This is a genomic window from Saccharopolyspora oryzae, assembly GCF_027853915.1.
Classification (GTDB): Bacteria; Actinomycetota; Actinomycetes; order Mycobacteriales; family Pseudonocardiaceae; genus Saccharopolyspora; species Saccharopolyspora oryzae.
The window spans coordinates 228,724-284,185 of the sequence record NZ_JAQGLA010000001.1; the positions used below are offsets into that span (position 1 = coordinate 228,724).

Annotated in this window: 55 protein-coding genes (1 of these 55 cut by a window edge); 20 read left to right on the top strand and 35 right to left on the bottom strand. The window is 70.2% G+C overall.

All coding sequences use genetic code 11. The annotated features are described in order from the left end of the window. The 4 genes in view from OU415_RS01045 to OU415_RS01060 are tightly spaced (at most 2 nt apart) and all read right to left on the bottom strand, a layout consistent with a single transcriptional unit that may run on beyond the window. A protein-coding gene (locus OU415_RS01045) for an enoyl-CoA hydratase/isomerase family protein (protein WP_270946568.1) crosses the window boundary here: on the bottom strand, nt 1–133 show its 5' portion. Its footprint begins 671 nt before the window's first position; only the first 133 of its 804 coding nucleotides appear in the window; the start codon lies at nt 131–133; its stop codon lies off the left edge, out of view. Beyond that, nucleotides 133–1,074: an acyl-CoA dehydrogenase family protein gene (locus OU415_RS01050; protein WP_270946569.1), complete on the bottom strand. Its 942-nt coding sequence runs from the start codon at nt 1,072–1,074 to the stop codon at nt 133–135. Before OU415_RS01050 ends, OU415_RS01045 begins: the two co-directional genes overlap by 1 nt. After that, complete coding sequence (locus OU415_RS01055) at nt 1,071–1,997, bottom strand: acyl-CoA dehydrogenase family protein (RefSeq protein ID WP_270946570.1); 927 nt, start codon at nt 1,995–1,997, stop codon at nt 1,071–1,073. Before OU415_RS01055 ends, OU415_RS01050 begins: the two co-directional genes overlap by 4 nt. A 2-nt stretch (nt 1,998–1,999) precedes the next feature. Continuing rightward, nucleotides 2,000–3,136: an acyl-CoA dehydrogenase family protein gene (locus OU415_RS01060; RefSeq protein ID WP_270946571.1), complete on the bottom strand. Its 1,137-nt coding sequence runs from the start codon at nt 3,134–3,136 to the stop codon at nt 2,000–2,002. A 326-nt stretch (nt 3,137–3,462) separates the two neighbouring features. Here OU415_RS01060 and OU415_RS01065 point away from each other — a divergent pair, with 326 nt between their 5' ends. Genes OU415_RS01065 through OU415_RS01080 form a run of 4 tightly spaced genes read left to right on the top strand, consistent with a single transcriptional unit; the run spans nt 3,463 to nt 8,045 of the window. Next, nucleotides 3,463–4,866: an MFS transporter gene (locus OU415_RS01065; protein WP_270946572.1), complete on the top strand. Its 1,404-nt coding sequence runs from the start codon at nt 3,463–3,465 to the stop codon at nt 4,864–4,866. Beyond that, nucleotides 4,863–6,299, top strand: coding sequence for an amidase (locus tag OU415_RS01070; protein ID WP_333776799.1), 1,437 nt, complete (start codon nt 4,863–4,865; stop codon nt 6,297–6,299). The genes OU415_RS01065 and OU415_RS01070 overlap by 4 nt, the downstream gene beginning before the upstream one ends. A 15-nt stretch (nt 6,300–6,314) precedes the next feature. Next, nucleotides 6,315–6,500 carry a hypothetical protein gene (locus OU415_RS01075; protein ID WP_270946573.1) on the top strand — a complete coding sequence of 62 codons (186 nt, stop codon included), beginning with the start codon at nt 6,315–6,317 and terminating at the stop codon, nt 6,498–6,500. Nucleotides 6,501–6,524: 24 nt separating this feature from the next. Then, the gene (locus OU415_RS01080) at nt 6,525–8,045 is read left to right on the top strand and encodes a class I adenylate-forming enzyme family protein (RefSeq protein WP_270946574.1); all 1,521 of its coding nucleotides are present in this window, start codon (nt 6,525–6,527) and stop codon (nt 8,043–8,045) included. 27 nt (nt 8,046–8,072) lie between these two features. On the opposite strand, the gene OU415_RS01085 is transcribed toward OU415_RS01080, so the two are convergent. The 8 genes from OU415_RS01085 to OU415_RS01120 all read right to left on the bottom strand — a co-directional run bounded on the left by OU415_RS01085 (nt 8,073) and on the right by OU415_RS01120 (nt 16,942). Beyond that, a complete protein-coding gene (locus tag OU415_RS01085; protein WP_270946575.1) occupies nt 8,073–9,695 on the bottom strand; it encodes an AMP-binding protein in 1,623 nt (540 codons plus the stop codon). Between the two features lie 53 nt (nt 9,696–9,748). Next, nucleotides 9,749–11,008, bottom strand: coding sequence for a cyclase family protein (locus OU415_RS01090; protein WP_270946576.1), 1,260 nt, complete (start codon nt 11,006–11,008; stop codon nt 9,749–9,751). Between the two features lie 45 nt (nt 11,009–11,053). Further along, nucleotides 11,054–11,932: a cyclase family protein gene (locus OU415_RS01095; protein WP_270946577.1), complete on the bottom strand. Its 879-nt coding sequence runs from the start codon at nt 11,930–11,932 to the stop codon at nt 11,054–11,056. A 35-nt stretch (nt 11,933–11,967) separates the two neighbouring features. Next, on the bottom strand, nt 11,968–12,705 hold the full coding sequence (locus OU415_RS01100) for an SDR family NAD(P)-dependent oxidoreductase (protein WP_270946578.1): 738 nt from the start codon (nt 12,703–12,705) through the stop codon (nt 11,968–11,970). Between the two features lie 96 nt (nt 12,706–12,801). Beyond that, nucleotides 12,802–13,551 (bottom strand): alpha/beta hydrolase, encoded by a 750-nt coding sequence (locus OU415_RS01105; protein ID WP_270946579.1) that lies wholly within the window; start codon nt 13,549–13,551, stop codon nt 12,802–12,804. A 4-nt stretch (nt 13,552–13,555) separates the two neighbouring features. Further along, entirely contained in the window at nt 13,556–14,782 is a 1,227-nt protein-coding gene (gene kynU, locus OU415_RS01110) for a kynureninase (protein WP_270946580.1), read from the bottom strand. Between the two features lie 42 nt (nt 14,783–14,824). Then, a complete protein-coding gene (gene kynA, locus OU415_RS01115) occupies nt 14,825–15,670 on the bottom strand; it encodes a tryptophan 2,3-dioxygenase (RefSeq protein ID WP_270946581.1) in 846 nt (281 codons plus the stop codon). Nucleotides 15,671–15,736: 66 nt separating this feature from the next. After that, complete coding sequence (locus OU415_RS01120) at nt 15,737–16,942, bottom strand: M20 metallopeptidase family protein (protein ID WP_270946582.1); 1,206 nt, start codon at nt 16,940–16,942, stop codon at nt 15,737–15,739. A 123-nt stretch (nt 16,943–17,065) separates the two neighbouring features. Here OU415_RS01120 and OU415_RS01125 point away from each other — a divergent pair, with 123 nt between their 5' ends. After that, entirely contained in the window at nt 17,066–18,115 is a 1,050-nt protein-coding gene (locus tag OU415_RS01125) for an Lrp/AsnC family transcriptional regulator (RefSeq protein WP_270946583.1), read from the top strand. On the opposite strand, the gene OU415_RS01130 is transcribed toward OU415_RS01125, so the two are convergent. Further along, nucleotides 18,116–18,670: a TetR/AcrR family transcriptional regulator gene (locus OU415_RS01130; RefSeq protein WP_270946584.1), complete on the bottom strand. Its 555-nt coding sequence runs from the start codon at nt 18,668–18,670 to the stop codon at nt 18,116–18,118. Nucleotides 18,671–18,745: 75 nt separating this feature from the next. On the opposite strand from OU415_RS01130, the gene OU415_RS01135 reads away from it, so the two are divergent. After that, on the top strand, nt 18,746–19,150 hold the full coding sequence (locus OU415_RS01135; protein WP_270946585.1) for a nitroreductase/quinone reductase family protein: 405 nt from the start codon (nt 18,746–18,748) through the stop codon (nt 19,148–19,150). Nucleotides 19,151–19,202: 52 nt separating this feature from the next. Here the strand turns inward: OU415_RS01135 and OU415_RS01140 are convergent, their stop codons facing one another. From OU415_RS01140 to OU415_RS01175, 8 genes are all read right to left on the bottom strand, one after another. Further along, nucleotides 19,203–20,411, bottom strand: a complete 1,209-nt coding sequence (locus OU415_RS01140) for an amidohydrolase family protein (protein WP_270946586.1) — start codon at nt 20,409–20,411, stop codon at nt 19,203–19,205. A gap of 5 nt (nt 20,412–20,416) precedes the next feature. Beyond that, nucleotides 20,417–21,442, bottom strand: coding sequence for an ABC transporter ATP-binding protein (locus OU415_RS01145; protein WP_270946587.1), 1,026 nt, complete (start codon nt 21,440–21,442; stop codon nt 20,417–20,419). Then, nucleotides 21,439–22,452, bottom strand: a complete 1,014-nt coding sequence (locus OU415_RS01150) for an ABC transporter ATP-binding protein (RefSeq protein WP_270946588.1) — start codon at nt 22,450–22,452, stop codon at nt 21,439–21,441. Before OU415_RS01150 ends, OU415_RS01145 begins: the two co-directional genes overlap by 4 nt. Beyond that, entirely contained in the window at nt 22,452–23,453 is a 1,002-nt protein-coding gene (locus OU415_RS01155; RefSeq protein ID WP_270946589.1) for an ABC transporter permease, read from the bottom strand. Before OU415_RS01155 ends, OU415_RS01150 begins: the two co-directional genes overlap by 1 nt. 59 nt (nt 23,454–23,512) lie before the next feature. Beyond that, nucleotides 23,513–25,231: an ABC transporter substrate-binding protein gene (locus OU415_RS01160; protein ID WP_270946590.1), complete on the bottom strand. Its 1,719-nt coding sequence runs from the start codon at nt 25,229–25,231 to the stop codon at nt 23,513–23,515. A 30-nt stretch (nt 25,232–25,261) separates the two neighbouring features. After that, complete coding sequence (locus tag OU415_RS01165; RefSeq protein ID WP_270946591.1) at nt 25,262–26,323, bottom strand: ABC transporter permease; 1,062 nt, start codon at nt 26,321–26,323, stop codon at nt 25,262–25,264. A gap of 279 nt (nt 26,324–26,602) precedes the next feature. Continuing rightward, a complete protein-coding gene (locus tag OU415_RS01170) occupies nt 26,603–27,781 on the bottom strand; it encodes a metal-dependent hydrolase family protein (RefSeq protein WP_270946592.1) in 1,179 nt (392 codons plus the stop codon). Beyond that, nucleotides 27,778–29,205 (bottom strand): MFS transporter, encoded by a 1,428-nt coding sequence (locus OU415_RS01175; RefSeq protein WP_270946593.1) that lies wholly within the window; start codon nt 29,203–29,205, stop codon nt 27,778–27,780. Before OU415_RS01175 ends, OU415_RS01170 begins: the two co-directional genes overlap by 4 nt. Nucleotides 29,206–29,463: 258 nt before the next feature. Here OU415_RS01175 and OU415_RS01180 point away from each other — a divergent pair, with 258 nt between their 5' ends. Both OU415_RS01180 and OU415_RS01185 read left to right on the top strand, forming a co-directional pair. Beyond that, complete coding sequence (locus OU415_RS01180; RefSeq protein WP_270946594.1) at nt 29,464–30,594, top strand: aminotransferase class V-fold PLP-dependent enzyme; 1,131 nt, start codon at nt 29,464–29,466, stop codon at nt 30,592–30,594. Nucleotides 30,595–30,852: 258 nt separating this feature from the next. Continuing rightward, the gene (locus tag OU415_RS01185) at nt 30,853–31,710 is read left to right on the top strand and encodes a MurR/RpiR family transcriptional regulator (protein WP_270946595.1); all 858 of its coding nucleotides are present in this window, start codon (nt 30,853–30,855) and stop codon (nt 31,708–31,710) included. 19 nt (nt 31,711–31,729) lie between these two features. On the opposite strand, the gene OU415_RS01190 is transcribed toward OU415_RS01185, so the two are convergent. Beyond that, nucleotides 31,730–32,284 carry a HutD/Ves family protein gene (locus OU415_RS01190; protein WP_270946596.1) on the bottom strand — a complete coding sequence of 185 codons (555 nt, stop codon included), beginning with the start codon at nt 32,282–32,284 and terminating at the stop codon, nt 31,730–31,732. A gap of 4 nt (nt 32,285–32,288) precedes the next feature. Beyond that, nucleotides 32,289–32,717: an HIT family protein gene (locus OU415_RS01195; protein ID WP_270946597.1), complete on the bottom strand. Its 429-nt coding sequence runs from the start codon at nt 32,715–32,717 to the stop codon at nt 32,289–32,291. Nucleotides 32,718–33,094: 377 nt separating this feature from the next. Between OU415_RS01195 and OU415_RS01200 the strand changes: the two genes are divergently transcribed. The 5 genes from OU415_RS01200 to OU415_RS01220 all read left to right on the top strand — a co-directional run bounded on the left by OU415_RS01200 (nt 33,095) and on the right by OU415_RS01220 (nt 37,605). Continuing rightward, a complete protein-coding gene (locus tag OU415_RS01200; protein ID WP_270946598.1) occupies nt 33,095–33,460 on the top strand; it encodes a hypothetical protein in 366 nt (121 codons plus the stop codon). A 491-nt stretch (nt 33,461–33,951) separates the two neighbouring features. Continuing rightward, entirely contained in the window at nt 33,952–34,638 is a 687-nt protein-coding gene (locus OU415_RS01205) for a FadR/GntR family transcriptional regulator (protein ID WP_270946621.1), read from the top strand. Nucleotides 34,639–34,643: 5 nt separating this feature from the next. Further along, nucleotides 34,644–36,080, top strand: coding sequence for an amino acid permease (locus OU415_RS01210; RefSeq protein ID WP_270946599.1), 1,437 nt, complete (start codon nt 34,644–34,646; stop codon nt 36,078–36,080). Beyond that, nucleotides 36,077–37,042 carry an asparaginase gene (locus OU415_RS01215; RefSeq protein WP_270946600.1) on the top strand — a complete coding sequence of 322 codons (966 nt, stop codon included), beginning with the start codon at nt 36,077–36,079 and terminating at the stop codon, nt 37,040–37,042. Before OU415_RS01210 ends, OU415_RS01215 begins: the two co-directional genes overlap by 4 nt. Nucleotides 37,043–37,128: 86 nt before the next feature. Beyond that, entirely contained in the window at nt 37,129–37,605 is a 477-nt protein-coding gene (locus tag OU415_RS01220) for a cupin domain-containing protein (protein ID WP_270946601.1), read from the top strand. A gap of 10 nt (nt 37,606–37,615) precedes the next feature. On the opposite strand, the gene OU415_RS01225 is transcribed toward OU415_RS01220, so the two are convergent. The 3 genes from OU415_RS01225 to OU415_RS01235 form a co-directional block, all read right to left on the bottom strand. Further along, on the bottom strand, nt 37,616–38,863 hold the full coding sequence (locus OU415_RS01225) for a flavin-dependent oxidoreductase (protein WP_270946602.1): 1,248 nt from the start codon (nt 38,861–38,863) through the stop codon (nt 37,616–37,618). Nucleotides 38,864–38,952: 89 nt separating this feature from the next. Further along, on the bottom strand, nt 38,953–39,564 hold the full coding sequence (locus OU415_RS01230; protein ID WP_270946603.1) for a TetR/AcrR family transcriptional regulator: 612 nt from the start codon (nt 39,562–39,564) through the stop codon (nt 38,953–38,955). A gap of 56 nt (nt 39,565–39,620) precedes the next feature. Beyond that, a complete protein-coding gene (locus OU415_RS01235; protein ID WP_270946604.1) occupies nt 39,621–40,790 on the bottom strand; it encodes a cytochrome P450 in 1,170 nt (389 codons plus the stop codon). Between the two features lie 256 nt (nt 40,791–41,046). On the opposite strand from OU415_RS01235, the gene OU415_RS01240 reads away from it, so the two are divergent. Further along, entirely contained in the window at nt 41,047–41,418 is a 372-nt protein-coding gene (locus OU415_RS01240) for a CBS domain-containing protein (RefSeq protein ID WP_270946605.1), read from the top strand. A 21-nt stretch (nt 41,419–41,439) separates the two neighbouring features. Here the strand turns inward: OU415_RS01240 and OU415_RS01245 are convergent, their stop codons facing one another. The 5 genes from OU415_RS01245 to OU415_RS01265 form a co-directional block, all read right to left on the bottom strand. Continuing rightward, nucleotides 41,440–42,087: a phosphoribosyltransferase gene (locus tag OU415_RS01245; RefSeq protein ID WP_270946606.1), complete on the bottom strand. Its 648-nt coding sequence runs from the start codon at nt 42,085–42,087 to the stop codon at nt 41,440–41,442. Nucleotides 42,088–42,178: 91 nt separating this feature from the next. Continuing rightward, nucleotides 42,179–42,853, bottom strand: a complete 675-nt coding sequence (locus OU415_RS01250) for a TVP38/TMEM64 family protein (RefSeq protein WP_270946622.1) — start codon at nt 42,851–42,853, stop codon at nt 42,179–42,181. A gap of 204 nt (nt 42,854–43,057) precedes the next feature. Further along, nucleotides 43,058–43,813, bottom strand: coding sequence for a phosphatase PAP2 family protein (locus OU415_RS01255; RefSeq protein WP_270946607.1), 756 nt, complete (start codon nt 43,811–43,813; stop codon nt 43,058–43,060). A gap of 49 nt (nt 43,814–43,862) precedes the next feature. After that, nucleotides 43,863–44,537 carry a phosphatase PAP2 family protein gene (locus OU415_RS01260; protein WP_270946608.1) on the bottom strand — a complete coding sequence of 225 codons (675 nt, stop codon included), beginning with the start codon at nt 44,535–44,537 and terminating at the stop codon, nt 43,863–43,865. After that, nucleotides 44,534–45,190 carry a DedA family protein gene (locus tag OU415_RS01265; protein ID WP_270946609.1) on the bottom strand — a complete coding sequence of 219 codons (657 nt, stop codon included), beginning with the start codon at nt 45,188–45,190 and terminating at the stop codon, nt 44,534–44,536. Before OU415_RS01265 ends, OU415_RS01260 begins: the two co-directional genes overlap by 4 nt. Before the next feature lie 153 nt (nt 45,191–45,343). Between OU415_RS01265 and OU415_RS01270 the strand changes: the two genes are divergently transcribed. Together OU415_RS01270 and OU415_RS01275 are read left to right on the top strand one after the other, a co-directional pair. Next, nucleotides 45,344–45,772 (top strand): BlaI/MecI/CopY family transcriptional regulator, encoded by a 429-nt coding sequence (locus OU415_RS01270; RefSeq protein WP_270946610.1) that lies wholly within the window; start codon nt 45,344–45,346, stop codon nt 45,770–45,772. Nucleotides 45,773–45,787: 15 nt separating this feature from the next. Continuing rightward, nucleotides 45,788–46,717, top strand: a complete 930-nt coding sequence (locus OU415_RS01275) for a M56 family metallopeptidase (RefSeq protein ID WP_270946611.1) — start codon at nt 45,788–45,790, stop codon at nt 46,715–46,717. 19 nt (nt 46,718–46,736) lie between these two features. Here OU415_RS01275 and OU415_RS01280 read toward each other — a convergent pair whose 3' ends face one another. Beyond that, complete coding sequence (locus tag OU415_RS01280; RefSeq protein WP_270946612.1) at nt 46,737–47,318, bottom strand: hypothetical protein; 582 nt, start codon at nt 47,316–47,318, stop codon at nt 46,737–46,739. Between the two features lie 207 nt (nt 47,319–47,525). Between OU415_RS01280 and OU415_RS01285 the strand changes: the two genes are divergently transcribed. The 4 genes from OU415_RS01285 (at nt 47,526) to OU415_RS01300 (ending at nt 52,982) form a co-directional block, all read left to right on the top strand. Then, on the top strand, nt 47,526–48,398 hold the full coding sequence (locus tag OU415_RS01285; RefSeq protein WP_270946613.1) for an SAM-dependent methyltransferase: 873 nt from the start codon (nt 47,526–47,528) through the stop codon (nt 48,396–48,398). A 108-nt stretch (nt 48,399–48,506) separates the two neighbouring features. Further along, entirely contained in the window at nt 48,507–50,960 is a 2,454-nt protein-coding gene (locus OU415_RS01290; RefSeq protein ID WP_270946614.1) for a PEP/pyruvate-binding domain-containing protein, read from the top strand. 114 nt (nt 50,961–51,074) lie between these two features. Continuing rightward, nucleotides 51,075–52,034, top strand: coding sequence for an LppY/LpqO family protein (locus tag OU415_RS01295; protein WP_270946623.1), 960 nt, complete (start codon nt 51,075–51,077; stop codon nt 52,032–52,034). A 129-nt stretch (nt 52,035–52,163) separates the two neighbouring features. Then, nucleotides 52,164–52,982, top strand: coding sequence for a cysteine--tRNA ligase (locus OU415_RS01300; RefSeq protein WP_270946615.1), 819 nt, complete (start codon nt 52,164–52,166; stop codon nt 52,980–52,982). 122 nt (nt 52,983–53,104) lie between these two features. On the opposite strand, the gene OU415_RS01305 is transcribed toward OU415_RS01300, so the two are convergent. The 3 genes from OU415_RS01305 to OU415_RS01315 all read right to left on the bottom strand — a co-directional run. Then, on the bottom strand, nt 53,105–53,620 hold the full coding sequence (locus tag OU415_RS01305; protein WP_270946616.1) for a universal stress protein: 516 nt from the start codon (nt 53,618–53,620) through the stop codon (nt 53,105–53,107). 21 nt (nt 53,621–53,641) lie between these two features. Then, on the bottom strand, nt 53,642–54,298 hold the full coding sequence (locus OU415_RS01310) for a hypothetical protein (protein WP_270946617.1): 657 nt from the start codon (nt 54,296–54,298) through the stop codon (nt 53,642–53,644). Nucleotides 54,299–54,377: 79 nt separating this feature from the next. Then, nucleotides 54,378–55,462, bottom strand: a 1,085-nt coding sequence (locus OU415_RS01315) for an acetate--CoA ligase family protein (RefSeq protein ID WP_270946618.1), incomplete at its 5' end; no start/stop codon positions are given.

The following is a 55,462-nucleotide window of genomic DNA, read 5'->3' on the forward strand; positions in this document are numbered from 1 at the left end:
CCTCGCCCCAGATCTCCTTCATCCGCGGCATCATCGTCCCGGTCAGCGAGTTCCCCTTGTGCGGGCGGTTGAGCGTGATGCGGGCGACGTGGTCACGCTTCTCGAAGATCACCTCGGGAGCCTGCTCGGACATCATCCCCGCCCTTTCCGGAAGTACCTCGCCAGCACCTGTCCACCCGATCCCTGCGGGTGGCCTGGCGCGTTTGCCAACTGCCTGATCCGATTGGCCACCTGACCGATCGGCCCTTCCTCGGAATACCCGATCGCACCGAAGGTCTGGTGCGCGACGAGCGCTGCCTCGACCGCGGCCCGGGAAGCGGACAGCCGCGCGGAGACCGCCAGCACGCCACCGTCCTGGTGCTCGTCGTCGATGGCCAGCGCGGCCATCGTGGTGAGCTTCTCGGCCGAGGTCAAGGCGACGCCGGCGGTCACGATCGGATGCGCGACCGCTTGGAAGGACCCGATCGGCCGGCCGAACTGGACGCGGGTCCTGGCGTGCTCGGCGGCGGCGTCGAGCAGCCGCCGCCCCGCACCCCACAGGTAGGCGGCGAGGGCGATGTCCGCCAACGCCATTCCGGCGCTCACGCGTTCCAACGGCTGCACGCGTTCCAGGGCGACCCGACCCCACGGGTCCCCGCCCAGCACTTCGACCGGCTCGATCTCCCCGACCGGACGGGCCAGCCAGGCCTCTTCGCCGTCCGCTTCGACGAACACCTCCGCCAGCGGCGCCCAGGGCATCAGCGGCGGCTGGCCGAACGAGACCAGGCTGGTGCCGTTGCCGAGCTGTTCTGCCTGCTCAGGGGGCAGCGTGTGGGTGGCGAGCACGGTCGCTGCAACGGGGCCGGGTGCCGCAGCTCGCCCGAGCTCTGCACCGACCGCAGCGATCTCGCCCGCTCCCCCGTCCTCGCCGGGCATCGCCAGCGACAGCACTCCCAGCTCGGCCAGCCCCTGCCAGAACGACCACGGGAAGGGTCCGGGACCTCGGACTTCCTCGGTGCAGTGCGCGGCGCAATAGCTCCGGACCGACTCGGCCAGCGCTTGTTGTTCCGCGGTGCGGGTCAACGCGATGCTCATGACGCCTGCGCCCAGCGCTCCGCCACCACCGCGCGACCGTGGGCGCGCCTGCCGCCGAGCTCAGCCCGCAGCGCTTGGAGCCGCAGCGTCCACAAGTGCAGGTCGTGTTCCGTCGTCAGGCCGACCGCTCCCATGATCTGGTGGGTCTCCCGCGTCAAGCGGCTCAGCGTAGCCATCGTGTGCGCCGAGGCAACTGCGGCTGCCTCCGCCGGGGCACCGCGGAAAGCAGCCTCGTAAACCAGCCAGCGCGCACCCTCGACGAACACGCTCAGCTCCGCCAACCGGTGCTGCAGCGCCTGGAACGAACCGATCGACCGCCCGAACACCTTGCGATCCTTGGCGTAGGTGACCGCGATGTCGAGGGCCTGCCGCATCATCCCCACTGCTTCGGCCGAAACTCCGACGCGCCACCAGTTCACCGCGACCGCGGAAGTTCCGGGAGCGAGCTCGCGCCGCCGGGTCGGAGACACCCGTGCGAGCGGGTAACCGTAGGCGGAGGGCACCGGGTCGGCGGCAGCGGGATCGAGCTCGGCGACGACGCACCGGTCGCCGTCGACCAGCAGCATCAGCTCGGCCTCTCCTCCGTGGCGGATCGGGCTGGAATCGCCGGCCACCGCCATGGCGATGGGCCCCTCCGGCCGTTCGAGTCCGAGCGCAGGCAGCACCAGCAGGTGCGGTACCGGTGTGATGCCGCCGAGCTCGGCGGCGATCAGCTCGACCGCGAGCGCCGCGCCGAGCGGGCCGGCCTCCTCTGCTTCGAACAGGTCGAGGAACCCGGCCTGCCGCAGCTCGGATTCCAGGGCGTGGTCGTACTCGCCGGATGCGGCGAGCGCACGGCTGCGGGTCGTGCCTGCGTGCCGGCTCAACAGGGTGCCCAGCGAGTCGAGGAGTGCGCTCTGGGTCGACGACAGCTCGAAATCCATGGTCAGTCCTTCGGCAGGTTCAGGATGAGGCGGGTGATCAAGTTGAGCTGGACCTCGTAGCTGCCCGCGGCGATGCCCGCGCCGAGCGAGTTGCGGAACTGCGCGTCGCCCAAGGCCCCCTCCACCAGGGCTTCGCTGCCCATCACGTCCAGGGCGAGGTCACCGACGGCCCGTTCGGCCTGCACCATCGCCGCGCGGGCCTGGTACGCCAGCGGCGAGGGTTCCTTCGCCTTCGCCCGTTCGTCGATCACGCGGTAGACCAGGATCCTGGCCGCTTCGCACAGCGCTCGCGCTTGGCCGAACTGCTCCTGGACGCCCCCGTCCTCCAGGAGGCCCGCTGCCCGGCACCATTCGGCCAGCCGGTCGAGCACCAGCGCGGCGCGCGCGTACCGCGGTGCTCCGACGCGTTCGTAGGCCAGCGTCCGCCGGACGATCTCCCAGCCCTTGTTCTCCTCGCCGAGCAAGCACTCGGCTGGAATGCGGGCGTCGGTGAGGAAGAGCTCGTTGAACGAGTGCTCGCCGACGAGACCGTCGATGCGCCGGACCTCGACCCCCGGCGTCTTCAGCGGCAGCAGGAAGACCGAGATGCCGTCGCGGCCGTCGGCGACCGAACCCGTTCGCGCCAGCAGGAAGCAGTAGTCCGCCTCGTTGGCGTAGGAGGTCCAGATCTTCTGCCCGTTCAGGACGAAGCCGTCCCCGGCCCGGACGGCCCGCGTCCGGAGTGCCGCCAGGTCGGTTCCGGCCTCCGGCTCGGAGAAGCCCTGGCACCAGAAGACCTCGCCGCGCGCGATCGGCGGGAGCAGCTCGCGCTTCTGCTCCTCCGTGCCGTACTTGATGATCGCCGGGCCGACCCAGTTGACGTTCATGTACTGCGGCCCGCGCGGTTCGCCGCGCTTCCACAGCTCCTCGCCGAGCACGAAGTGCTGCCACGCGCCTTGGCCGCCACCGCCGTACTCCTCGGGCCAGTGCGGCGTGAGCCATCCCCGGTCGGCCAGCGTGCGCACGAACGCCCGTGAGAAGTCGCTGTGGACCGCGCTGCCGAGCCCGGTCGATCGGTCCCAGCCGGCCAGCTCGCGGTCGAGGAAGTCCACCAGCTCGTGGCGGAAGCCCGCGTCGGCTCCGCTCCACGCGAATTCCATCAGCCCCTCCCGGACGTGCGGATGCTCGGCCAGTAGTCCACTCGGATCACCGCGGTAGCTCCCATCGACGAAGGCTTCCAATTCAGTGCACTTTATTCCTAACACACGCGAAGCGCCGTTGGCGATCCCGGACAGCGGGACCGCTCGAACAACACGCCTGGGCACCGGACTTCAACTCTTGAATCTGCCGGACTGCCAGCCCGCTACCACCTCCGGCGACTAGGCTGCAATTCGAGCAGATCCTTGTCGATCCATCTTAAAGAGGATACTCTTTTTGCGCCCATCAGTACTGCACCTCGCCCGTTCACCGCCCCACGGAGGTCCCGATGGTCGCGCAGGAACCACCCGCACCGGAGCCGTCGACACCCGACAGCTCCGCAGCGACCCGCACCACGTCGAGTTCCCGCCGCGACCGGTCCGCGCAGCTGCGCAAGGTGACCCTGTCCGGCCTGCTGGGCACGGTGATCGAGTACTACGACTTCCTGATCTACAGCTCGATGGCGGCCCTGGTCTTCGGGGAGCTGTTCTTCCCCTCCCTCGATGCGGCCACGTCCACGATCGCGGCGTTCGGCACCCTGGCGGCCGGTTATGCGGCCCGCCCGCTGGGCGGGCTGATCTTCGGGCACTTCGGCGATCGCCTCGGCCGCAAGTCGATGCTGATGATCACCATGCTGCTGATGGGCGGTGCCAGCTTCCTCATCGGCGTGCTGCCCACCTACGACTCGATCGGCATCGCAGCGCCGCTGGCCCTGGTCGTTCTGCGCGTGGTGCAAGGACTTTCGGTCGGCGGCGAGTGGGGCGGCGCGGCGCTGATGGTCGTCGAGCACGCCGGCGCGCGCCGCCGAGGCATGTGGGCGGGGATCACGCAGCTCGGTTCACCGCTCGGCGCCTTCCTGTCCACCGTGGTGCTCGCGCTGATCACCCTGCTGCCGAAGAGCTCCCTGCTGTCCTGGGGATGGCGGCTGCCCTTCCTGCTCAGCGCCCTGCTGCTGCTGATCGGCCTGTACGTCCGGCTCCGGATCGTCGAGAGCCCCGTGTTCGAGGCGGCGGCCGCCAAGGCCAGCGCCCAGGAGCGCCGCAGGATCCCGGTGGTGCAGGTTTTGCGCCGTCCCCGCGCGCTCGTCCTCGCCTGCGCGGCCGGGATCGGACCGTTCGCGCTCAGCGCGCTGATCAGCTCGCACATCCTCGCCTACGCCAAGGGGCTCGGCTTCGAGACGTCCGACATCGCACGGGCGTTGATGCTCGTGGCGGTCGTCGGCATCATCTGCATCCCGGTGTTCTCCGCCTGGACTGACCGGCTCGGCCGCCGCGCCGTCGGCCTCATCGGTGCCATCGGCGCGGCGCTGTTCGCATTCCCCTTGTACGCCTTGATAAACACCGGTTCCGTGCTGCTGATGACGGCCGGGATGATGTTCGCGCAGGTGTTGCAGAACCTGATGTACGCGCCGCTGGCGCCCATGCTCTCGGAGATGTTCGGCACCGGCGTCCGCTACACCGGCATCTCGCTGGGCTACCAGCTGGCCAGCCTGATCGGCGCCGGTTTCACACCGCTGATCGCCAGCAGCCTGGTCGCCCGCGCGGGCGGCTCGAGCCTGCCGCTGAGCTCGATCGCGGCCGTGGCGGCGGGAATCACCATCGTCGCGATCTGGCGCATCTCCGAAACCCGCGGTCGCGACCTCACCGAGGACGACCCCGTGGCACTGTCCACACCGGAGCGGACAGCGCCATGACGTGCCCAGCAGGCTCGATGCGCTCGGATCTCGGCCGGGAGGGGCTCATGCAGCTGACGATCGCCGAAGCCGCCGCAGCACTTCGGAGCGGCGAGACGACCTCCGTCGAGCTCGTCCGGTCGGCCTTCGCCGTCGCGGACGCGCACGACACCGAGCTCGGCGTCTACCTCTCCCGGTTCGACGACACCGCTCTGGCCGCCGCTGCACAAGCGGATGCCGAGCTGGCCGAGGGATTGGACCGCGGACCGCTGCACGGCATCCCCTTGGGGATCAAGGACTCCATCGCCACCGAAGAAGGCGAGACCACAGCGCAGAGCGTCGTCCTGGACAGGACCTGGGGAAGCACCGGAGATGCTCCGGTCGTGGCCCGATTGCGCGCGGCGGGAGCCGTGGTCACCGGCAAGACCGCGATGATGGAGTTCGCGATCGGCGCTCCGGACGCGGACCAGCCCTTCCCGATCACGCGCAACCCGTGGAACACCGCGCACTACAGCGGCGGTTCGAGCTCCGGGGCCGGATGCGGTGTCTCGACGGGCATGTTCCTCGGCGGCCTCGGCACGGACACCGCGGGCAGCATCCGCTTCCCGGCCGCCGCGTGCGGTGTGACCGGGCTCAAACCGACCTTCGGGCTGGTCCCGAAGTCCGGGTGCGTCCCGCTCGGCTACAGCTACGACCACATCGGCCCGCTGGCCCGGACAGCCCAGGACTGCGCGACGATCCTGAATGCCGTGTCCGGCCACGACGCCAGCGACCCGACCTCGGTTGATTCCGCTCGCTTCACCGTGCCCGACTCGATCACCGGACTGCGCATCGGCGTGGATCCGCTGCTGGACGAATCCCCGCACGCGCACAGCGAACTGGGGTCGCTGTTCGAACTGGCGGTGCACGAACTGCAGGCTGCCGGAGCATCCGTGGTGCCGGTCGAGCTCCCCTGCTACGCCGAGCTGAAGTCGGTCACGAGGCTGGGCCTGGCGGCGGAAGCGTACGCCTACCACCGGAACGATCTGCAGGACCGCTGGTCCGACTACGGCGCGGGAACCCGGATGGCCGTGGTGAGGGGTGCGCTGATCTCGGCGGGCGACTTCGTGCAGCTGCAACGCGTCCGCCGCGTCGGTCAGCGCAAGCTCGCCGACCTGTTCGGCGACGTCGACCTGGTCGTGACGCCGACGATGACCGGCCCGGCCCCCGAACTCCGGTCGCTGCGAACCGACGGGATGGCGGACGCGGCGTTGACCGCTTGCTGGAACGCGGTGGGCAATCCGGCGATGTCGGTTCCGATGGGCTTCACCTCCGACGGTCTGCCGCTGGGGATGCACATCGCCGGCAAGCCGTTCGACGATGCCGCGGTGATCGCTGCCGGGCAGGCCTACCAGCGACGAACCGACTGGCACAGGCGCGTGCCGGAGTTGGTGCGCGACCACTTCACCGCGTGAGCATTGGAGAGCACGATGAGCGCAGACCCGACGGTCGTCGTCCCGGCGTTGCTCGCCGCAGCAGGCCTGTCCCCCTCACCGCAGGAGCAGGCGCAGATCATCGCCGAGTACCCAGGCCTGCAACGGGAGATCGCTGCGCTCCACGCCGTGTCCGAGGCCCGGTACGAGCAGCCCGCCCTGGTATTCCAGAGCAGGCCCTGAACCCACGAGAGCGAGGGAGACGCAGTGGCCGAGGAACTCACGCTGCCGAACTGGCTGCGAACGATCGGCGACCAACCGCACGGGGCGCACCGCCGGGCGCTCGTGGACGAGTGCGGTGAGCTGACGTTCGCCGAGCTGGTCGCCGCGATGGACGCGGTCGCGACCGGGCTCCGGAACGCCGGAGCCCGCCCCGGCGACCGGGTCGTCACGGCCATGCAGCCGTCGATCCCGCACACCATCGCGATACTCGGGACGCTGGCGGGCGGGATGGTGGCCGCACCGCTGAACATCCGGCTCACCGCGCCGGAGGCGCGCACCTACCTCGCTGCACTCGACCCCACCCTGGTGCTCGCCGACCAGACCTATGCACCGCTCGCGCACGAGACGGGCTACCAGGTCGTCGAACTCCCCGCCGCGGACCGGGAACTTCCGGTGGCACAACGCCTGGAACCGCTGCACGCCCCCACCGGAGATCGCTTCAGACCGGCCGAGGACGACCTGGCCGTGATCTTCGCGACCGGCGGTACGACCGGCACCCCGAAAGGCGCGGTGCACACCCACCGCAGCCTGTGGCTGTGGCTGAACACGTGCGCGCACGGCAACCCCCGGACCCCTGCCGACGTCGAGCTGTTCTTCTCCCCGTTCTTCCACATCACGCTCGGCACGAACCTGCTCGCGCCGCTGATGGCCGGCGGTGAGGTGTGGATCCAGCGCCGGTTCGACGCCACAGCAGCGCTGGCGGCCATCGACCGCGGCGCCAGCCGGCTCATGGGCGCACCGACCATGTTCGCCGCGCTGCGCGCCCGGCCCGAGTTCGCCGGCACCCGCCGCAGCAACGTCACCGCGATCCGCTTCGGCTCCGCCCCCTCCACCGACGACTTCGTGCAAGGCCTGCTGCGCGACTTCCCCAACGCCCGGATCCGGGCCGGGTTCGGGGCGACCGAGTTCGGCTCCGTCATGGGCTTCGACCACGAAGACCTCCTGGCAGGCCGGTTCAGCGGGGTGGGCAGGCCGCTGCCCGGTGCCACCGTGCGGATCCTCGGCGAGGACGGCCGCGAGGTGCCGACCGGTGCCGTCGGCGACCTGGTGGTCTCCTGCCCGTGGCAGACCCGCGGGTACTACGGACTCGCCGAGGACACGGCAGCGACCTTCCGACCGGACGGGGTGCACATCGGCGATCTCGCGTCCCGGACCGAGGACGGCTGGGTGTTCATCGCCGGGCGCCGGAAGGAGATGATCATCAGCGGCGGCGAGAACGTCTACCCGCGCGAGGTGGAGGAAGTGGTGCTCCGCCACCCGCACGTCGCCGACGCGATCGTGTACGGCATGCCCGACGAGCACTGGGGCGAGCGGGTCGAGGTGGGCGTGGTCGCCGCACCGGACGCTCGGATCGACCTGGAAGAGCTGCGCGCCCACTGCCGGAGTGCGCTGGCCGGCTACAAGATCCCCAAGACGCTCCGCCTGCTCACCGCGATCCCGCTCACCCCGAACAACAAACCGGACCGCCGCCGGGTCCGAGCCGAGGCCCTCGCCGAGGACGCGTGATCGGCGGAGTCCGGCTGCGCTCGCCGATCACGTAGCGGACGCGTGCGCATCGCGACCACCTTCGGGCCGCGATCGCGCCGCCTCCCGCAACACCGCCTTGCGCACCTTCCCGGTCGAGGTCTTCGGCAGGGAGCCGAAGCGGACCTCGCGCGGCACCTTGAAATGCGCCAGCCGGGCCCGCAACCACTCGACGAGCTCGGTCTCGGTCACGTCGTGCCCGTCGTGCGAACGGACGAAGGCGACCGGCACCTCGCCCCATTTTCCGTGGGGCCGGGCCACCACGGCCGCCTCGGCCACCGCGGCGTGCTCGAGCAGGACGTTCTCCACCTCGATCGAGGAGATGTTCTCGCCGCCGCTGATGATGACGTCCTTGAGCCGGTCGCGGATCTCGACGTACCCGTCGGCGTGGCGGACCGCGACGTCACCGGTGTGCAACCAGCCGCCGGTGAACGCCGCCGCCGTCGCGTCCGGATCGTCGAGGTAGTGCGACATCACGGTGTTCGACCGGATGACCAGCTCACCGAGCGTGGTGCCGTCGGCGGGGACGTCGTCGAAGTCCGCGGTCACCACGCGCACCGACTCGACGTTCAGGGTGCGGACGCCCTGGCGCGCCATCGTCTTCGCCAGGCGGGGGAGCTCGTACTGGCGCCATTCGGGCCGCGGCACGCACATCATCGCCGGGCCGTAGGTCTCGGTCATCCCGTACAGGTGCACGATTTCGACGCCCATGCGTGACATCTCCGCGATCGCAGTCGGTGACGGGGCTGCGCCGCCGACCGCGTAGAGCACGCTCTGCGCGAATTCGGTTCCTCCGCGCGAACGGCTCTCCTCGCTCAGCGAGTCGAGCACGACCGGCGCGCCGCACATGTGCGTGATCGCGTGGTCCCGGACGAGGTCGAGCACGCGCGGCGGGTCCACCTTGCGCAGCGCGACGTGCTGCCCGCCGACGGCGGTCACCGCCCAGGTGTAGCACCAGCCGTTGCAGTGGAACATCGGCAGCGTCCACAGGTAGCGCGAGTCGGCGTTCAGCCCGACGGACGCGACCTGTCCGAGCGCGTTCAGGTAGCCGCCGCGGTGCGTGTACACCACGCCTTTCGGCTTGCCCGTGGTACCCGAGGTGAAGTTGACCGCCAGCGGCTGGCGTTCGTCGCCGGGAAGCCGCAAGGGCATCGGTCGTGCGGTGTCCAGCCAGTCGGTGTAGCCGTCGGGGTCCGGCTCGTCGTCGGGACCGATCGCGACAACTGCGCGAAGGGTCGGCACCCGGGTCGCGATGTCGGCCACCTGAGCTGCGAGCGAGTGGTCGACGATGAGCGCCTTGGCCCCGGCGAGGCGCAACACCAGTTCGTACTCCTGGGGCGACAGCCGCGTGTTCAGCGCCACCAGGGCGCAGCCCGCGCCCGGAACACCGTAATGCGCTTCCAGCAGCGGAAGGTCGTTGGGCGCCAGGACCGCCACCCGGTCACCGGGCTCCAGCCCGAGTTCCGACAGGCGGCCGGCCAACCGCTGCGCCCGATCCAGCAGCCGCGACCACGACACCCGGTCCCCGCCGTCGGTGATCACCCCGATGTCATCACCGCTGATGTCCGCCGTGCGGTGCAAGAAGCTCAGCGGGCTGAGCGGCACGTCGTTGGCAACATCGTTCAACGCCATCGTCGTCGTTCCTCCCGCACTGCAGTCGTGATCAACCGGGATCGGCGAGCAGCTCACCGGCGTTGGGCCAGTGCGAGCGGAGTCGTGTTGCCCGCGGTGGCACCTTCGGAGAACTGGGGCGTCACCGCGAAGACGAACTCGTGCACGCCGTCCTCGGCGAGATCGTCGAGGACGTAGGACTCCCCGATCCGGATGCCGTGCCGCATCATCAGTTCCTGGTGGACCGGGAAGATCGCGCCGTCCTCGTTCACCGGACTGCCGAGCACTTCGAGCGCCCAGGTGTCGCTGCCGATGATCGCCGGGCGGAACTGGGACAGCCACCGGGCTTCCCGCACGTAGATCCCCGGCATGCCGTGCGGCGCCTGCCAGCGCGCGACGTCGCCCGGGTCGCGGCGGACGAGCAGTTGGTGCCACCCGGTGCGCAGCAGGACCGCATCACCGGGCTCGATCGCCTTGATGCGGCCGAAGTCCATCGCTTCGACCAGGTCCGCCACGGTGATCCGGTAGTTCTCCCGCAACAGCGGCTCGCCGTTCGACGCCGGCTCGGCGAGATCCCCCACCTGGCCCTTGGCCAGCTTCACCCCGAGCACGTCCAGCAGCACTCCCCTGGTCACCACCGGACCCACGTTCTCGCTGCCCAGCTTGGCCGTCCCGTGGCCGCGAGCGACGTCAGGCCCCCGAAGCCCGTTGTAGAAGAAGTCGCCCGACCCGATGTGGTTGAGGTTGTCGAGCTGCGACCCGATCTGGAACGTCGTCGACAGCGGCTCCGAGTGGTTCGGGAACACCTCCCCGGCGAAGCGCTCCTCGTGGTAGCTCAACTTGTTGGTCCCGAGCGGATCGGTGGTGAACAGCACGCCGCCTTCGTCCTGGAAGCCTTGGGGCGGCTGGTAGCCGCTGACGGTCAGCCGCTGCTCGTAGCTGCGGCGGATGCCCGATCCAGCCGCCGGAAAACCGTTGTACATCAACTCGCCGAGGTTGTAGGTCCGCACCGCACCGGAACGGACCAGACCCAGTGCTGCCGCAGTCTTCTCCGGCGTCACCTCGTTGAGCGCGCCCCGCTGGTCGTCCGCACCGTAGCGGCTCGGTGCCCAGTCGGCCAGGTTCGCCGGATCCGAGTAGTCGAACAGCGCGTCGTCGAAACGATCGCCCGGCTTCCCGGGACCGGCCGGCGCGGGAGCCCCAGCCGCACTCGCCGTGGGAACCCCGGCCACGGCGCTGGCCCCGAGCACTCCTGCAGCACCGGCGATCCGCAGAGCAGCACGGCGACTGGTCCGGCGTCCGGCGAGGTACTGGCGCATCAGATCTGGATTCATCCAACAACCCTTTCGGCGCTTTCGTGCAGTGGGGATGAGCGGCCGTCAGACCACGGCGATGGGCCGCAGCGGCGACCCGGTGCCGCCGCGAATGGTCAACGGCAGTCCGATGAACAGGAACTCCGCGACTCCGTCCGCGGCCAGCTCCTCGCAGTCGACCCATTCCATGATGTGCACCCCGTGCTGCTGCAGCAGCAGCAGGTGCACGGGCAGCGGATTTCCCTCCACTTCGGACGGTCGAACCTCGAACGACATCGTGTCCGCACCGACGTAGCGCACACCGTGCGAGAGGAGCCATCGCGCACCGTCCAACGCGACGCCGCTGCCTCCGCCGCTCTCGGTGATCTTCGCGATGTCCGGCCAGAACTTCATCTGCCCGGTGCGCACCAGCACGATGTCGGAGGCCGCGATGGTGATGCCCGCGGCTTCCGCCGCACGCCGGAGATGTTCCTCGCCGATGGCGAAATGCGGCGGGAGCACCTCCAGGCCCAGTACGCCCGGCACGTCCAGCAACACCCCGCGGCCGATGATGGGAGCGAGTTCCGACGCATCGCCGCGGGTGGCACCGTAGTTGCCCAGTTCGGCGGTGGCCGATGCGGAGCCGTGCCACTCGTCCTCGCTGCCGCACGTGACGTGGCAGAGCGCGTCGATGTGCGTCCCGGTGTGCAGGCTGCCCGACACGAGCTCCGAGACGTACCCGAATCCCACGTCGTTCGCGGCGTCTTCGGAGAACGGGAAGCGGCGCTCGACCCGTTGCCCCTGCGGCGAGTTGTAGGTGACGACCTCGAACCGCGGGTAGCCGTCGAACGTGGGCATGTGCCGCCACCAGCCCGAGGACAGGTCGTAGACGGTCCCGTTCGTGGGCACGCCGAGGCTGCGCACCAGATCGGCGTCGTCAGCGGGCAGGGGTTTCGCGGAACTCATGGGCGAACGTCCTTGTCGGAGGGGAAGCGGGGAGGTCAGGTCGTGACCGACAGACCGGCGTCCACGGTGACGACTGTGCCGGTGATGGCCGAGGCCGACGGGGACAGCAGGAACAGCACAGGCGCGGCGACCTCCTCGGGGTGCACCGGCGCACCGCGCGGGATCCGGGCCACCACGCGCCGCCCTGCCTCCGATGGGAGGAACTCCTTCATCCGCGGGGTGTCCACCAGGCCAGGCGCGATCGCGTTGACCCTCACCCCGAACGGTGCGGCGGCCGCCAGGTGCCGGGTGTACCCGATGACCCCGGCCTTCGCCGCCGAGTACCAGCTCACTTCGCCGCCGATCGCGGTGCCGGCGATCGAGGCCACGTTCACCACCGCCGCGGCCTGCTCCCGCACCCGGTCGAGCCAGGAATTCGTGACCAGGTCGACGATTCCGAGCACGCCGACGATCCCATCGGCGAACGGCTGCGGCACCCCGCTGGGCGGGCCGGCGTTGTTGACCAGCAGCCCCGGCGTCCGCCACGCCAGCACGCGATCCAGCGCCGCCGCGACCGACGGCGGGTCGGACGCGTCCACCTCGACCGGCAGCGCCGCTCCTCCCCGCTCCGCGATCTCCGCGGCCAGGCCGGTCACCGCACGACCGTCGACGTCCCACGCGGCGACTGCGACCCCGAGTTCGGCCGCACCCAGCGCGACGGCCCTGCCGATGCCACTGCCCGCCCCGGTCACCACGACGCAGCTGCCAGCGGCGAACCCCATGTCGCTCAACATGGAGATCAGTATACTCTTTAGGCCTCTTCAATCCAGGGTTTCACACAAAGAGCAGTTCAGATTCCCCATCCGGGCTTCTTTCGTCCCCAGCAAGAGCTAAAGAGTATTCTTTTTGTCTTGACGGGTCAGCAGGTCGAGGGCGTTGAGGAGCCGGGCAAAGGCCGGTGCGAGCGGGTCGATCAGCTCGTAGTGCCCGGTGGCGGGCAGCTCGTCGAGGCTCGCGGCGGGGTGCGCTCGCAGGTAGGACCTGCTCGTGTCGAGCGGTACCTCGTGGTCGTCAGCACCGTGGACGAGGATGACCGGGGTGGCGGGGCTGGACCCCCGAACCGGATCGAGGTCACGGCGGGTGTTCGCAGCGGCGCCTAGGAATGCGGTGACCGCTCCGCGCCCCAAGTCGGCCTGCTCGGCGAGGGCGAGGTCGGCGACCGGGGCCAGTGCGACGGTCCCGAGCAGACCTTCGGGCGGGCACGTCGCCGCGGCCCAGAGCACGAGGTGACCGCCAGCGGAATGTCCAACTAGGACAGTTCCGGCGGAACCGGCCTGCCCGGGCAGGACTTCGACGGCCCGGCGCACGTCGCCGGTGGTGACGTCGGGATGTCCGGGCACGCGGCGGTACTCCAGCGATGCCACGGGCCATCCGGCGTCCCGCAGGGCCGCGGCCATCGGCCGGGTGTGCGCCCGGTCGTAGGCCGGGCGCCAGAAACCGCCGTGCACGAGCAGCACCAGCGGCCTGCCGGACTGCGCTGCGGGCAGCCACACGTCGGCCAGGTGCTCCGAGGCCGGGCCGTAGGCGACGGTCCGGTCGGGCTCCGGGGCCGGCCGGACGAGGACGTCGGGTTCGGTCATCGCCTCACCGGCCTTCGGCGGCGATCCGACGCATCGCGTCCATCGCCTGCCAGGTCTCGGCGAAGGAGGTGGTCAGCGGCGAGAGCCCGATGCGGATCCCGTCCGGCGGCCGGAAGTCGATGATCACGCCCTCGTCGATGAGCCTGCGGGAGAGCTCCTCCCCATCCGCGCGCGCCACGGTGACGTGCCCGCCGCGGAGCTCGGCGTCGCGCGGCGAGGCGACCCGCATTCCCAACGGCACCAGCCACTCGTCGGCCAGCTCGATCACCATCTCCCCCAGCTCGACCGCCTTGGCCCGGATCCGGTCGATGCCGGCTTCCGCGACGAGCGCCACGCCCTCGTCGACGCCCACCATGCCCGTGATCGGCGGCGTCCCGGACAAGGCCCTGCGGACTCCGGCCGCGGGCTGGTAGCCGTGCTCCATCGCGAACGGCAGATCGCTGCCCATCCAGCCCCAGATCGGCTGCCGGAACGCTTCCTGGTGCTCGGCGCGGACGTAGACGAACGCCGGTGCTCCAGGGCCCGCGTTGAGGACCTTGTAGGTGCAGCCGACCGCGAAGTCCACGCCGAGCGCGTCCAGCTCGACGGGAACCGAGCCGACGCTGTGGCACAGGTCCCACACCACGAGCGCGCCGCACGAGTGGCCGAGCTCGGTGATCGCCGCCATGTCGGCGATGAAGGCCGACCGGTAGGCCACGTGCGACAGGATGACGACCGCGGTCCGCTCCGACAGCGCCGCGGCGAGCTCCTCGCCGGTGACGCCGCCCTCCGGGTCGCTGTCGATCCACCGGACCGCCAGCCCCAGCTCGTCGGCGACACCCTGCACCACGTAGTTGTCGGTCGGGAAGTTGTGCCGGTCGGTCACGATCTCAGTGCGTCCCGGGCGCAGCGCGACGGCCGCGCGCAGCACCTTGTAGAGGCACACGCTGGTGGAATCGGCGACCACGACCTGGCCGGGCGCAGCACCCAGCGCAGCCGCACCGAGCCGATCCCCCACCTGCACCGGCAATTCCATCCACCCTTCCGACCACGAGCGGATCAGCCCGGTGCCCCACTCACCGCGCACCAGCGAATCCAGCCTCGCCAAGGTGGCTTTCGGAGGTCGGCCGAGGGAATTGCCGTCGAGGTAGGCGACGATCCCTTCGTCGTCGGGCGCGACGAACCGGTCGCGGAAGCCGGACAGCGGGTCCTCGGCGTCGAACCGGCGGGCGTCCTCGAGGGTGGGGGTCATCGGTGCGGGGTCCTCTCTGCTTCGGTGGGGTGCGGGCGCGGGTCAACCGATCTCGGTGCGCACCGCCATGAGCTCCGGGAAGAACGTCAGGTCCAGCGCGGCTTTCAGGAACGGCACACCGCTGGACCCGCCGGTGCCGGTTTTGAACCCGATGATCCTGCTGACCGTCTTGAGGTGGCGGAACCGCCACAGCTGGAAGCTCTCCTCGACGTCCACGAGCTCCTCGCAGGTCTCGTAGGCCTCCCAGTGCTGGTCGGCGTTCTCGTAGATCGCCTTGAGCACCGGCACCAGCGCGCTCTGGAACTCGTGCGGTGCACTGACGTCCCTTTCTAACAACTCCGCCGGAACCGGGTGCCCGGCCCGGGCCAGGAACCGCAGGAACTCGTCGTAGAGGCTGGGCGCCCGCAGCGCGTCCTCGAGCTCGGCCCGCGCCGCCGGGTCGTGGGCGAAGACGTCGATCATCTCGGCGTTCTTGTTCCCCAGCAGGAACTCCACGGTCCGGTACTGCGCCGACTGGAACCCCGACGAACGGCCGAGCGCACCGCGGAACTCGGCGTACTCGCTCGGCGTCAGGGTTTCGAGCACCGCCCACTGCTCGAACAGCTGGCGCTGGATGTGCTTGACGCGGGCCAACGACTTCAGCGCCGGGCGCAGCTGGTCGTCGGCGATGCGGGCCATCGCCCGGCGCAGCTCGTGGATCACGAGCTTGAACCACAGCTCCGAGGTCTGGTGCTGGATGATGAACAGCAGCTCGTCGTGGTGCGGCGGCTCGCTCAGCGGCTGCTGCGCATCCAACAGCCGGTCCAGCTGCAGATATCCGCCGTAGGTGGTCTCCGCGCGCAGATCCCGGTGCACGCCTTGCTCGATGTTGCGCAGGTTCTGGGTCATGGGGTTCACCTCGTGGGTCGTGCGGTTCGGCCGGGGTTCCGGGTCTCGGGCATCCGGATCAGCTGGTCAGGCCTCGGTGCGGGCGAGCCGGCGAACGGCCAGTTCCGCGAGCAGTGCGGCGCCGTCGGAGAGGCAGCCGTCGTCGAAGACCGCGTACGGCGAGTGGTTCTCCGGTGCTTTCGCCGGGTCGACCCCGGTCGGGCACGCGCCGAGCATCAGGAAAGCGCCCGGGATCTGCTCGAGGACGCGGGAGAAGTCCTCGCCTGCGGTCAACGGGTGCTCCAAGGCGTGGAAGCGGTTGGTGCCGTGCAGATCGCCGACGACTTCTGCGGCGAAGTCGGCCTCCGCGTCGTCGTTGACCGTGGCCGCGACGTACTCGATGACCTCCGGATCCGCCTCCACGCCGTGCGCGAGGGCCGTCGACAAGCACACCTGGCGGAAGCGGTCGCGCAGCGCGTCGCGTGCTTCCGGGGAGAAGTAGCGCAGGGAGCCCTCGATCACGGCTTGGTCGGGGATGATGTTCCCGGCGGTACCGGAGTGGATCGCGCCGATGGTCAGCACCGCCGGGTCGAACGGGTCGACGGAGTCGGCGACCAGCGCTTGCAATCCGCCCACCATCGCGCAAGCGGCGGGGATCGGGTTGCGCGCCAGGTGGGGAGCGGACCCGTGGCCGCCCTTGCCGCGCACGCCGACCTTCAGCACGTCACCGCCGGCGAGCATCGGCCCGCGCCTGCTGGCGAACACCCCGTTGGGCAGCCGCGAGGACAGCACGTGGAGCGCGTACGCCGCGACCGGGCGCCGGCCGGCGGCTTCGAGAACGCCCTCGTCGATCATCTTCCCCGCGCCGTCGCAGCCCTCCTCCCCCGGCTGGAACATGAAGATGACGTCGCCGGCCAGCTCCTCCCGACGCGGCGAGAGCAGGTGGGCAGCACCTACCAGCATCGCGGTGTGCAGGTCGTGGCCGCAGGAGTGCATGGCGCCGTCGATGCGGGAGGCGTGGGCCGAGCCGGTGCGTTCGGTCATCGGCAGCGCGTCCATGTCCCCGCGCAGCAGCACCGGCGGGCCGGGGCGACCGCCGCGGAGCACGGCGGTGACCGAGCTGAGCCGCTCGCCCAGGGTGATCTCCAGCGGCAGCCCGGCCAGCGCGTCGAGGACCCTGCGCTGGGTGCGCGGCAGCTGGAGCCCCACCTCGGGCTCGGCGTGCAGCGCGCGCCGCAGTTCGACGAGATCTACCTGCAGCGACTCCGCTGCCGACGAAGTGCTCGTGCTCATTTCCCCGCAACCTTCATGATCGTCGAGTCCCAGCTGCCTGCGCGCGGTTTGATCTCGCCCGGCGATGTGCCAGGCTGCCGCTAGGCACCGGCTCATCGATCGAAATCGAAGGATTCTTTCGTCATGGTCGTCAACGCGCAGGAATCCACCGTTCTGAGCGAGTTCGACATGGCCCTGATCAACTGCCTCCAGGTCGATCCGCGGGCCACCTGGCGCCGGGTCGGCGATGCCCTCGGCATGGACCCGGTGACCGCGGCCAGGCGCTGGCAGCGGCTCAGCGATTCCGGCGCGGCATGGGTGACCGGCCGCCCGACGGGGCACCAGTCACCGGAGGCGTGCCTGGCGGTGGTGGAGGTCAACTGCGCCACGGCGAGGACGAGCGAGACCGCGCAGCTGCTCGCGCGCTGGCCGCACGTGCTCAGCATCGAGCACACCAGCGGCGACCACGACCTCCAGATCCTGGTGGCGGTGGCCGACCTGGCCTCGCTGTCCCGGTTCCTGCTCGACGAGCTCGGCGCCGTCCCCGGCATCCGGTCCACGCGGACGCACGTGGTGACCAAGGCCCACACCCAGGGCGATCAGTGGCAGTTGAAGATGCTGGACGCCACCCAGATCGCACGGCTGACCGCCGAGAACCGCCCCCGGCCGGCCCGCACCACGCGGCGCCTGCTGGACTCCGCCGACCGGAACCTCGTCCTCTGCCTGGGCGAGAACGGCCGGATGTCGCTGGCCGACCTCGGCCGCCGAACGGGCCTGAGCCTGACGACGGTGCGCCGGCGGCTGGACGACCTGATCGCACGCGAGATCGTGACGCTGCGCTGCGACGCGTCGCAGTCGATGTCCGGGTGGCCGATCGCGCTGTGGCTCTGGTGCCGCATCGACCCCGACGACACCGAGACGACCACGGCGCTGGTGCGCGGGATGGCGGGCCTGCGGGTGTGCATGAGCACCTCCGGTGGCGACGCCAACCTCCTGCTGGGAATCGCGGCCCGCTCGATGCACGAGGCGCCCTCCGTGGACTCCCGGCTGGCCGGTGTGGCCCCCAGGCTGCGGGTGCTGAACCAGGTGATGGTGCTCCGGTTCATCAAGCGGATGGGCCGCATCCTCGACCCGGCCGGGCGAAGCGCCCACATCGTCCCGATGGACATCTGGTCGGACCCGATCCGGGCCTGATCAGGCGGATTGCAGCTGCCGCACGAGCAAAGCGGCGAGACTTCGTGCCGTCGAGCGATCCACCGGGGCGTGCCCGAGGAGCAACCGGTACCAGAGAACTCCGAACGCTTGGTCCACGGCGAGATCGAGCTCAGCGGCGGGCACCCAAGGTGCCAGGACCGCGCTCAGCTCCTCCCGGCGACCGGCGGTGAACTCGCGCAGCAGTTCCGCGGCGTGCTCGTCGCGCAGCGCCTCGGCCATCGCGGTGCGCAGCACAGCGGTGTTCGGCTCCGTCCCCGCAGCCCGGAAGGTCGCCGTCAGGAACGCGGTCAGGTCCCCTTCCAGCGATCCGGTGTCGGGTCGCGGGGCGGCCTGGCGCGCGAGCTCGCTCATCGCTTCGAGCAGGACGGCGCCCTTGGACGGCCACCACCGGTAGATCGTCTGCCGTCCCACTCCGGCTTCGGCGGCGATCGCATCGATGGTCACCGGATCTGCGCAGGCGAGGAGCTTCGCGGCGGCTTCGAGAATCGCCCGCCGCGCCGCGTCGTTCCGCCGCCTGCCGGTATGTGCGCGCACAGCGGTTGACGGTACCAGTAGTCTCGACAACACTTGTCGAGACCTGGACTCTCGACAACCTCGGAAGGGGATGCCGTGTCGGAACGAAAACGCCGCCTCGTGAACGTCCTCCACCGGCACCTGGCGAACCCCGTGATGCGACGGGTCGTCGGGCGGATGCCGGGCCAGGCGCTGCTGGAGACGACCGGCCGGAAGTCCGGGCTCGCGCGCACCACCCCGATCGGCGGCGCGCTGACCGGTGACACGTTCTGGCTGGTGTCCGACCACGGCAAGTCGTCGAACTACGTGCGCAACATCGAGGCCGACCCGAGGGTTCGCCTGCAGCACAACGGAATCTGGCGGAGCGGCACCGCCGTGCTGCTCCCCGAGGACGACGCCCGCCGACGCCTGCGCGAGCTGCCACGGCTGAACAGCACGATGGTCCGGCTCCTCGGCACGAACCTGATGACAGTGCGGATCGACCTGGATCCGCCGCCTTAGAAACCGCCCTCTGGCCCGCTGCCGACCTGGGGGCGGCAGCGGGCCGGAGGGCTCAGCTCACCAGGGCCAGTTGGTCGGCGACGATCACGCCGTCGTGCAGGACGGTGCGGTCGGTGCCGCGGTCCATCACGGCGCTGGTCGGCGTCTCGCCGTCGACCAGCAGCAGGTCGGCGCGGTCGCCGACCGCGAGACCGGGCCGGTCGGCGATCCCGGCGAGCCGGGGGACGTCGTGGCTCATGATCGAGGCCCCGCCCATCGTCGCGACCGCGAGCGACATCTCGATCAGGTCATCGCGGCGGAAGTTGTTGGTGAAGGCCAGCTGCCAGGTGCGGTCGAGCATGTCGCAGTTGCCGTAGGGGCTCCAGTAATCGCGCTGGCCGTCCTCGCCCAGACCCACCCGGACGCCCGCCTCCGTCAGCGCCTCCAAGGACAGCGGGTTGCGGCCCGCCGGTGCCACGGTGGCCATCGCGATGTCCAGCTCGGCGAAGTCGTCGATGATGCGCCGGCTCACCGACTCGGACACCGAGCCCAGCTCGTAGGCGTGGGACATGGTGACCTTGCCCTGCATGCCCAGCGCCCGGGTGCGTTCGAGGATGAGATCGGTGGAGAACACCCCGAGGTGCCCCGGCTCGTGCAGGTGGATGTCCACCTCCACCTGGTACTTCTCGGCCAGCCCGAACACGACGTCCAGGTGCCCCTTCGGGTCCCGGTCCACGGTGCAGGGGTCGATGCCGCCGATCACCTCGGCTCCGGCCTTCAGCGAGGCCTCCAGGTAGTCGGCGGTGCCCTCCTCGCGGAGGATGCCGGCCTGCGCGAACGCCATGATCTGGACCTCGGCCTGAGCTGCGAACTTCTCCTTCGCGGCCACCACGGCGTCGAGCTTCTCCAGCTTGCAGTCCACGTCCACCTGGGCGTACGACCGCACCCGCGTGGTGCCGCGGGCGATCATCCGCTCCAGCGTGCCGGCCACCCGCTCCGGCAGCGGAACCTCCGCGTCGCGCCAGTTCCGCCGGTCGTTGAGCATCATCGTCCACACCCCGGGGCCGCCGGTGTGCGGCCGGAACGGGAGGCCGATCCGGGTCGAATCCAGGTGCACGTGCACATCGCTGAACGACGGCAGCAGCAGCCGACCGCGGCCCTCGACCACCTCGCCGTCCGGCTGCGCGGCCGGGTCGTGCGGGCGGATCCCCGCAATGCGATCGCCGTCCAGCTCGACATCGCTGCGCTCGCCACCCCACGGGCGGACGTCGCGGATCAACACGGTCGTCACCTTTCTGTTGCGCTACAAGGATGTTCGGCAGGAACGGTCCACCCTGGCACGGCTGCCTCGGTGTGGTGGCAGGCGATGTCGCCGCTCGGCACGCTGTCGGTGCACGACCGCTGGCGCTGCTGGTCGAGCAACGGGTACACCGGGCACCGGGACTGGAACACGCAGCCGCGCGGCGGGTCGGCCGGGCTGGGCAGGTCGCCGGACAGCCGGATCCGCCCGCTGCGGTCCGCCGCCGGGTCCGGCTGCGGGACGGCGGACAGCAGCGCCCGGGTGTAGGGGTGCTTCGGATCGCCGAAAACGCTTGCGCTGTCGCCGTGTTCCATGATCTTCCCCAGGTACATCACCGCGACGCGGTCGGCGAAGTGCTTGACCACCGACAGGTCGTGCGCGATGAACAGGTACGCCACCCCGGTGTCCCGCTGGATGTCCTCCAGCAGGTTGATCACCTGCGCCTGCACCGAGACGTCCAGCGCGGACACCGGTTCGTCGCAGATGATCAGCTGCGGGTCCAGGGCGAGCGCCCGGGCGATGCCCACGCGCTGCTTCTGACCGCCCGAGAACTCGTGCGGGAAGCGGTTGTAGTGGTCGGGGCGCAGCCCCACCCGGTCCATCAGGTCCCGCACCTTGGCCTTGACGCCGCCGGGCGGCGTGATCCGCTGGGCCAGCAGCGGTGCCGCGATCGCACTGCCCACGGACTGCCGCGGGTTGAGCGACGAGGACGGGTTCTGGAACACCATCTGCACCCGGCGCCGGTACTCCTGCAGGTCCGAGCGGCGGAGCTCGGCGATCTCCCGGCCGTCGAGCCGGATGCTGCCGGAGGTGGCGGTCAGCAACCGCATGAGCAGTCGGCCGGTGGTCGACTTGCCGCACCCGGACTCCCCCACCAGCCCGAGGGTTTGCCCGGCGTCGATCGAGAAGCTGACCCCGTCGACGGCCTTGATCGCACCACCGGTGGCGGAGAAGACGCCGGAGCGGATCGGGAAGTGCTTGGTCAGGTCGGTGACCTGCAGCAGCGGCGTCATCGGACCACCTCTCCGGCCGGGGGCAGCGTCTCCAGGTGGCACCGCGACGGGTGCTCGTCGGGGCCGACCAGCGTCGGCGGGCGGGTGCCGCAGGCGTTGTCCGGCACCCGGTGCGCCTCCGGGCAGCGGTCGGCGAACAGGCATCCGCCGGGCAGCGCCAGCAGCGACGGCGGGACGCCCGGAATCGGTTCGAGCCGTTCGGACTCCCCCACCAGCGTCGGCATCGAAGCCAGCAGTCCCCGGGTGTAGGGGTGGCGCGGGGAGTGGAACAGCTCGGCGACGGTGGCCTGCTCGACGTGCATCCCGCCGTACATCACCACGACCTGGTGGCAGACCTCGGCGACCACGCCGAGGTCGTGGGTCACCATGATCACCGAGGTCCCCGTTTCGGCCTGCAGCTCGTTGAGCAGGTCGAGGATCTGGGCCTGCACTGTGACGTCCAGCGCGGTGGTGGGCTCGTCGGCGATCAGCAGCTCGGGCTCGCAGACCAGCGCCATGGCGATCATCGCGCGCTGCCGCATGCCGCCGGAGAACTCGTGCGGGTAGGCCGCGTACCGGCGCCGCGGATCGGGGATCCCGACCCGGCCGAGCATGTCGACCGCGATCGCCGCCGCGGCCTTCTTGGACACCGCGTTGTGCACCCGGTAGGCCTCGGCGATCTGCACCCCGACCGGGTAGAACGGGTGCATCGCCGACAGCGGGTCCTGGAAGATCATCGCGATCTTCTTGCCCCGGTAGGCGCGCATCTGGGCCTCGGTGAGCGCGTTGAGGTCCTGCCCGTCCAACAAGATCTGACCGGTGACGCTGGCCGAGGTGTCCTTGAGCAGCCCCATCAGCGCCTGGGTCGTGACGGTCTTGCCGGAACCGGATTCGCCGACGATGCCGACGGTTTCCCCGCGCGCCAGGGTCAGGTCCATCCCGTTGACCGCGTGCACCACGCCGTCGTCGGTCGGGAAGCTGACCCGCAGGTCGCGGATGGCCAGCACGGGCGCTGCTTCGGGCGTGGTCATCAGGCGACCCTCACTCGCGGGTCGATCACCGCGTAGGCGACGTCGACCAGGACGTTGGCGACGATGATGAAGAACGCGGCCATCATGGTGATGGCCATGGTGACGGGCAGGTCACCGGACTGCGCGGCGTGCACCGCGGTGAACCCGATGCCCGGCACCGAGAAGATCTGCTCGGTGAGCACGGCACCGCCCAGCAGGACGCCGATGTCCATCCCGAGCATGGTGACCACCGGCGTGATCCCGGCCCGCACGCCGTGCTTGAACACGACGCGCCGCCGGGTCATGCCCTTCGAGCGGGCGGTGCGCATGAAGTCCTCGCCGAAGGTCTCCAGCATGTTGCTGCGGGTGATCCGGATGTACTGCGCGCTGAACAGCACCGCCAGCGCCACCCACGGCAGCAGGTAGTTCAGGAACCAACCGCCTGGACCCGCGGCGCCGAACGGCGAGACGATCTCGTTGGTGGTGAACGGCAGCAGCTCCAGCGTGCTGACGAACACCAGGAGCAGCAGCAGACCGGTCACCGGAATGGGCAGGGACACCCCGACCGAGGCGGCGCCGACGATCAGCTTGTCGGTGAGCCGGCCCTTGCGCAGCGCCGCCAGCAGGCCCAACCCGACACCGGCGATGGTCCACAGCACGATCGCGCCGCTGGCCACCGACACCGTGTACGGCAGGGCTCGCCCGATGATCGTGGTGACGTCCTCGTTGGTCTGGAACGACTTCCCGAGGCACGGCCAGGAGCACAGGGTCTCGGTGCCCGGTGCTCCGACCGCGCGGTCGCCCAGCAGCCCGGACATGTAGGCGAAGTACTGGCTGAAGAACGGTTTGTCCATCCCGAGCGCGACGCGGGCCTCGGCGATGCGCTCGGGAGTGCACTCCTGCCCGCACGCCGCCGCGGCCGGGTCCGCCGGTCCGAGCTGGAACAGGCTGAACGTCACGAAGCTGATGACGAGCAGCAGCGCGATCATCGCGACGAACCGCCGCAGCACGAACCTGGTCATGGGCGCGACCTGCCAGTTCGGGATGGACTCACCGCTCTACCTCCCTCGTACCGCGACCGTCACCGCTCGACGCCGACGATCGACAGGTCGATGCTGCCGAAGAAGTACCCCACCTGCGCGTTGCGGACCTTCGAGCCGACCACGCTGTTGGTGAAGGTGCGCACCAGCGGGACCAGCGGGTAGGACTGCATGGACCGGTCGAACAGGGTCGCCCACTTCTCGCCCAGCTCCTGGCTCGACCCGTTCTCGCCGCGGAGCCGGTACATCTCGCCGGAGATCTCCGGGTCGTAGTACCGCGGGATGTTGGAGAAGCCGTAGGTCTTGCCGTCCAGGCTCGGCCCCACGTTCGGGTCGACGGTGGTGCGCACCGAACCGCTGTCCGCGCCACCGCACCAGCCGCTGCGGGCGATGTCCGGCATCTGGTCACCGGCCAGCGTCGTGTAGTAGTTGGCGGCCGGGATCGGGCGCAGCTGCACGTCGATCCCGAGCGCCTTGAGGTCCTGCTGCAGCACGGTGCCGACGTTCTTGTACCGGGTGCTGGAGTCGGCGTAGCCGTACACCAGGGTCTTGGGGACTTCCTTGCCCGCCACCAGTTTCTTGGCCTCGTCCAGCTTCGGCGCGCCCGCCGGGTCCAGGTCGGTGTGCTGCTCGACGTACCCGCGCTGGGCCGGGTTGATGTAGGACTGGGCCAGCTTGCCGAACCGGGCTCCGCCGTACTGCAGCTGGATCGCGTTCCGGTCGATGGCCAGCGCGATCGCCTTGCGCACCTGCGGATCCGAGATCGTCTCGGTGTTGAAGTCCAGCACGTCCGTGCAGCCCAGCAGACCTGCCGCGGTGCGGGCCTTGATCTCGGGTTCGTTGAGCTTGGCCGCGTCGGAGGCCTGCAGGCCACCGTTGCTGTCCAGGGTGATCGCCGTCGGATCCGAGTCGGCGATCAGCTGCTGGCTGATGGTGGCCTGCGCGGTGGACAGGGTGAAGGTGAACGTGTCCGGCAGGGCGGGCCGGTTCGGATCGGTGGCCGGGTCCCACTGCTCGTTGCGGACCAGCTTCATCGAGCGGCCGCGGTCGTAGGACTCGATCTTGTACGGGCCCGAGGAGACCGGGTGGGCGGTGTAGTCGAGCTTGTCGTCCTTCGCCTGCGGCACCGGCGCCGTGTTCGACCGCGAGACCAGGGCCGGGAACTCGGCGAACGGCTGCTTGAGGTGGAAGACGACGGTGCTGTCGTCCGGGGTGTCGATCGCCTTGAAGTCCCCGCCGGTGTACGGACCCTTGTACCCGTCGTCGGCGAGGGCGGAGTTGAGCTCCTGCGGCGCCTGCGTGTAGACGTCGCGGGCGTAGGTGCGCTCGACGCCGTACTTGATGTCCTTGCTGGTGATCGGGGTGCCGTCCTCGAACTTCAGCCCCTTCTTCAGGGTGTAGGTCCAGGTGAGGCCGTCGGCGGAGGGCGTGCCCAGGTCGGTCGCCAGGTCCGGCACGATGGTCGGCGGCTGGCCGGCCGTCTCCTTGGCCATGGTCAGCGTGCGGTAGTACAGCTGACCCACGTTGGCGGTCTGCACGTAGTTGCTGTTGCCGGGGTCCAGGGTCTGGAAGTCCGAGGACATCAGGACGTTGATGTTGCCGCCCCGGGTGGTGTAGCCCTCCGCGATCTTCACCGGGGCGAAGGCGTCGTCCGCCGGTCCCGAACCTGCGCCGGGGGCGGGCTTTTCACCGCTGCACGCGGTCAGGGCCAGTCCGGTGGTCACCGTCAGGGCGAGCGCCACCGTGGTGCTTCGTCTCACTGCGTCTCCTCGCGGATGGGAAGGGGTGGATCAGCTTCGGGAGGACTTGGGGTCCAACGCATCCCGGACCGCGTCGCCGAGGAGGTTGAACGCCAGCACGGTGATCACCAGCGCACCGGCCGGGACGGCCAGGAACCACGGGTCGGACAGGTACCAGTTCCCCTCCTGGGCGGCGTTGAGCATCTGGCCCCACGACGGGGTGGGGTCCTTGACGCCGACTCCGAGGAACGAGAGCGCCGCTTCCGCGGTGATGTTGATGGGGATCATCATCGTCGCGTAGACCAGCACGACCCCCATCACGTTCGGGATGATCTGCCGGAAGATGATGCTCCGGTGGGAGGCCCCGTAGGCCTTAGCGGCCTCGACGAACTCCTGCTCCCGGATCGAGAGCACCTGGCCGCGCACGACCCTGGCCAGGTACGCCCAGCCGAAGAAGCCGAGGATGATCACCAGCGAGGCGATCGGCACCAGGCTTCCCGTGTCGAGGGCGGTGCCGTGCAGCCGGGACTGCATGATCGGGGTCAGCGACAGCACCAGCAGCAGGTGCGGGAACGCCAGGAACAGGTCCATCACGCGGCTGATCGCCATGTCGACCTTGCCGCCGAAGTACCCGGCGGCAGCGCCGAGCACGGTGCCCAGCACCACGGACACCACTGTGGACAGCAGCGCGATGGTCAGCGAAACCCTTGCGCCGTAGGCCATTCGAGCGAAGATGTCGCGCCCCAGCCCCGGCTCCAGCCCGAGCCAGTGCTCAGCGGACGGGTAGCGGTAGTACTGCAGGGGCAAACCCGGCTCGTAGAAGTTGTCCAGGAAGTCCGGCCCGATCCGGGTGGTGAACGGGTCCGAGCCCTCGATGGCCACCAGCACCGGGGCCAGGGCCGCGAACAGCACCATCAGGACCACCACGGCCAGCGAGCCGATGGCGATCCGGCTGCGCCGGATCCGGAGCCACGCCGTGCTCAGCAGCGACCGCGCACTGGCGATCTCGCCCGCCGCCTCCGCAGCCGCGGATTCCGGTGGAGGCAGGGTGGAGACCTGTCCGCCAGCGCTGGCGCGACGCTGTCGACTCGGCGACTCGTGCGGATCCGGCATGTCGATCCTCGGGAGCTCAGAGGTGCGAGGTGAAGCGACGGTACATCAAGAAAAGCACCCTGTATACCAAAATTTTGCGGACACCCGGGGGCGCCGACGCCGACCAGCCGGACAACCAAAAGTACCGTCATTACGGCAAATAAACCGATTCAAGACCACCACAGGAAGGGGTTGCCCAGACCTGGACGACTACCCGACCAGGAGCCTGGACCACCCACTCTCGCGCGATGGTATACCCAAAAGTCGCGTCGATGAAGACGGCGATGCGGCGAACCGACGTCACGCCGCGAGGTGGTTCTTCACCACCTCGCCGTTGCGCACGATCAGCGGCAGCCGGTGTTCGGGATCGGTGAGCACACCGATGTCCTCGAGCGGGTTGCCGTCGACGACCAGGAGGTCGGCCGCAGCGCCGGGCACGATCTCGCCGATCTCGCCCACCATCCCGGCGATCTCCGCGCCGGTGGTCGTGGCCGCGCGGATGATGTCCACCGGCTTCTGCACCCGGGCCCGCAGGCTGAACTCCGACAGCTGGTGGTCGTGCAGCTCGCCGTGCAGGTCCGTGCCGTAACCGATCTTGAGCCCGGCCCGGTCCGCCAGTTCCAGCGCGTGCAGGCCCGCGTCGATCACCTCATCGACCTTCCGCCGCTTCTCCTCGGACAGCGCGTGCGGCGCGTCGTCCCGCGTCAACGCGTGGTAGGTGGCCAGCGTCGGCACGTAGAAGGCCTGGTGCTGCTGGAAGAGCTCGATGCTCGACTCGTCGATCAGGTTGCCGTGCTCGATGGTGCGAACCCCGCAGCGCAGTGCGCGGTTCACCGCCTCGGCCGTGTAGGCGTGCCCGGCCACATAGCGGTGCGCGAGGTTCGCCTCATCGACCGCCGCGCGGATCTCCGGCTCCGAGTACCCGAGCGAATCGATGCGCATCGAGGACACCACGCTGCCGCTCACCGTCAGCTTGATGTGGTGCGCGCCGAGCGCCATCTGCTCGCGGATCGCCCGCCGCAGTTCGATTTCGCCGTCGCAGATGCGGGTCAGGCCGTGCCCGCCGGTCGGCGCGATGATCGGGCCGCCGAACAGCACGCGCGGCCCGCGGAACAGGCCCTCCGCCACCGCGCGCGCCACGCCGTGATCGGCACCGCCCATGTCCCGGACCGTGGTGAAGCCGCGCATCAGCATCTGGTCCAGCAGCTTCCCGACCCGGGCCGCGGCGTAGTACGGCGACCACGACTTCAACTCCGCGAAGTCCGCGCTCACCTGCGTCACGTGGGTGTGCGAATCGATCAGGCCGGGCATCAGAACCCGCCCGCGCACGTCGATCTCCGGTGCACCGCCGGTCCGGACCGGCTCGGTGGTGACCTCCGCGATCCGACCGCCGGCCACCACCACCGAGCGATCCGGCAACAGCTCGCCGGAGCGGGGCTCCAGCACCGCCGCGTTGCGGAACAAGATTCGCGAGGTCACTCCTGCATCTCCTTCTGCTGGGCGCCGCGCGGGGCCGCGGCGGTTCCGGTCAGTTCTTCCAACGTGCGGCCGCTGGTGCTGACGCCGAACACCAGCACGGCCAGCGCACCTGCCACGAGCGCGCCGGTCACCATCGCGAAAACCCCGCCGAAGCCGATCGACGCGTAGAGCGCGCCGATGATGATCGGTGCCGCGATGCCGCCGATCCGGCCGAACGCCGAGGCCGCTCCGGTGCCAGTCGCCCGCACGCTCGTCGGGTAGACCTCGGGGCTGTAGGCGTAGAGCGCCGCGTAGGTGCCGTTCATGAAGAACGACAGCAGCGCACCGAAGATCAGCACCTGGGAGTCGCCGCCGCCCTGCGACAGCAGGAAGGCCGCGACCGCACCGCCGATCAGGTAACCGGCGATGGTCCGCTTGCGGTCCAGCCGCTCGCTCAGGTACGCCGCCGAGTAGTACCCCGGCACCTGGGCGGTGGTGATCAGCAGCGAGTAGCCGAAGCTCTTCGACATCGTCATGCCCTGCTGCACCAGCAGCGACGGGATCCAGGTGAAGAACCCGTAGAAGGCGAAGGTGAGGCTGATCCACAGCAACCACAGCACGGCGGTGCGCCCGGCCATCCCACCCCGCCACAACCCGGCGATGCGACGTGCCACGCCCGTCGGCTCCGGGGCCTTCGCCACCTCCGGCGCGGGCGGCGCGGAGACCGGCGGCAGCGGCCTTCCGGTGGCCCGCTCGACCCGGGATTCCATTTGCGCCACAACGGTTTCGGCGTCGTCCAGCCGGCCCTGCTCGATGAGCCAGCGCGGGGATTCGGGCAGCGCGCGGCGCCACCACAGCAGCATCAGCAGCGGCGCTGCGGTGACCAGCTGCGCCACCCGCCAGCCGTCCGGGAACGCCGGGACGAACAGGCTGCCCAGCAGCGCCGCCGCGATGTAGCCGAGCGAGAAGAACCCGGCGATGGAGCCGACGAACAGGCCGCGGGCCCGCCCCGGGACGAACTCGGACATGAACGCCGGGATGATCGCGGCCTCGGCGCCCACCCCGATCCCCGCGATCAGCCGGGCCCCGAAGAAGAAGAGCCAGTTCGGCGCGAAGGCGGCCACGATCGTGGCCACGCAGTACACGACCAGCGCGTACATCATGATCCGCCGCCGCCCGAGCGCATCGCCGGCCAGTCCGGCCGACAGCGCGCCGATCATGATCCCGATCAGCAGCGCACTGCCCAGCAGTCCGGTCTGCCAGGACGCGAGCCCCCACAGCGGAGTCACCGCCGGGAGCAGGTAGGACACCAGCGAACCGTCCATGCCGTCGAAGGCGATCCCGAGACCGCCCATGAACATCAGCCTGAAGTGCGGGCGGGAAACCGGGAGTCGTTCGAGGCGGGCCAGCAGGGCGGGTCCGCTCGTCGAGGTTCTGGCCGACATGGCACCTCCCCTCGAAGCCCCTGCCGGGCTTCGACGAGAACGAACGATAACTGCACGCATATGTGCAAACAAGGGTCGATGCATGTCCTTATGCATAACGTCGAGGCGCGGTGCGCAACCGGACCCGGAATCCGGTGCGACTAGAGGGCCGCGGTGGCGACCATCGAGAACGCGCCATCCCAGCAGCCCCGGTCGGCGAAAAACGGCAGGCCAGGCGCTGTCCGCACCCGGGTTCTCGGCCTGTGTCAGGCTACGGGCATGGCTCTGCCTCATGATGATGTTGATCCCGGTGGCCTGCTCGAGTACTCGGTGGTGTTCACCGACTACTCGCTGAACCACATGTCCCAGCGCTTCGTGGGGGTGATGCAGGGCATCGTCGATGTCCTGCGCACCACCTACCGAGCGCACAGCGTCGCGGTGGTACCCGGAGGTGGCACCTACGGCATGGAGGCCGTCGCCCGCCAGCTGGCGACCGGCCGCCGCTGCCTCGTGGTGCGCAACGGGCTCTTCTCCTACCGCTGGTCGCAGATCCTCGAAATGGGCGCGATCGCCCAGGAACACGCGGTGTGCCGGGCACGACCGGCCGATTCGTCGCACCAGGCCCCGTGGCACCCGGCGCCGATCGACGAGGTCGTCGCGACCATCCGCGAGCAGCGGCCCGAGGTGGTCTTCGCGCCGCACGTCGAGACCGCCGCGGGCATGGTGCTGCCGGACGACTACGTCCGCCGCCTCGCCGAGGCCACCCACGAGGCCGGTGGCCTGCTGGTCCTGGACTGCATCGCCTCCGGGGCGCTCTGGGTCGACATGACCGACCTCGGCGTCGACGTCCTGCTGAGCGCGCCGCAGAAGGGCTGGAGCGGCTCCCCCTGCGCCAGCTACGTCATGCTCAGCGAGGCCGGCCGGGCCGCGGTCGAGGCCAGCACGTCGACGAGCTTCGCCGCCGACCTGAAGAAGTGGCTGTCGATCGCCGACGCCTACACGCAGGGCCAGACCCCGTACCACGCGACCATGCCGACCGACACCCTCGCGCACAACCTGGAGCTCATGCTCGCGACCCGCGACCGCGGACTCGAGGATCTCCGCGCGGCACAAGTCGACCTCGGCAGCCGAGTGCGGGCGCTCCTCGCCGAGCACGGGCTCCCCTCGGTCGCCGCCGACGAGTTCGCCGCCGCCAGCGTGGTCGTCGTCCACACCGACGACCCGGAGCTGCGCAGCGGTGCCGCCTTCAAGAAGGCCGGTATCCAGATCGCAGCCGGGGTGCCGCTGCACTGCGACGAGCCGGCCGATTTCTCCACCTTCCGGATCGGCCTGTTCGGACTCGACAAGCTCGGCGACGTCGAGGGCACCCTGGCCCGGCTCCAGACCGGGTTGGACAAGGCCAGCCGCTGACGGCGATACCGCGGAGCGGTGCGGTGGGGTCACCTGGCTCCCCCGCACCCTCCCGGTCCACCGCCCGCGGATGCACCACAAGAGCCTGAGAACATCGGCGGGTTCTACGATTCCCCAGCGTCCACTGTGGTCGGTTCTAGGACACCGACGGTGTGCTCCGGGGCAGCGGCCCTCTGTTCACCGCCGGAACGACATCCGCACGCACAGCTGCAAGCAAATGTCGATGCATGCCTTCATGCATCAGGGCAGAATGTCGGCATGACCGGTGAGAGCGCCACCGTCGCGCAGTGGCTCGACGACCTGATCTCGGGGACGCGGCTGGGCCCCAAAGCGGCGCGGGTCCGCGACGTCCTGGCCACCCAACCGACGTACTGCTCGTACGCCACCGCGGCCGAGGTCGCCGAACGCGCCGAGGTGAACGGGGCGACCGTGGTCCGCTTCGCCCAGACGCTCGACTACCCCGGATGGCCGCAGCTGCAAGCAGATCTGCGCGGCGTCTACCTGGCGCACCGCTACGAGCAGCCCGCCTCACCGGGCGACGGCAGCATGCTGGCATCGGCGTTCGCCCGCGACGCGGAGAACCTCCGGTCCCTGGAGCACTCCTTCGACTTCCCCACCGCCCGGTCCGTGGTGGCGGCGATCCGGGCTGCGCGGCGAACGCTCGTCGTCGCCTCCGGAACCCACGCGGTCGCCGCCTCTGCGTTCGCGCTGCTGGCCGAGAGCCGCGGCCTGCCCGTGTCCCACGAAGACCGCGGCGGCCCGCAGCTGGCCAATGCCCTCGCTTCGCTGACCGACCAGGACTGCCTGGTGGCGTGGAGCTTCTGGCAGCACTACCGGGAAACCGTCGCCGCCGTCCGGCTGGCGCGGGCGGCCGGCGCCGCGACCTGCGTCATCACCGACACCCACAAATCCCCCGCCGCACGAGCTGCCGACCACGTGCTCGTCATCCCGACCGAAGGGGTCGCGAACCTGCAGTCCATGACCGCGGCGACCAGCGTCGCCTACGGGCTGGCGGCGGAACTGGCCGCCGGAAACCCGGAGCGGAGCCAGGAAGCAGCACAGCGGGCGGACTCCGTGTGGCGCGGACTGCAGCTGTTCTCCGAAGAATCCGGGTGAGCGGTGGTTCCCGGAGCTGTCAGCCGCCGGTCCCCTGCGCGTCGCGGGAGATGTGGACCTCGGCGATGAGGGCTTCTCCGGCCACTCCGGACAGTGCTGCTCCTTCGGCGACCGCAAGTCCCAGCCTCGGCAGTTCGACATCACCGATCTCCAGCCGGCCGGCTGCCAGGAGCACCGATCGGACACCCGCGGGCCAGGTGACCTCGCCATGGCACCGCCGCACGTGGACCTCGCCGCGGCAACGCCCGCGTGCCGTCATCAGGTTGAGCACCCGAGCCGGTTCGACCAGGCCCCGCAGGGCCACCTCCGCCTCGCCCGGGAACCGGATCTGCTGATACCGGTCCGCGTGGTGCGGACGACCGTCGACGACGAGCTCGAAACCTCCGCCGACGACCGGGGTGAAGACGCGCTCGACCGCGTCGAAGCGGGAGAAAGGTCCGTCCTCGCCGAGGTCGGCCAGGCTCAGCCGCCACTCGAAGTCCGCCCCGGGCGGCTCCGCCCACAACTCCCGCGTGATTCCCCGGCCGTTGCGCCAAGGCTTCGGTTCCACCCGCTCCGGATCTACGACGATCACGCCGTCAGCCCAGGGCGGCGGTGACCCGGCGGCCCAGGTCGGCGATCGCGTCCAGGTCGCCCGGGACGTCCGGTTTCCACGGCAGCACGAGGCGATCCTTGGCCTTGTCGGTGTACCGGGGGATCACGTGCAGGTGGAAGTGGAACACCGACTGCCACGCATCGGCTCCGCAGCAGTTGAGCAGGTTCACGCCATCGGCGCCGAACACACCGGCCGCTGCCTTGGCGACGCGTTGCGCGGCCAAGGTGACGGCGGTCAGGTCATCGGCCGGGATCTCGAACAGGTCCTTGCTGTGCCGCTTGGGAACGACCAGCAGGTGGCCGTCCGAGGCCGGGTTGATGTCCATGAACGCGAACGTCGCCTCGTCCTCGGCCACCTTCACGCCCGGGACGTCGCCCGACACGATGCCGCAGAACACGCACTGATCACTCACGCAGCGGAGCTTAACCGGCCGACCACGCCGTCGTCGCGATCGCTCGGCATCTGAGCGGCGCATGAACATTTCCGAAATTCCCGACGCGAAATCCGGCGTTCGAATACTCGGCCGCGCAACGGGAAGTCATGGCACGACGGCACTCATCCGAATAGGACTCGTTCCCCGTCCAGGACCAACGATGCGGGAACGCGGAGATCACACCGAGATAACTCTTTCGATCGCGGCTTTGTCGGGTGCACGAAAAACACCGCTGGTAGACGTTATTTATGACCAGGTTTCATATTTTTCGCAGGTCAAGCGAGGCAGTCATCCCATCGCCTGACCACGGCGGTTGGGGTTGTTCCCCCCGACGGCCGTAGTCACAATCGACCGCCATGAGCTACCCTCCGCCGCACGATCACGGTCGCTACCCGCAGGACGGCTATTACGACGACCGCTCTTACCGCGGACGCGACCGTCGCGACGATGGGGCCGCAACCGTTGCGAATATCATTCGGGTTGTTGTCAGCACGGTCATCGCCATTTTCGCGCTGCACGTCCTTTTCGTCGTTCTCGACGCGAACCAGGGAAATGGATTCGTCACCTTCATCTACACGCTCGCCAAGGCGCTCGTGCTGGGACTGGGAGACGTCTTCACCCCCGACGACGCGCTCCTGGGCGTCATCCTGAACTACGGCCTGGCCGCACTGGTCTACCTCGTGGTGGGACAGCTCATCATCAAGGCGATCCGCCGCCGTTGATCGACAGCTCGAGGCCTGCGCCGTCACCCGCCACGGCGCAGGCCTCCACCCCGGCAGGCGTACCGCCCGCCGTCGTGCCGAGCAGCGGGCCCGTCCGCCAACCAGTCGGCGATTCGAATTCGCACCGCCCCCGGGTGGTTACCCTCGGTGTCCAGTTCGCCTTCTCGCGCTGCCTCGACTCCCGCTTCTGCGCCGACACCCCGCGGTCAGCGACCTGGAGACACATGCCGCAGGGCCAATGCCCGAACCGGCTGGTTCGACCACTCCGCCCCAAAGCCACTACCTGCGCAGATCCGGCACCACGTGGCGCTGCCGCCAACCCGGCGCAGACCGGACACCGGCATCGCATTCGCGCCAACCGGCCAAAGCTCACTTATCCGGGCGTAGCACTCTGAACCCTTGACAGCAGAGCGTGTTCGTATTCACCCTTTCGTGCCATGAACCTGTCCGACAGCCGGGCAGCTGGACACGGCGTCCGGCGAGTCGGCGCGATGGAAGCCGTGCTCGCCCACCTCCGCGATGCGATCGAGCGGGGCGAGTACGCGGTCGGTGACAAGCTGCCCGCCGAGGCCAGCCTCGGCAAGGAGTTCGAAGTCAGCCGGTCCGTGGTGCGGGAGGCCCTGCGGGGCCTGCAGGCCCTGGGCCTGACGGCGTCGAAGACCGGCAAGGGCACCTTCGTCGTCTCGAAGAGGCCGGTCGAGAACCCGGTGTTCGGCCCCTACTCGGCGCGGGACATCCTCGAGGTGCGCCGGCACGTCGAGGTCCCGGCGGCGGCGTACGCTGCTCGCCGGCACACCTCGGACCACCTGGACGCTCTCACCGAGCTGGTGGAGCGGATGGAGCACGAGACCGACAACACCGCCTGGGTGGCGCTGGACTCGCTGTTCCACATCACCATCGCGCAGACGTCGGGCAACCCGGTCTTCGGGAAGGTCATCGAGGAGATCAGGGACGCCCTGGCCAGGCAGTCGACACTGCTGAACCAGCTCGGCGACCGGCGCGCGGCGTCCAACGTCGAGCACCGGATCCTCCTGGAAGCGATCGGCAGCGGCGATGAACTCGCGGCCACCGAGGCGATGACCCAGCACCTGACGCGTGTCGAAAGCACGCTCAGCACCATCGTCGGGCCCCAGACCGCTACCGCGGTGCCCGAAGCGCACGAGAACGGGGATAGCTGAATCCAATGACCGACCAGATCCTGCAGTCGTCGCAGCGCGACGACGGGCCCGCCGACGCGGGTGACGCCGGTTACAAGAAGTCGCTGAAGGCGCGGCACGTCAACATGATCGCCATCGGCGGTGCGATCGGCACCGGGCTGTTCCTCGGCGCCGGTGGCCGGCTCGCGCAGGCCGGCCCGTCGCTCGCGATCGCCTACGCCGTGTGCGGATTGTTCGCGTTCTTCGTCGTGCGCTCGCTCGGCGAACTGATCCTGCACCGCCCCTCCTCCGGCTCCTTCGTCTCCTACGCCCGCGAGTTCATGGGCGAGAAGGGCGCTTACACCGCGGGCTGGATGCACTTCCTGAACTGGTCCACCACCGGCATCGCCGACATCACGGCGATCGCGCTGTACGCGCACTACTGGTCCGCGTTCACCCCGATCCCGCAGTGGGTGCTCGCGCTCGTCGCGCTGGCGATCGTGCTCACCCTGAACCTGGTCTCGGTGAAGCTGTTCGGCGAGATGGAGTTCTGGTTCGCGATCATCAAGGTCGCCGCGCTGGTGCTGTTCATGGTGATCGGGATCTTCCTGCTGGTCACCCAGCACCCGATCGACGGCAACTCGCCCGGCCCGCAGCTGATCACCGACCACGGCGGCATCTTCCCGGCCGGGGTGATCCCGCTGGTCCTGCTCATGCAGGGCGTGGTCTTCGCCTACGCCTCCATCGAGCTCGTCGGGGTCGCCGCCGGTGAGACCGAGAACCCCGAGAAGGTCATGCCGAAGGCGATCAACTCGATCATGTGGCGGATCGGGGTGTTCTACGTCGGCTCGGTCGTGCTGCTGGCGATGCTCATGCCGTGGAGCGGCTACAGCAAGGACGAGAGCCCGTTCGTCACCGTGCTCTCCCACATCGGCGTCCCCTACGCCGGCGACGTGATGAACCTGGTGGTGCTCACCGCGGCGATGTCGAGCCTGAACTCGGGCCTGTACTCGACCGGCCGCATCCTGCGGTCGATGTCGATGGCCGGTTCGGCGCCGAAGTTCACCGCCGTGATGAACAAGAACAGCGTCCCCTACGGCGGCATCCTGCTGACCGCGGCGGTCTGCGTGGTCGGCGTGGGGCTGAACTACCTGGTGCCCAAGGAAGCGTTCGAGATCGTGCTGAACTTCGCCTCGATCGGCATCCTCGCCACCTGGGGCATCATCGTCCTCAGCCACCTGCTGTTCGTCCGCAAGGCGAAGCGCGGCGAGGTGGCCCGGCCGAGCTACCGGCTGCCGTTCTCGCCCTACACCGAGATCGTCACGCTCGCGTTCCTCGCGGCGGTGGTGGTCCTGATGGGCTTCGACGAGACCGGCCGGATCACCTTGATGGCGCTGCCGCTGATCGTCATCGCGCTGGTGATCGGCTGGTTCCGGGTCCGCAAGCAGATCGACACCTCGGTGCTCGACCAGGCCGACGCATGACCCGCACTCCCCCGACGGGCGTTCCCGCGCACGTGCCGCTGGTGCACGTGCTGCGGGACCGCCTCGTCGAGAGCGTCCACCACGGCTCGGTCGTGGTGGTCGCTCCCGGCGGTTCGGTCCTGTTCCAGGCCGGCGATGCCGAGACGGCGTGCTACCCGCGCTCGGCGGCGAAGCCGATGCAGGCCGTCGCCATGGTCCGGCTCGGCCTGCGGCTGCCGCCGGACCTGCTCGCGCTCACCGCGTCCAGCCACTCCGGCGAGGACCGCCACCTGGCCGGCTCGCGGCGCGTGCTGGAACTGGGCGGATCCGCCGAGGCCGAGCTCGGCAACCCGGCCGACCTGCCGTACGACCCGGTCGAGCGGGACGCCTGGATCGCGGCGGGCCGTCCGGCGCGCAAGCTGGCGCACAACTGCTCGGCGAAGCACGCGGCGATGCTGCACACCGCCCGGCGGCACGGTTGGTCCACATCGGACTACCTGGACCCCGACCACCCGCTGCAGCGCGAGATCGCCGCCACGGTCGAGGAATTGACCGGCCAGCGGATCGCAGGCACGGCCGTCGACGGTTGCGGCGCCCCGCTGTTCGCGGTCTCGCTGCGCGGCCTGGCCACCGCGGCGGGACGGATCGCGAGCGCACCGGCGGGGAGCCCGGAGGGCCTCGTCGCGGAAGCGATCCGATCGCACCCGGAGATGGTGGCCGGTTCCCGCCGGGACACCACCGCGCTGATGTCAGCGGTGCCGGGCCTGATCGCCAAGGACGGCTTCGAAGCCGTCCAGATCGCCGCGCTGCCCGACGGCACGGCGGTCGCGCTCAAGATCGCCGACGGCTCCGACCGGGCCCGCATCCCCGCGACCATCGCCGCCCTCGAGCTGGCGGGTGTCGACCCGGACCTGCTCACCCGGTTCACCAGCGACGACCTGACTGTCACCGATGCTCTGAAGAAGCACCGCCGCACGGCGTGAAGTCGCGCAGCCACCCGTCAGCGGTTGTGCGCGGGGAACCGGATGGGCAGAGTGCGTAGCTGACCAACCATCGGCCAGGAGGTGCGATGACCGGCGAGGAGATCGTGCTCGGTCCGCTGCCGAAGGGCATCACGCCCGCCGGGCAGGGCATGCGGAACAAGGTGTGGAACGTGCTCGGCCACACCTACTCCATGAAGGCCGCCAGCGAGTCGAGCTTCGCGTTCGAGACCCTCGACCCGCCCGGCACCGGGGTACCGCCGCACGTGCACCCGACCCAGGACGAGCACATCTACGTCCTGGACGGCGTGTTCACGCTCTACCTCGACGGCCAGTGGGAGACCGCGGGCCCCGGCGACACCGTCCGGATGCCGAAGGGCCTCCCGCACGCCTACTACAACCGCAGCGAGGACCTCGCCCGAGCACTGTTCTGGGTGAGCCCGGCGGGACGGCTGGCGCAGCTTTTCGACAAGCTGCACGACCTGGAGGACCCGGCCGAGGTGGTCCGGGTGTCGGCGCTGTACGACGTCAACTTCCTGCCGCCCGGTTCCGTGGAGGGCGCCTGAACGCCCGGGGTCACCGGCCCGGGTCGTTCACCTGCTGCTGCGAGGCCCCGGACGCTTGGGCGTAGCCGGCGACGACTGCCTCGAGCGCCGCCACGTCGATCACGTCCTCGATGCGGGAGAAGCCGTTCGGAGCGCGACGTTCGACCTCGTCGATGACGTTCTCCGGCCCGCCCCGGCGGTTGCGGAGCACGACCTCGCCGGTGGCCGGCAGGCGATCGTCCTGGTACGCCCGCAGCGCCTCGGTGGGATCGGAGCACTGCGCCAGGTGCCCGCCGAGGCTGGTGGCGTCGAGGATCGCCTGACCTGCGCCGTTGGAGCCCATCGGGTACATGGGGTGGGCGGCGTCGCCCAGCAGCGTCACCCGCCCGTGCGACCAGGCGGGCAGCGGGTCCCTGTCGCACATCGGGAACTCGAAGATCTCCTCGGTGGCCTCGACCAGCCCGGCGTGGTCGACGTCGGGCGACCGGAACCGCCCGACGTGCCGGGCCAGCTCTGCCCGGTCGCCGGCTCTGGCCCAGTCCTGGCGCTTCGGCGGCGGAGCACCCGGCTGCCCGGTCTGAACGCAGATCGCCCAGTTGGTGAGCTTGGTGCCCGCGCTCCGGCCTTCCGCGATCGGGTAGACCACCAGCTTGGCCGCGGTGCCACCGGCGACGATCATCGACCGGCCACCGCCGAACTCGGGCCAGTCGGTGGCACCGCGCCACATCATGACGCCGTTCCAGCGGGGCGGTCCCTCCGCCGGGAACAGGACGGACCGCGCGGTCGAGTGGATCCCGTCGGCGGCCACCAGGACGTCGCCGCGAACGGTGACCTGCGTGCCGCCGCGCCGGTCGGCGAAGTGCGCCCGGACTCCACCCTCGTCCTGGGCGAACCCGGTCAGCCGGTGCCCGGTCCGCACCGCGTCGGCACCGAGCCGCTCCCGGACCGCCCGCAGCAGCACGCCCTGCAACCTGCCCCGGTGCAGGCAGAACTGGGGGAACGCGAACCCGGCGTCCACCCCGCACGGCCTGCGCAGGATCACCGGCCCCAACCGGTGCGCGTAGCGCAGGTCGCGGGTGCGGATCCCGATCTCGTCCAGCGAGTCGAGCAGGCCGAGCGCGGCGAGCTCCTTGACCGCGTGCGGCAACGCGTTGATCCCGACGCCCAGCTCGGTTATCTGCTCGCTCTGCTCGTGGACGACACAACCGATGCCTTCGCGGTGCAGCCGCAGAGCTGCGGTCAACCCGCCGATCCCCGCCCCGACGATGACGACCTCCACCGCCACCTCCTGACCTCGATCCCAGCATCGCCAAGACCCGCGCCCCACGCCACCGCCAACCGGCAGCACCGCAGGCGAGGGGCCGAAAGCTACTGCTGGCGGGGAGATCCGGGCAGGTCGTGCGAGGACGGCGGCGGCAGCGTGTCGCGGGAGGCGCGCAGACCGTCGAGGAGCAACGCCAAGTAGCGCTTGCGGTCCGCGCCGTGCGGATCCCCGGGGTGCACCGTGGCCAGGGTCATCACGATGACCGCCGCCAGATCGCGCACCTCCAGCTCCGGTCGCACCACACCTGCCTCGATGGCGCGGCGCAGCAGGAGCTGCATGGAGTGCACGCAGCGGTGCATGCTCTCCAGGTCGAACTTCGGGGACTCCCTGGCGACGGCCAGCAGCACCCGGTGCCCGGCCAGCGCCTCGATGGCGGTTTCGAGCAGGCCGGCCAGGTCCCGCCACGGATCGTCGGTGTGCGCGGCGGCCATCGGCTCGATCTCGGTAGTGAGCACGTGGTCCAGGACCGCCCGGACGACCTGCTCGCGGGTGCGGAAACGCCGGTAGACCGTCGCCACGCTCACGGCAGCGCGCCCGGCGATCTCCTCGAGGGTCACCTCCGGCCCGACTTCTTCGAAGGCCACGATCGCGGCACCGACGATCCGCTCGTAGTTGCGGGCGGCGTCGGCCCTCAGCGCCCGTTCCTGGCTTGCCATAGCCCGTGCACAATAACAGCGGCGCACCCGGCCGGTCGGCGATCCCGGCGGGGCGGTCACCAGGTGACGTGCAGCGACCTCAGCCCGTACACCGCGTTGAAGACCCGGAAATCGGCCTGCTCGCCCGGATTCGCGAGCGCTAGACCCGGGAACCTGCGCAGCAACGCCGGAAAGGCGACCTGCATCTCCATCCGCGCCAGCGGCGCCCCGAGGCAGTGGTGCACGCCGTGCCCGAAGGCGAGGTGGCCGCCCGCTCCCCGCGTGATGTCCAGCTCGTCGGGGTCGTCGATGAAGGCCCCGTCCCGGTTGGCGACCGGGATGGACAGCATCACCAGCGAATCCGCCGGGATGGAGTGCCCGGCGATCTCCACCTCGGTCGTCGTCGAGCGCGGCGCCACCGAGTGCACGATGGACAGCCAGCGCAGCAGCTCCTCCACCGCGGGACCGACCCGCTGCGGATCGTCCCTGACCATCGCCAGCTGGTCCGGGTTCTGCAGCAGGGCCAGCGTGCCGAGGCCGAGCATGTTCGACGTCGTTTCGTGCCCGGCGATCAGCAGCAGCGCCGCGATCCCGACGAGCTCGTCGGTGCTGAGGTCGTCACCGTGCTCGCGGATCAGCATCCCGAGGATGTCCTCACCCGGTTCCGCCCGCGCGCGAGCGACCAGCGTTGCCATGTACTCGCGGTTCTCCCGCTGCGCCGCCATCCGCTGCTCCATCGGCAGCGAGATGTCCAGCAGCCGGGCGGAGCGCTCCTGGAACTCGTCGCGGTCCGCGTACGGCACGCCCAACAGCTCGCAGATCACCAACGACGGGACCGGCAACGCGAAGTTCGACACCAGGTCCGCCGGCCGGCCCGCCCGCTCCAGGTCGTCCAGCGCCGCATCGACGATCTCCACGATCCGCGGCTGGAGCCGGCGCATCCGCCGCACCGTGAACTCCGGGGTGAGCATCCGCCGCAACCGCGAGTGCTCCGGCGGGTCGTACCCGAGCAGGCCCCCGGCCCGCATCCGGGCCGCTTCCTCCTCGCTCAGCCCCGACGTCAACGGCGACTTCGTCCGGGCGCGCGCATTGCTGAACCGGGCCGGGTCCCCCAGCACCTGGCGGACGTCCTCGAATCGGCAGACCAGGTAGCCGGTCTGGCCGAACGGCGTCGTCACCTGCACCACACCCTGGTCGTCCCGCGCCCGCGCCAGCTCCTCCACCGGGCTGAAACCGTTCCGCCGCATGTGAAGAGGCAGCTCCACCGCTTCCGCCATCGTCCGCCCGCCCTTCGCGCGATGCACCCAGAACCGAGGTAAGTGAAAGCCTACTAGCAGTTATCCCGGCTCTGCCACCACCGATTCCCGGGCAGCCCGTTCCCGCAGCGCATCCGACTGGGACGGGCCGGTCGGCCCTACCTCCCGCTGGCTGGTGGACGGATGCTTGGTTCACCCGCCAACGCTGCGGCGTAGGGCGACCGATCACCGGCCGGAGGGAGGAACCGTGCGAGTCGAGGAAGTCTTCCACCCCGGGACGTTGACCTGCGAGGCATCCGATCCGCTCGCCGAAGTGGCCCGGAAGATGGCGGCCGAACACGTCGGCGCGCTGGCCGTGCTGGACAACGACCGGATCATCGGCATCATCTCCGAACGCGACCTGGTCCGGGCGATCGCGGAACGCGCTGATCCGCAGGAGCAGACAGCCCTCTCGTTCGCCTCCCGCCAGCTCGAAACGGCGACCGTCAGCGATGACACCAAGGACGCCGCACGCCGGATGCTCGACGCCGGAATCCGCCACCTGCCGGTGAAGCAAGGGCACATGGTCATCGGCGTCATCTCCATGCGCGACCTGCTCGCGGTCGAAACCTGGCTCTGACGAGCACCGCCCGTCCCGCGATCACCTCGTTCCCAGCTCACCGGCCCGGTCGAGCAGGCCGGCGACCGCAGCGTCGGAGACCTGGCTGAAGTCCGCGTACCGCTCACCGATCGAGCCGAAGTGCTCCGGGGATTCCAAGCACACCAACTCGTCCACCGACTCCCGCAGTCGTTCCAGCACATCGCGCGGGGCCACCGGCACCGCCAGCACGACCCGCGTGGCACCTTGCACGCGGGCAACGCGGCAGGCCACCGCCGCGGTCGACCCGGTACCGATCCCGTCGTCGACGATGACCGCGGTTCGCCCGGAAAGCTCCACCCTCGCGTGACAGCGCCGGAACAGCCCGGTCAGCCGGTTCAACTCGACGCGCTCGCGCCGCTCCACCTCGGCCAGTTCTTCGGGCCGCACCTCGGTTCGCCACATCACCTCGTCGTTGATGATCCGGACATCGCCCTCCCCGATCGCGCCCATCCCCAGTTCCGGGTGGGCGGGGACGTCGAGCTTGCGGACCACGATCACGTCGAGCGGAGCCCCCAGCGCTCTAGCCACCTCGAACGCGACCGGAACGCCGCCCCGGGGCAACCCCAGCACGACCGGATTCTCATCGCGCAGGTGCTGCAACCGCTCGGCCAGCCGCACCCCCGCATCCCTGCGATCACCGAACGGCATGGCCTCCACCTCCAAGAACGCCCGGGCGGGATGTCGGGCCCTTCCGAGAAGTTCCCCCTCGCGGTCCGGCCGAACCAGGATCGGTGGACCGTCACCTGCAGGAATGCCGTTCACCGCGCTGGAAAGCGGGCAGGTGCTTGCGGGCGGCTCGCGCCAGGACGAGGCCGATCAGCACGACCCCGCCGAGCGCCAGAGCGAGCCACAGGCCGGTTCCGGCGTCGGCCACCAGTGCGCCGCCGAACATCACGTACGACAAGTTCGCCGGGACGGTTCCCACCGCCGTGCCCGCCAGGAACGGCAGGGTTCGCACGCCGGTGATCCCGGCTGCGTAGTTCACCGCCGCGAACGGCACGACCGGGACGAGGCGGCACACGACGGTCGCGACGAAGCCTCGACGCACCAGGAACGAGTCGAGCTGCTGGATCCTGCTCCTGCGCAGGAGGGGCGCGAGCGGTTCGCGGCCGAGCGCTCGCGCCAGTCCGAACGCCGCCGCAGCCCCGAGGACAGTTCCCGCGACGACCACCGGAAGGGCGACCGGCAAGCTGAACAGCGCTCCCGCCGCAGCCGCCAGCGCGGGCCTCGGCACGAAGAACAAGGTCAGCAGGCCGAAGACGAACGTGAAGAGCAGTGGCACCCACGGCCCCGAAGCCCTGCGCCATTCGTCGAGGGCGAGCACCGAGCCGTTCTGGCGCAGCCAGAAAGCAGCAACGAGGAAGAGGAGCACCAGCACGCCGGCCAAGGCGAAGCGGACCTTCGGCGACCGCACCCGGCTCAACGCGCGGCCGAGCAGGCTCGAGCTCGATCCTGACGGCGCATGCGACTCACTGCTGCCTCCGCCAACCGAGCGCCACCGTCGACATCGCACCCTTCCTCGACCGCCTTGATACTACGCGGGGTAGTAATTTATCGGAGGACCGCGGAGCCGCCGCAGCAGGCATCCCCGCGATGTTCGATATCCACAGTAGACAGATCAGCGCTTCCCACCCGGGCGCTGGTTCCCTGCGGTGTCAGCAGGTACCTCGTCCGACGGCGGGCGGGTGCTGAGGTCGAGGATCAGCAGCACCGCCAGCCATACCCCGCCGAGCGCGAGCCCGCCGAGCACGTCGGTCAGCCAATGGGCACCCAGGTAGATCCGCGACGCACCGACGACCAGAGCCAGCAGAGCCGCACCGGGCACGAGCCATCGGGCGCGGCGCGGGCGGTCGCGTAGGAGCACGAATGCCAGCACACCCCAAGCGACCACTGCTTGGGTCATGTGCCCGGACGGGAAGGACGGCCCGGTGGCGTGCACGAGATCGTCCACCGCCGGCGGACGCGGCCGTCCCACGAGCACCTTGACCAGCTCGTACAGCCCCACCGCCCCGAGGAACGCGACCCACATCTCGACGGTGGCGCGCACCTCGCGCCTGGCCACGAGGAAGAACGCGCTCGCGGCCAACAGCACCGGCACCAGCACGACGCTGGAGCCCAACCAGGTCAGCCCCTGCATGGCGGTCGTGAGCCAGCCGACGCGGTGCTCCAACGCCCAGGCTTGGACCTGGGTGTCCAGCTCGACGGGCTCCTCGCCCGCCAGCGCGCCCTGGGTCATCCCGGCGAAGGCCCACGCGCTCGCCGCGGCGACCAGCACCGCAGCGGTCAGCGCCAGCCCGGTGCGTGCCCCAGGATCGACCCGTCGGGCCAACCAGCCGTACATCCCCGACAGGAAGCGGACCAAATCGTCGATCACGGTGAAATCCGATGCTCGCGTGCTGTGACCTAGCCGAAGGTATCGCCCGCTACGACACTTCTCCGCGATCGCGCGCAGCCGAGAGCGCTGCTCCGGCCGTCGGCGACGCGGCGACCAGTGGGCGCAGCGCACTTCGCTGCATCAGACCGACGGCCGCGGTCAGCAGGGAGCGCGCCAAGAGCCAACCCAGAAGCACGACGACCGCACCGAAGACCAGTCCGGCGAGCACGTCCTGCGGGTAGTGCGCCGCGATGTAAACCCGGGAGAACGCCATCAGCGCCGCCGCGAGCGCGGCCACCGATCCGAGGCGAGGACCGACGAGGAACAGCCCCGCGGCCACCGCTCCGACCATGGTCGCGTGATCGCTGGGGAACGAGAAGTCGGTGCTGCGATCGGCCAGCACGAGGATGCCGCTCAGGGCGTTGTAGGGCCGCGCCTCGTGCACGGCGGAGACGATCGGCTGGTTGAGCCCCACCGCCACCAGCGTGCCGATCCCCGCCCACAAGGCGGCAGCCATCCCGGACGGTTCTCCGCTTCGGCGCGCTGTCCACCAGCCCGCGAGCAGCAGCACCGCGAACAGCACGACGCCGTAGGTGGCGTAGCCGTAGACGATGCCGTGCAACCACGGCGTGGCGCGGGCGAAGTCGTTGATGACGTGGAACAGGTCGTCATCGACCCCGCTGACGGCCTCCCCCGCGATGTCCGACGAGATCGAGCCGGTCACCTCGACACCTCCTGCTCCGCCCGGGAACGCCAGATCTCCAGTCCCACCGGGATGAGCGAGACGAGCACGACCACGGCGATGACCGGCAGCAGGTACTGGTCGATGCCGGGAATGCTCGCGCCCAAGCCGTAACCGGCGAGCGTGACGCCCACCGACCAGACGAGGCCTCCGACGACCTGCCAGACGGCGAAGGTGCGCGCCTGCACGTCCAACATCCCCGCGAGCGGGTTGAGCACGGTGCGCACCACGGGGATGAACCGGGCGAGCACGATGGCCTTGCGATGCCCATAGCGCGCCAGCAGGTCCTCGGCCCGCTCCATCCCCCGGTGCAGGTGCCGGTTGCGGGAGCGCGCCAGCAGCCGACGCCCGCCGCGCCGCCCCAGGGCGAACCCGACCTGCGCACCGACCAGCGCTCCCGCCAGTGCCGCGACCAGCACCGCCGACAGGTCCAGGTGCATCGCGCTCGTGGCGCTGGTCGCGCACAGCACACCGGCGGTGAACAGCAGCGAATCGCCCGGCAGGAAGAACCCGATCAGCAGTCCGGTCTCCGCGAAGAGCACGAGGAAGACCCCGAAAGCGCCCAAGCTCGACAACCAGAACTCGGGTCCGAGCGGATTCCCGCCCGCAAGCACAGCCTGCACACCGTGGTGCATCACGATCTCCTCACGCCGAGCACAGCCGGTCCGGCCGCCTACCCGCGGAGCCACGGCCTCGCCCGTGGCACACTGAACGGAAGTACTACTACGTACTTCGTAGAAGTTCTACATCGAGTGTAGATGATGCGTGGAGCAAGGGGAGGCGCACCAGTGGGACGCGACGACGCAGCGGGCGCGGACGGCGAGCCGCAGGGTGCGCAACGTCGCAGGTCGGGTGAGCTGTCCGCGCTCGTGCTGGACGTGCTCCGGCAGGCCGAGGCCGCGTTGCCGCCCGGCGAGGTGCGCGACCGCCTGAACTCGGCCGGCGCCGGGGAGCTGGCGTACACGACGGTCGTGACGATCCTGTCCCGGCTGCACGCCCAGGGGCTGGTCGAGCGCTACCGCACCGGCCGCGCCTACGCGTACGTGGCGGTGACCGACACCGCGAAGCTGGCCGCCCGGAAGATGCGCAAGGTGCTGGACTCCGAGACCGACCGGGACGCCGTGCTGACCCGGTTCGTCGGCGACCTCTCACCCGATGACGAACGCGTGCTGCGCGAGCTGCTGGCCGGCGACGCGGGCAGCGTCGACGACCGGTAGCGGAGGTCCGAACCCATGCACGTGGCCGTGTACCTGCTGTTGCTCCTGCCGCTGCTCGCGGCGGTCTCGGCGCGCTGGATCACCGACCGGCTCCCGCCGCGCGCGGCGACGTGGCTGCTCACCACCTCAGCGCTGGCGCTCGCCGCGGCCAGCGGCATCGCCCTGACCGCGCTGGCCGCGACCGCCATCGGCCAGATCCCGCTGGTCGCCGAGCTCGGGCACTGGTCGGTGCGGGCGTTGCGCCGCGACGACCCGGCTTCGCTGTCGATCGCCCTGATCGCCTGCGTCGCGCTCGCAGCCGCGCTCATCGCCGCCGGTCGCGGCGCGGTCAGCCGGGTTCGAGCGCTGATCACCGCAGCGCGCACCGCCCGTTGCCTGCCCGCCTCGGAAGCGGTCACCGTCCTCGACGACCCCGAACCCGATGCCTACGCGCTGCCCGGGCGACCGGGCCGGATCGTGGTGTCGACCGGAATGCTGAAGGCGCTCGACGACCGGGAACAGGACGTCCTCCTGGCGCACGAACGCGCCCACGTCCGGTGCGGGCACCACTTCTTCGTCGCCGCGACCCACATCGCCGCCGCCACCAACCCGCTGCTGCGTCCGCTGGACCGCGCCGTCCGCTACGCGGTGGAACGCTGGGCCGACGAACACGCCGCCGCCGAAGTCGGCAACCGCCGCCTGGTGGCCACCACCATCGGCAAGGCCGCCCTGCTGGCCCCGAGCCGCCAGCCGATCCCCGGAGCGCTCGCCATCTCCGGCGCTGCGCTGCGGCGGTCGGGCCCGATCCCGCGCCGGGTCGCCGCCCTGTTCGCCGCTCCGCCGCGCCGCGGCCGCGTCCTGCTGGCGGTCACCTTCGCGGTGCTGGCCGTGGCCGCCGCCGCCAGCGTCGAAACCGCCCGCGACCTGCACATCCTGTTCGAACTCGCACAAGCCGGCCGACCCTGACCGCTCGGCGGACGCGTTTTCAGGGCGCTTCTCGATCGCGTGCCCAGTCGAACATCCTGCCTCCCGAGCCGTTGGACAGGAACGGGCGGCCGCCGTGGTCGATGGTGACGGTGCCGTGCTGCCCCAGGCAGGACCAGTCCAGCTCCAGCCGCCACTCCACGAGAGCACGCGTGCCGCGCAGGTCGGGCCGGATGACGAAGTACTCGGGAGCGCTCGCGGTCACGTAGAAGGGGAAATCGGCGCAGCCTTCGGCGAAGGCGCGGTCCAGCCGCAAGGACTGGCCGGGGACGTCGGCGTCGTAGCGGTGCGCGGGGCGGTCCAGGCCGACGCGGAACTCCCTCGGTCCCAGCATCATCGCCCGGGAGACGCGCGTCGGTCCGACCTCGCGGACGAAGACCGGGCGCAGTCGCCGCAGCAGCACCGCCTGCGAGGTGAAGGCCTCCACGAGGACGTGGACCTCGGAATCCGGGTGGGCGCTGACGCCCTCGTACTCGTAGGTCGTGCTGCCGACCTCTGAGGTGGTGACCGACACGTTCAACGCGGTCTCGGAACGGCGGACCGGTCCGGCGTTGATGTGCAGGCCGCCGTGCACGACGCCCACGGGTTCTCGGCGGACCGCTCACAGGATTCGATGACCTCGCCAATGCGGAATCAGGGGTTTCTCGCGCTCGAACACGTGCACCGGGCCCGCCCGCGGGATTCTCCGAACCTGGGATATCGTTGCGCGCATCGCGCCCCGCGGGGTGTCGATGGTGTGCCGGGAAGCCTGGTCGGCGTGACGGAAGAACCTCGTCTGGAAGGGTCTGTCATGGTGACGGGTAATGCGGCTGCTCGGACCGCGGTGGGGCCGACGGCGATCGTGGCGATCGACCAGCACGAGGAGGTCCCGCTGGTCCGCGACAAGCTCGCGTGTCGGCTGCTTCCGGCCAGCGGCAGGGTCATCGCCGCTCTCACCTCGCTCTACCCGCTGCGCAAGTGGATGATCGACGTCGCTGAGCGGAAGATGCCCGGTCTGTGGGCCAGCATGCTGTGCCGCAAGCGCTACATCGACGACCAGCTCCGCGCCGCTGCGGGTGACGGGCTCGATGCCGTGGTCGTCCTCGGCGCCGGGTTCGACACGCGCGCGCACCGACTGCCGTTCCTGGACGGGACACCGTTCTACGAGGTCGACCTGCCCGAGAACATCGCGCGGAAGCGAGCGGCCCTGCAGAAGCTGTACGGGAAGGTGCCGGACCAGGTCACCTTGGTACCGCTCGACTTCGAATCGCAGGACCTGGCCGGCGCCCTCGCCGAGCGCGGTTGGGACGCCGGGCAGCGGACCTTCTTCGTCTGGGAAGCCGTCACCCAGTACTTGACGGAAGTGGCCGTGCGCCGGACCTTCGACTTCCTGGAGACCGCGCGCACCGGAAGCCGGCTCGTGTTCACCTACGTGCGCAAGGACTTCCTCGACGGGCGCGAGATGTACGGGGCGGAGGCGGCTCACCGCGAGTACGTCGCGGACAGCGAGCTGTGGCGCTTCGGCTGGGAACCGGAGGAAGTCGCCGGATTCCTGGCCGAGTACGGCTGGCGGCAGGTCGAACAGGTCGGGCCGCCGCAGTTCGCCGAGCGATACCTGGTGCCGAACGGGCGAAAGCTCGGAGCGTCCGAGGTGGAACGCTCGGTGCTGGCGGAGAAGGCCTGAGCGCGGCGTTCCCAACGCCCCGGGTCCGGGCTAGCCTGTTCTCCTCGGTTCCGCGGGGAACCGGTGGTGTGCCGGGAAGTCTGGTCGGCGTGACGGGAAGGAGCTGCCATGTCGACCGGCCGGGATGGTGACGTGGTCGACCTCGCCGAGGTCGACGCCGGGATGGTCGAGCTGGTCGGCGGCAAGGCCGCCGGGCTCGGCGAGATGGTGCGCGCCGGGTTCCCGGTGCCGGGCGGGTTCTGCGTGACCACCCGGGCGCACCGGTCCGGGGTGGTTCCGGTCGCGGAGGTCCTCGCCGCCTACCGGGATTTGGGCTCCGGCCGGGTCGCCGTGCGCTCCAGCTCCACCGCCGAAGACCTCCCGGACGCCAGCTTCGCCGGGCAGCACGACACGTTCCTCGACGTCGAAGGACCGGACGCGCTGGTCGACGCCGTCGAGCAGTGCTGGGCCTCGCTGAACGGCGAGCGCGCCGTCGCCTACCGCGAGGCGAACGGGATCGACCACGAGTCCGCGCACATGGCCGTCGTCGTGCAGCGGATGGTCGACGCCGAGGTCGCCGGTGTGCTGTTCACCGCCAACCCGCTCACCGGTTCCAGGTCGGAGATGGTCGTCGACGCCGCACCGGGGCCGGGCACCGCAGTCGTGGACGGCAGCGTCGACGCGGATCACTACGTCATCGGCGGCGAGATCGCCGAAGACCGCGGCTGCCTCGGCCGAGCTGAGCTGGAATCGTTGCGGGAGTTCGGTTTTCGCGTGCAGGAGCACTTCGGGTCTCCGCAGGACGTCGAGTGGGCCATCGATCGCAGCGGGGCGTTGTGGGCGGTGCAGTCCCGGGCGATCACCACGCTCTTCCCCCTGCCGCCGTCCTCGGGTGGTTCGCAGCCGCGCGTCTACTTCGAGATGGGGCACATGCAGGGGATGCTCCGGCCGTTCACGCCGGCCGGGATGTCCGCGATGCGGTTGGCGGCCGAGATGTGGCTCGGCCCGTCCCGCGCCAGGTCGATGATGAGCGTCTGGGTCGTCGACGTGAGCGGGCACCTCTACAGCGACCTGACGGATTTCCTGCGCAGCAAGTGGACCCGCGAGCAGGTGCCGCAGATGATGCGCACCTACGGGCCGCGGTGCGAGGCGATCGCGCAACGGTTGCTCGAAGATCCCCGGTTCGCCCCGCAGCGCGGGATGCCGATTCGCCTGCCCTGGCTGAAGATCCTGCTGCGGCTGGTTCCCGCGACGGTGGTCGGCATCGGGCGCTCGCTGGCTCGACCGGACGCGGCTCGGGCGCGAGCGTTCCAGCGCGTGGCGGAGATCCGGCGCAAGTCCGCACCGGCGTCGCGACCGGCCACCACCGCCGAGCGGTTCCGGCTCGCGGAAAAGGCGCAGGAGCTGTACTCCGGCAAGGAGGTCATGGACGTCATCTGGCCGATGATGACCGGACTGCTGGTCAGCCAGCTCTCGCGCGGCCTGCTCCGGGGCATCGCCGAGGACGCCGAACTCGACACCGTGCTGCGCGGATTGCCGCACAACATCACCACGATGATGGACCTGGCCCTGTGGCGGGTGGTGCGCGATCTGGACGACGAGCAGCGCGAGCTGCTGCGCAGCGCGCCACCCGCCGAACTGGCCGCCCGCTACCGCAACGAGGAACTGCCGAACATCGGGCTGGCGGCGTTCCTCGACGAGTTCGGCAACCGCTGCGCCGCGGAGGTGGACATCGGCGTGCCGCGCTGGTCGGAGGATCCGGCACCGGTTTTCGCCGCCATCGCCAACTACCTGCAGATCGCCGACCAGGAGCAGGCACCCGACCGACGGTTCGCGCGCGCCGCGGCGCAGGCCGAGAAGACCGTCGCGGAGCTGACCGCCCGGGCCCGGCGGATGCGGTCGGTCCGCGGTCGGCTCGCCGGCTTCCTCCTGCGGCGCACCCGCCAGCTGACCGGGCTGCGGGAGCTCGCCAAGTTCGCCTGGGTGCACCCGCTGGCCGAGATGCGCAGGCAACTGCTGCTGGTCGGCGAGGACCTGGCCGCGCGCGGGCTGCTCGACCGGCCCGGTGACGTCATGTTCCTGGAGCTGGAGGAGATCCGCGCCGCGGTCGCGGGCCGCGACCAGCGGGCGCGCGCGGCGTCCCGCAAGGCCGTGCACCAGCGGGAACTCGCCCGCCGCCAGGTCCCCGTCGCGCTGCTCTCCGACGGCACCGACCTGGAGGCGATCGCCCCACCGGAGGTGGCGGACGGGGCGTGGACCGGGCTCGGGGCATCGCCGGGAACCGCCACCGGCCGGGCCCGCGTGATCCACGACCCCACCGACGCGCGCGTCGAACCCGGGGAGATCCTGGTCGCCCCGACCACCGACCCCGGCTGGACACCGCTGTTCATGACCGCGGCCGGGCTCGTCACCGAAACCGGATCCCCGATGGCGCACGGACCCACCGTCGCCCGCGAGTACGGCATCCCAGCGGTCATCTGCGTCCGCGACGCCACGCACCGCATCGAAACCGGCCAGCTCATCACCATCGACGGAACCGCGGGCACCATCACCCCCGGAACCCACCCGCTGAACCACCCCTGACCGGCAGCACCGGCGTCCAGCGCGGCTTCGCCGGGGTATCAACTCGCCACCACGACCCGGATGTACCTATCGTCGTCCAGTCAGCATCGTCCGTTCCCCCAGGTCGTGAGCATCATGAACTCGCGGTCGCAAGCTTCCCCACTCCGCGTTCTGGGCGCGGCGGCACTGATCGCCGGCCTCGCGGCAGGGTGCGGTACCACCCCACCGGCGCACTCACCGCCCGCACCTGCACCCGGCCCATCGGCACCACCAGGCTCGCCGACGCTGGACTGGGCTGCGGTCGAGCGGTCGTTGGGAACACCCCTCGACACCGGCGAAGGCGCCGAGCGGAGCACGGACTTCCCGCGCACCGACCTGCACGTGAACACCCGGGGCGTGCAGCTGCAGCCGGGCATGGAAATCGGCGCAGAAGTACATTTCCTTCCCACCGGCGGCAACAACGCGTTGCTGATCGGCGAGATGACCGTCACCGACAGAGAACAACCCCGCGTCATCGACGCACTGCAGCGCGGTGGCCTGGAAATCACCGCCGTCCACAAGCACATGTACGCCCAAACACCAGATCTGTGGTGGGTGCACTTCGACGGCTACAACGACGCCGCAGCCGAAGCCGCTGCGGTGCACAACGCACTGGCCGCCACCGCCATGCCGCCCAAGCCGCCTCCGGGCGCTGAAGAACCCCTGCGAGGCCTCGACACCGCCGCGCTGGACCACATCATCGGCGCGAGTGGACGAGCAGAGGACGGCGCGTACCAGTACCACGTCCCGGTGACCATGCCCATCACCGACACACGCGCCCAAGTGCAGCTCCCCTATCCGATGGAAGCTTCCACCCTGCTGCTGTTCCAGCCCCTGGGCAACAACCAAGCCGCGATCAACGGGGACTTCGCGCTCACCGCCGACCAGCTCAACCCCGTCATGTCCGCGCTGCGGGAACACGGCATCCACATCGTCACCGTGCACAACCACATGATCCACGAGCAGCCGCGCCTGTTCTACGTGCACTACTGGGCCACCGGCGACGCCCCCACCCTCGCCAGAGCTCTCCGCGCCGCACTGGACCGAACCCGCTGAGCGCAAGTACCCGGGGAATGATCGGCTAAGGCCGAGCGCGGGGTTCTGGAGGCCGTTGAACCCCTTCCCACCCGCTTGCGAGTGGGGCACGGTGCAGGACAACCGCAGCCTCAACGCCGGAGAAGACCGATGAAGCTTCGTTTCCGCGACTCAGAAACCCAGGCCGAGGTGATCATCGGCCCGCGCCGCGGCCTGTTCCGGATCTGCCTGCGCCGACCCGCTCCCGGCTCGGCGAGCGGCGCGGGCGAATTGCGCCTGCTGCTCGTCGCCGACCTCCTCCGGCGGGTCGCGGAGGACATCCACGGCATGCAGGTGCAGACCGCGGTGGTCGCCGACGATGTGCCGGAGGACTGGGACGGCGTCCTCGACGCCCTGTGGATCCCGGCCCCGGCCGGCTATGCCCGGTCGCTCGACGACTCGGCAGGGGTGCTCGGTGGGCCCGCCGATGTGGTGCTGGAGCACACCCCTCATGACGGTTCGCCCGCCTCTGCACCATCTCCTCCGCAGCACCGCCCGCCTGCGCTCCGAGTAGGTCCCGTCTTCACCGAAACGAGCCAGACCGGCTCAGCTGCTGAAATCGTGGCGGCGCTGACCACCGGCGGGTCAGATCCGTTGGCATTGCGCATCGCACTGCTGCAAGACCGCCACGACCAGCCGCTGTCGTTGACACCGGCCCGGCTCGACCAGGCCGCTGACGTGCTGGATCGGTGGCGACGTCTCGTCGCCGGTTGGGCGGACCACCGGTCGGCACCGATGCCCGCTCGCATCGTCGAGCAGGCGTACGGCGCGCTCGACGACCACTTCGACGTCGGCGCAGTCATCGAGATCCTGCACGGCCTCACCGACGATCCGACCGTCCAGCCGGGGGCCAAGTTCGAAACGTTCGTCCACTTCGATCGGATCTTGGCGCTCGAGCTCGTTCGCTACCTGGCGCGTCCTCCCGCCTGAACAGCGGCTCGCACACCGAGCGATGACAACGTCCCTGAAGTGCTGCGGGCACCTCGACCAGGAAACGACCGAAGACGTCGTTGTCCTATGTGGACCAGAGCAGGGGAAATGACCTTCCCGGCTCAGCCGAGCACCGGGTCGGTGGCGGCGGCACCAGGTGACGTCTGCTCGTCGAAGCCCACCGGCATCCGCGCGGGGACGATCAGCACCGGGCACCTCGCCTCGTGGATGCACTTGAGCGCCGTACCGCCCAGCAGCGCTTCGGAAACACGGCTCCGGCCGCTGTCGCCCAACACGAGCAGCCCGGCCTGCGCCGAGCGTTCGGTGAGCACCTCCGCCGCATCGCCCTCGACGAGTTCGACGTGCAGCTCCGGTGTCGTGGCCCCGGCCAAACTCACCCGCGCAACGCGGTTCAGCGACTGCCAGTGCCGTTCCCGCACGTCATGCGGTGTCTGGTCCGGCCGCATCAGCAGCGGCCCCGGCCCGGCGAGAACCGCCCTGGACTCCCAGGCCATGATCGCGTGCACCGGAAGGCACCGCCGCCGCGCCTCGACCAAGGCCCAGCGCAACGCCCGCGCGCTGGCCTCAGATCCGTCCACTCCCACCACGACTGCCTCGCGGTGGCCCTCGGCTCCCACTTCACACCTCCGCCGGAACCGTCACCCGCTCCCGGCATCCGGTCGCACTGCTCGCTTCGCCGCGGTGCGGAGGGTGGCGCGCATGATGGCCCTGACGAAGGGCCGCACCGTGCGCCAGTACAAGGTGAAGATCCGGCGGGTGATCGGGTCGTCAAGCATGGTGCGGACATCGTAGGTCGCGATGCTGCCGCCGCGACCGTACGGACGCACGGAGAACGCCGCGGCGATCTTGCCGCGCCCCGGCTTCCCGTACCCCGGAAACTCCACCGCCGAGATCTCCTCCATCCGCACGATCGGCGTCCAGAACCGCCCCACCGCACCGAAAACCACCTCGCGGCCCGGTTGTTCACCCAGCAGCACCCACTCACCGCTGGTGCACAGGTCGTCGAACGTGAGCCGCGTCGGTTCCCGAGGCGGAACACGGCGTTCGATCCGCTCCGGCAGCCCCCGCATCCACCACGCGAAATCCGCGATCCGCGAGTGGATGTCGAGCAGGTCCAGATACCGCAGCGCCCGGTACATCTCCTCCGGCGGAGCATCGGTCACCACGTGTTCAGCCACACCGACGTCGCAGCGCGGCGCGAAGTCGTCGATCGTCACCGAGCGCTCGGTGACCTCCCAAGTCGGCGATTCGACTCCGGGAGGACGCATCCGCGTCTCATCAGTCCTGTCACCCATGTCCTCACCTCCGTTCCGGGAGGGCACCCCCGACCGTGGAGCACCCGCCGCAGCCCGGCTAGAGGCGATGGTCACGAGCTCACCCGCCCAGTTCGCGGAGGAGGGGATCGCCCAGCACGCGCGGTTCCAGGCGGATGCGCGCGTCCGGGATCCGCACCCCGCTGCCGGTGGCGATGACGGGATTGAGGTCGGCTTCGACGACCTCGGGCAGCAGCTCGGCCAACCGCGCGGTTCGCAGCAGCACGTCGACCACCGCACCGGTGTCCAACGCCCGGTCGGCGTCGGGGCCGAACAGTCCTGGAGCGGCCCGCAGCTCGTCGAGCATCTCGCGGGCATCGCGGGTGGTGAGCGGGACCAGCCGACGGCTGCGGTCGGCGATCAGGTCGGTGTCGGTGCCGCCCATGCCGAACACGATCATCGGCCCGAACGAGGGTTCGCTGAGCACGCCGACGAGGAATTCCCGCCCCGGTTCCACCATCGGCTGCAGCGCGGCCCCGCGGAACCCGGACCCGAAGCGCTCGCGCAAGCGCGCCCACCCAGCACGCAGGTCGGCGACGGTGGACGCGTCGAGCACGACCCCTCCAGCACGGGCTTTGTGCAGGATCCCGTCCGCGCTGACCTTGAGCGCGACGCTGCCGCCCATGTCGCGGAACGCGGTGAGGGCTTCGGATTCGGTGCGGCACAACGTCGTGGGTACGACCGGCAGGCCGAACGAGGCGAGCAAGTCCTGCACCGCCTCGGGTTCCAGCCAGCCGCCGCCGGGTGACCGGTCCAGCGCCGCGACCACCGAGGCCCGAGCGGCCGCGAGGTCGATGCCCGCGAGATCCGGCACCGCACCGCGCGGTCGGGCCAGCCAGGTCGCGTACCCGACGACGTCGGCCAGCGCCTTCGCGGCGAGCTCGGGATCCGCGAACACCGGAACCCGGAACGCCCCCGAGCCGAGCGGGCGGAACGATTCCGGCTGGCCGGGCCGCACCACCAGCACGGGCTTGTCGCACCCGCCGGCGCGAGCGCGGGCCACCGCGCCCGCCAGCGCTTCGCCCGGGTCGCCGATCGCGGTGCGCAGGACCGGCACGACGAGTGCCTGCACCGCCGGATCCCGCAGGACGGTCTCCAGGCTCGTGCCGAAGGTCGCCGCGTCGATGGTCGCCGTGGTGTCCACCG

What these genes read in the sequence shown, in the direction of transcription:
- OU415_RS01145 (WP_270946587.1), bottom strand. Translation starts at nt 21,442, where the DNA reads ATGACGCCGCTGCTGCAGGTCACCGACCTGACCAAGCACTTCCCGATC.
- OU415_RS01075 (WP_270946573.1), top strand. Translation starts at nt 6,315, where the DNA reads ATGAGCGCAGACCCGACGGTCGTCGTCCCGGCGTTGCTCGCCGCAGCA.
- OU415_RS01210 (WP_270946599.1), top strand. Translation starts at nt 34,644, where the DNA reads ATGACCGACCAGATCCTGCAGTCGTCGCAGCGCGACGACGGGCCCGCC.
- OU415_RS01205 (WP_270946621.1), top strand. Translation starts at nt 33,952, where the DNA reads ATGGAAGCCGTGCTCGCCCACCTCCGCGATGCGATCGAGCGGGGCGAG.
- OU415_RS01220 (WP_270946601.1), top strand. Translation starts at nt 37,129, where the DNA reads ATGACCGGCGAGGAGATCGTGCTCGGTCCGCTGCCGAAGGGCATCACG.
- OU415_RS01125 (WP_270946583.1), top strand. Translation starts at nt 17,066, where the DNA reads ATGGTCGTCAACGCGCAGGAATCCACCGTTCTGAGCGAGTTCGACATG.
- OU415_RS01290 (WP_270946614.1), top strand. Translation starts at nt 48,507, where the DNA reads ATGTCGACCGGCCGGGATGGTGACGTGGTCGACCTCGCCGAGGTCGAC.
- OU415_RS01180 (WP_270946594.1), top strand. Translation starts at nt 29,464, where the DNA reads ATGGCTCTGCCTCATGATGATGTTGATCCCGGTGGCCTGCTCGAGTAC.
- OU415_RS01175 (WP_270946593.1), bottom strand. Translation starts at nt 29,205, where the DNA reads ATGTCGGCCAGAACCTCGACGAGCGGACCCGCCCTGCTGGCCCGCCTC.
- OU415_RS01150 (WP_270946588.1), bottom strand. Translation starts at nt 22,452, where the DNA reads ATGACCACGCCCGAAGCAGCGCCCGTGCTGGCCATCCGCGACCTGCGG.
- OU415_RS01050 (WP_270946569.1), bottom strand. Translation starts at nt 1,074, where the DNA reads ATGAGCATCGCGTTGACCCGCACCGCGGAACAACAAGCGCTGGCCGAG.
- OU415_RS01055 (WP_270946570.1), bottom strand. Translation starts at nt 1,997, where the DNA reads ATGGATTTCGAGCTGTCGTCGACCCAGAGCGCACTCCTCGACTCGCTG.
- OU415_RS01285 (WP_270946613.1), top strand. Translation starts at nt 47,526, where the DNA reads ATGGTGACGGGTAATGCGGCTGCTCGGACCGCGGTGGGGCCGACGGCG.
- OU415_RS01265 (WP_270946609.1), bottom strand. Translation starts at nt 45,190, where the DNA reads ATGCACCACGGTGTGCAGGCTGTGCTTGCGGGCGGGAATCCGCTCGGA.
- OU415_RS01300 (WP_270946615.1), top strand. Translation starts at nt 52,164, where the DNA reads ATGAAGCTTCGTTTCCGCGACTCAGAAACCCAGGCCGAGGTGATCATC.
- OU415_RS01120 (WP_270946582.1), bottom strand. Translation starts at nt 16,942, where the DNA reads ATGAGCACGAGCACTTCGTCGGCAGCGGAGTCGCTGCAGGTAGATCTC.
- OU415_RS01200 (WP_270946598.1), top strand. Translation starts at nt 33,095, where the DNA reads ATGAGCTACCCTCCGCCGCACGATCACGGTCGCTACCCGCAGGACGGC.
- OU415_RS01185 (WP_270946595.1), top strand. Translation starts at nt 30,853, where the DNA reads ATGACCGGTGAGAGCGCCACCGTCGCGCAGTGGCTCGACGACCTGATC.
- OU415_RS01310 (WP_270946617.1), bottom strand. Translation starts at nt 54,298, where the DNA reads ATGGGTGACAGGACTGATGAGACGCGGATGCGTCCTCCCGGAGTCGAA.
- OU415_RS01245 (WP_270946606.1), bottom strand. Translation starts at nt 42,087, where the DNA reads ATGCCGTTCGGTGATCGCAGGGATGCGGGGGTGCGGCTGGCCGAGCGG.
- OU415_RS01065 (WP_270946572.1), top strand. Translation starts at nt 3,463, where the DNA reads ATGGTCGCGCAGGAACCACCCGCACCGGAGCCGTCGACACCCGACAGC.
- OU415_RS01100 (WP_270946578.1), bottom strand. Translation starts at nt 12,705, where the DNA reads ATGTTGAGCGACATGGGGTTCGCCGCTGGCAGCTGCGTCGTGGTGACC.
- OU415_RS01295 (WP_270946623.1), top strand. Translation starts at nt 51,075, where the DNA reads ATGAACTCGCGGTCGCAAGCTTCCCCACTCCGCGTTCTGGGCGCGGCG.
- OU415_RS01090 (WP_270946576.1), bottom strand. Translation starts at nt 11,008, where the DNA reads ATGAATCCAGATCTGATGCGCCAGTACCTCGCCGGACGCCGGACCAGT.
- OU415_RS01095 (WP_270946577.1), bottom strand. Translation starts at nt 11,932, where the DNA reads ATGAGTTCCGCGAAACCCCTGCCCGCTGACGACGCCGATCTGGTGCGC.
- OU415_RS01085 (WP_270946575.1), bottom strand. Translation starts at nt 9,695, where the DNA reads ATGGCGTTGAACGATGTTGCCAACGACGTGCCGCTCAGCCCGCTGAGC.
- OU415_RS01165 (WP_270946591.1), bottom strand. Translation starts at nt 26,323, where the DNA reads ATGCCGGATCCGCACGAGTCGCCGAGTCGACAGCGTCGCGCCAGCGCT.
- OU415_RS01060 (WP_270946571.1), bottom strand. Translation starts at nt 3,136, where the DNA reads ATGGAATTCGCGTGGAGCGGAGCCGACGCGGGCTTCCGCCACGAGCTG.
- OU415_RS01230 (WP_270946603.1), bottom strand. Translation starts at nt 39,564, where the DNA reads ATGGCAAGCCAGGAACGGGCGCTGAGGGCCGACGCCGCCCGCAACTAC.
- OU415_RS01155 (WP_270946589.1), bottom strand. Translation starts at nt 23,453, where the DNA reads ATGACCAGGTTCGTGCTGCGGCGGTTCGTCGCGATGATCGCGCTGCTG.
- kynA (WP_270946581.1), bottom strand. Translation starts at nt 15,670, where the DNA reads ATGACCCAGAACCTGCGCAACATCGAGCAAGGCGTGCACCGGGATCTG.
- OU415_RS01105 (WP_270946579.1), bottom strand. Translation starts at nt 13,551, where the DNA reads ATGACCGAACCCGACGTCCTCGTCCGGCCGGCCCCGGAGCCCGACCGG.
- OU415_RS01235 (WP_270946604.1), bottom strand. Translation starts at nt 40,790, where the DNA reads ATGCGGCGGAACGGTTTCAGCCCGGTGGAGGAGCTGGCGCGGGCGCGG.
- OU415_RS01275 (WP_270946611.1), top strand. Translation starts at nt 45,788, where the DNA reads ATGCACGTGGCCGTGTACCTGCTGTTGCTCCTGCCGCTGCTCGCGGCG.
- OU415_RS01070 (WP_333776799.1), top strand. Translation starts at nt 4,863, where the DNA reads ATGACGTGCCCAGCAGGCTCGATGCGCTCGGATCTCGGCCGGGAGGGG.
- kynU (WP_270946580.1), bottom strand. Translation starts at nt 14,782, where the DNA reads ATGACCCCCACCCTCGAGGACGCCCGCCGGTTCGACGCCGAGGACCCG.
- OU415_RS01215 (WP_270946600.1), top strand. Translation starts at nt 36,077, where the DNA reads ATGACCCGCACTCCCCCGACGGGCGTTCCCGCGCACGTGCCGCTGGTG.